This is a genomic window from Kitasatospora sp. NPDC004531 (assembly GCF_053602195.1).
Genome location: NZ_JBSGDD010000001.1, coordinates 1 through 55,914, shown reverse-complemented (window position 1 = coordinate 55,914; position 55,914 = coordinate 1). Strand labels below are relative to the sequence as shown.

Genomic DNA, 55,914 nt, shown 5'->3' with positions numbered 1-55,914 from the left:
CCGTCGCCGCGTACCAGGCCGGGCAGGTAGGTGTCCACGCTCGTGTCCAGGCCGACCTTGCCCTCGGCGACCAGTTGCAGCACGACGACGGCGGTGAACGGCTTGGTGTTGCTGCCGATCCGGACCTGACCGTCGACCGGGACCTTGGCCTTGGTGCTCAGGTCGCCCACCCCGGAGGTGTACGTCCGGGTGCGGCCGTCGCGGTCCTTGACGGTGGCGAGCGCGCCGGGCACCTTGTCGTCCTTCACCAGCGCGTCCAGGCGCTGCTGCACGACGTCGGGGCGCGGTGCGGCGGAGGCCGCGCCCGGCACCAGGACGCCGGCCACCACGGCGGCGGCCAGCGCGGTCACGGTCGCCGCGACCGCGGCCCGGCGACGGCGGTGGCGGCCTGGACGGTGCTGCTGCGGTGCGTACTCGTTCATGGGAAGGGCCCCCTCTTGGTAGGGCGCCGAAGCTCTTCTCGGCGTCCCACCAAGAGGATCATGTGACGGACCGTCAATTCGTCCGTGCGGAGGACGAAACCGCACCTGGGAACGGGCTCCGGGACGGGGCCCGGCACGGGACCGTGCTCCCGGGCTCCGGGCGGGAGAGCCGCCCTTCTGACCGGTGGGCGAATGGCCCACCGGCCAGGGATGCACGGCCCGCCGGGAGGGGGTCGCTACGGCTCGTCGTGCCAGGAGAAGGCGGCTATGCGCCAGCCGTCGGGGGTGCGGGCGAACTGGAAGGTCTTGGTGCCGGTGCCTTCGTAGGTCTCGCCGTTGAGGAGGCCGGCCTTGCCGTAGCGGCCGATGCGGCAGGCGACGGTGTCCATGATGTCGGTGTGCTCGCTGATCTCCCACTCGTGGAACTCGGTCAACCGGCCGTCGGAGAGCAGGAGTTCGCGCGGAGCGATGAACTCCTCGCGGGTGTAGGTGAGGTAGCGCGGCGACGTCACCACGACGATCGCGCCGGGCAGCATCAGGCGGCGCAGGCGGGCGACGTCGGCGGGCCGGCCGTCGCGGTTGTCGAACGCGGCGAAGAACTCGGCGGTGAGCAGGTCGAGTTCGGCCTTGGCCTCGGGGTTCGGGAGCGGAAGCGACATGGCCGGAACAGTACACACCGCACAGCGGGCGGGCCCGTCGAGGTGACGTGCCCGCCCGGGCGCTCAATCAGCGGTCGGGGTCAGTGGCGGTGACCCTTGCGGCGCCACCAGAGCAGTCCGCCGCCGAGCAGCAGCAGCGATCCCGCTGCGGCCGCGGCCGGAAGAGCCAGGTCGGAGCCGGTCTCGGGCAGCCGGCCGTGCTCGCGGTCGTGCTCGGGCTTGGCAGGCTTGGTGGGCTTGGGACTCGGGCTCGGACTCGGGCTGGGGGACGGCTGCTTGATCGTCGTCTCGGTGGCGCAGGTGCTCGGGCAGCTGCCGGACGCGCCCGGCGTCGCGGTGTTGCGCAGCCTGCCGTTGCCCTGCACGGGGTTGTCGACCGTCACGCTGTAGGTGATGGTCGTGGTCGCCCCGGCGGCCAGCGGGCCGGACCAGCTGAGAGTCTTCCCGCTGAGCGTCGCGCCGTTGGTGGCGTCGTTGTTGTACGTCGCGTCGTCCAGTACGTCGCTCAGGTCGTCGGTGAACGAGGCCGGGTCGGCGGCGGTGAAGTCCACGGTGCCGGTGTTCGTGACGGTGACGGTGTAGGTGACCTTGTCACCGGGGGAGGTGGTCGTGGCCGACACCGACTTCGCGAGGGTGAACCCCTGGACGGTCGTGGTGGTGGTGCAGTCGGCGGCGGTGGTGCAGCTGCCGTTCGGGCCGGGGGCGGCGAGGTTGGTCAGCTTGCGGTTGCCGGTGTCGGGGTTGTTGACCGTCACGCTGTAGGTGATGGTGGTCGACGCTCCGGCGGCCAGTGGGCCGGACCAGCTGAGGGTGTGGCCGTTGAGGGTCGCGCCGTTGGTGGCGTCGTTGTTGTAGGTGGCGTCGTCCAACACGTCCGTCAGGTCGTCGGTGAACGTGGCCGGGTCGGCGGCGGTGAAGTCCGCCTGGCCGGTGTTGGTGACGGTCACGGTGTAGGTGACCTTGTCACCGGGTGCGGCCGAGGTCGCGGAGGACTTCTTGGCGATGGTGAAGGACCGGGTGAGCGGCTGGACGGGTGTGCTGGTGGTGCATTCGGCGGTGGAGGTGCAGTGGCCGTACTGGCCGGGGGCGGCGACGTTGGTCAGCACGGCGTTCGCGGGGGCGTTGGGGTTGGTGGTGACGGAGTAGGTGAGGTTGAGGGCGCTGCCGACCGGCAGGCTCAGGTTCCAGGCGAGGGTGTTGCCGCTCAGGGTGCCGCCGTTGCTGGCGTCGTTGTTGTACGCGGCGTGGTTGAGGACGTTGGTCAGGTCGTCGGTGACGTGCGCGGGCGGGGCGGAGTCGGGGCCGTTGCCGAACGCGACTTCGCCGGTGTTGGTGACGGTCAGCGTGTAGTGCACGACGTCGCCGGGGGCGACCGAGTCGGGTGCGGCGCGCTTGCTCACCGAGAACTCGGCGATCGGGGTGTTCCGGGTGCAGGTGTCCGCGCAGGTGCCGGTGCCGCCGGGGACGGCCGCGTTGCGCAGGACGTGGTCGCCGGTGCCCGGGTTGTTGACCACCACGGCGTAGGTGACGGTGTGGGTCGCGCCGGCGGCGAGCGGGCCGGACCAGGTGACGCTGCCGTTGACGGGCTGGGCGCCGCCGGTGAGGGAGGCCGGGTCGAGGGTCGCGTCGTCGAGGACGTCGGCCAGGTTGTCGGTGAAGGACGCCGGGTCGGCGGCCGTGTAGTCGATCGTCCCGGTGTTGGTGACGGTGACCGTGTACGTCACCCGGTCTCCGGGACCGGCGAAGTTCGGGGCCTGGACCGAGGCGGTCTTGGAGATGGTGAACGACGGCGCGGGCGTGCCGGCCGGGCAGGCCGTGGAGGTCGCGGTGTTGTTGGTGAGGTCCGGGTCCTGCTCGTTGCCGATGACCGTCGCGGTGTTGGTGATCCCGTCGGCGACGCAGTCGGTGCCGGCCACGGCGGGCGCGGTGCCGGACACCGTGACCGAGGCGCTGTCGCCGGTGCCGAGCGGGGCGCCCGCGCACTGCAGGACGTTGTGGCCGCCGTCGTCGACGGTGATCTCGCAGCCGGGCGTGCTGGTGGTCGGGTTGAGCAGGGTGTCGGGGAGGACGTCGTTGATGACGTAGCCGGAGGAGTTGCCCGGCCCCTCGTTGGTCACGGTGAGGGTGTAGTCGATCGCCTGGCCGGGGCTCCAGGTGGCAGGCCCGGACTTGGCGAGCGACAGGTCGACGGGCTGGCCGGGGTAGGACGCGCCGTCGTTCTGGGAGTTCTGCGGGCCCCTGGTGGAGGAGATCAGGATCGCGGAGGGGCTGGCCGAGGTGGGGTCCACCAGCTGGAGCTGGTAGACGGTGCCGGTGACGTTGTTCGAGATGCCGATGTTGCTGTTGCCGTACACCCACTGGGCGCCGTACGGGTTGGCGGGCAGCTTGGGCGCGGGGAACGAGACGACGTTGCCGTTGTTCGGGTCGATCCGGTAGATCCGGCCGCCCTCGCCGTACACGCCCCAGATGTAGCCCTGCGTCCAGACGAAGTCCGAGATGTTCGGCACGTTGGCGGACAGCGCGATGTGGGTGGTGGTGCGGCTGACCACGTTGATCGCGTACAGGTCGTCGTTGCTGTTGGCCAGGCGGACGTACAGCAGGTCGGCGGTCGCGCCCTGGCCGAAGGTGCCCTGGTTGTAGTTGGTGGCGGAGGACGGCAGGCCGACCTGGCCGTAGTTGATGCCGACACCGCCCTGGCCGACCCGGACCAGCCCGCCGTTGTCGTTGACGGCGTACAGGTACTGGTCGCTCAGGTGGAAGCCCATCGCGTTGTAGCCGAACGCGGCGGTGCCCTGTTTGACGAAGGTGATCTGGCCGGGGCCCTGCACCGCCTCGTACAGGGTGGTGGGCTCGCCGCGGGCCGGGCCCTGGGCGACGAACACCAGGCCGGGGCCGACGGGGAACGGGTCTCCCGCGGCCGCGGCGGCGGGCTGGGGCGGTCCCAGCAGCGGGAGAGAGACGGCCCCCAGACCCGCAATGATCAAACCGACCCACCATCGACGTGCCATCGCGGCCGCCCTCCGTTCACAGTTCAGGGAATAAAGGGAGCGTAAGATGACAAAACATCAGATAAACGGACAAAGCGTCCGAATGAGGGTATTTCAGCGAGTGCGAAAACTCGTTGCGGGGCCGAACGAGTGCACGCGACAATCCGCGCCATGAGCTCTGTGATTCGCCACGTGACCATCGACTGCCTCGACGCCTACGCGCTCGGATCCTTCTGGTCCCAGGTGCTGGAACAGCCGCTGCACGCGGAGGACTTCCCCGGTGACCCGCAGGCCCTGATCGAGGGCGCGGGCCTGCTGTTCGTCGCGGTGCCGGACGCCAAGGCCGGCAAGAACCGGCTGCACTTCGACCTCCAGCCGCAGGACCGGACGCGGGACGAGGAGGTCACCCGGCTGCTCGGCCTCGGTGCCGTCCTGGTCGACGACCGGCGCAACGCGGACGGCACGGGCTGGGCGGTGCTGGCCGACATCGAGGGCAACGAGTTCTGCGTGGAGCGCAGCCAGGCGGAGCGCGCGGCCTGAGCCGAGCGGGCCGACGTCTCCCGGCGCCGGGCCGAATCCTTTTCGGCCGCAGCCCCCTCTTACGAGCACACACCGGCGGACGGCCGCCGGTGGCGACAGCTCGGAGGAATCCCATGGTGGTGGCCATTGCCATCGGTGCCGGCGCGGTACTGATCTGCACCTGCGCGTTCGTGCTCAAGTCGAGGCGGGGCAAGCGTGGTTGAGACGGCCTGGCCTCCCGTCGAGGTGATCGAGGCGGCGCGCTGCGGCGACCCGGGCTCGATCGACGTGCTGGTGGCGGGCGCCCATCCGAAGGTGCGCAGGTTCGCGCACTCGCTGTGCGCCAGCCCGGAGGACGCGGAGGACGCCGCGCAGGAGGCGCTGATCATCCTGTACCGGCGGATCGGCATGCTGCGGGCCACCGGCGCGCTCGCCTCCTGGCTGTTCCGGATCGTCCGCAACGAATGCCTGCGGCGGGTCCGCACCGTGCCCGCTGTGCCCCGGGAGCCGCTCGGGTCGGCGGACTCCGCCGAGCAGGAGGCGCTGCGGCGGCTGGACGCCGAGCGGGTCGCGGCGGCGATCGCCGCCCTGCCCGCCGACCAGCGGCGGGTGCTGATCATGCGCGACCTGCAGGGGCTCGGCGGCCGGGCGGTCGCGGAGGCGCTCGGACTGAGCACCGCCGCGATGAAGTCCCGGCTGCACCGCGCCCGGGCGGCCGTCCGGGCGGAACTCGGGGGGCCGCGGTGAAGGGGCAGGGCGACTTCGCGAGCGCCACGCTGACCCGGCACCTGGTGCGCGGCGCGCTCGGGTTCGGCGGCCTGGTCGCCGCGTTCGCGCTGATGCCGCTGACCGGACCGCTCTCCCTGCTGCTGGCGCCGCTCGGGCTGGTCGCGCTGCGCGGCTGCCCGATGTGCTGGGCGATCGGCCTCGCCCAGACGCTCTCCCGGGGGAAGCTGCAACGGGAGTGCCACGACGGCCGGTGCACCCTCAGGAGGGCCTGAGGCGGGCCGGGCCCGGCCCCTCGGACAGGTGGGGCCGGGCCCATGATCGGACGATCGGGGCGGATCGGCCGGGCGGGGGAACGGCCGCCGGTTCTCCGCCCCCCGCCACCGGCCGTCGGCCAGACTTCGTCAGGTCGATCGCCCCCGAACGGCGGAGGAGCCAGCCATGACGAGCCCAGCCACCAGCACCGGCCCGCTCGCCGCCCTGCTCGCCCGGACACCCGTCCCGGCGCCGCACCCGCACCACGAGGCGCTGCGCTCCGAGATCACCCACTGGCTGGCCGGCACCGGCATCCCGGACACCGCCTCCGCCGACAACTGCCTGGAACTCGCCGCCCGCAGCTGGGGCGACGTCCCCGCCGGGCCCGGACTGCGGGCCGCCGCCAAGTGGCTGGTGCTGACCCGGCTCCTCGACGAGCACCTCGACCGGCCCGGCGACACCGCCCGGCCGACCGTCGCCGCCCTGCACGCACTGACCGCCCCCGGCTCCGTCCCGGCCGCGCGGACCGCACCCGACGGCGCGCAACCGCCGCTGGTGCGGGCCTTCGAGGAACTGCGGCGCGACAGCGCCACCCTGGCCGGACCCGACTGGCAGGCCCGCTGCGCCGCCGACTTCCGCTCCCACCTGGACAGTTCGCTCGACCGGCTGGACACCTCCGGCGCCACCCCGACCGTCCCGCAGTACCTGACCCACGGCGGACGCGACGGCGCGGCGCGCTGCGCGGCCGGCTGGGTGGAGCTCGCCCACGGCCTCGACCTGCCCGACCACCTGCACCGCCACCCCCAACTCGCCGACCTGCTGGCGCGTTTCCGGCACCTGGTCGGCTGGATCGGCGACCTCGGCGCCACCGGTCCGGCCGCCGGCCGCAACCTGCCGCGCGCCCTGGAGGTCCACCGCGGACTGCCCCCGCACGCCGCCGCCGCGAAGGTCGCCGAGCTGTGCGCCGCCGAACTCACCACACTGGAGTTCCTCGCCGACGGCATCGCCCGCGGCTCCCACTGGCCCACCCGAGTCCGCTGCCACGCCCAGGCCTTGGTGCGCCACGTGCACGCCCTGACGCACTGGGCGGCGACCGCGCCGGGCCGCCCGCACACGGGCTGACGGAACCGCGCGGGTGGCGGCGGGCGTCCCTGTCGACGAGGAACACGACGGGATTGGCCCTCGTGGCACAGGGCAGGAGGACGGCATGGGTATCGTCAGTTGGATCATCCTCGGGCTCCTCGCCGGAGCCATCGCCAAGCTGCTGCTGCCGGGCAAGGACCCGGGCGGCATCATCATCACCACCCTGATCGGCATCGCCGGCTCGTTCATCGGCGGGTGGCTCTCCTCGAAGATCCTGCACAGGTCGGTCAACGTGCACTTCTTCGACCTGCCGACATGGATCTCCGCGATCGCCGGAGCCCTGGTCCTGCTGATCGCCTACCGCCTGATCTTCGGCAAGTCCCGCGACTGACCTCCCCCTGTCAACCCAGCGCCCCGGCCGAGCAGTTCGGCCGGGGCGCCGGTACGTCGCGCGCTCGTCAGAGCCGTCAGGGCTCCGTCAGAGCTCCGGCAGCGGCTCCTGCGCGGCGGACCAGGCGGCCGGGACGCCCGCCGGACCGGTGCGGGCGGCGACCACGCCGCCGGCGATCGCACAGGTGGTGTCCATGTCGCCCCAGCCGGCGACGGTGTGCCAGAGCGCCTCGACCAGGTCGTCCAGGTGCCCGGCGGCCGACCACAGCGCGAACGGGACGGTGTCCTGCGCCGAGACCAGACGGCCGGAGCCGAGCACCACCGCGGCGTGCCGGACACTCGTCCCCGCCGGGAGCCGCGCGGCGATCCGCAGCCCGGAGCGCACCTCCGACTCGGGCAGCGACCCGGCCACCTCCGACAGGAACTCCCCCCGGGCAGCGGCGGGTTCGTCGCGCGAGCGGAACGCCAGCGCCGCCGCCAGGGCCACCGCCCGCGCCCCCGCCGCGGCCTCCGGATGCGCATGGGTGGCCCGGGCGGAACGCTCGGCCTGCTCGGCGACCACCGCGAGATCCGCCGCGAACCACACGCCCAGCGGCGCGACCCGCATCGCCGCGCCGTTCCCGTGCGAGCCCTGCCCGCCGAACAGCGCGCCGGTGACGGCGAGATGGTCCTCGCCCGCGTGCACCGCGCGCAGCACCTGATGCATCGACGGCCCGTACTTGCGGTGCGGCACCGCCGCGTACTCCGCCGCGAACTCCCGTGCCAGCGTGGCCGGTCGGACCTCGCCGTGCGCGCGCAGATGCCGGACCAGGACCAGCGCCATCGCGGTGTCGTCCGTCCAGTGCCACGGCCCCGGACGCACCAGCCGGCTCGCGACCTCCGCCGACGCCTCGTCCACCGGCGGATGGAACCAGCGGTCGCCGAAGGCATCGCCCAGGGCGAGCCCGCGCAGGCTGTCGAGGACGGGCGGCGGGACGGGGAACACGATCACTCCTCGGGGACGGTGCTGCCGATTCTGGCCAGCCGGGAAGGTGCGCGTCGAGCCGATTTCGGGGTCGCCCGTCGGGCGGGGTTCGCTCGATCGTGGGCGATTCGTGCTGCCGATTCGCCCTCGCGGGTTCAAGGTGAGAGCGGGACGCACAGTGCAGATCGCGTCCCGCTCGTCGCGCCGGACCCGGGCCGCGGCCGCCTTCCGGCCGCTCGGCGCCGCTCGGACGGCGAGTTCGCATGCGGAGGCCACCTCGCAGGGAGCTGAACGAATCTTCTAGGCTCGCTTCCCGGTCCCTGCCACGGTCGCCCGTCCGCACCGAGGAACAGGAACCGATGTCCCCGGACCCCGGGCCGAGCCGGGGTCACGGACCGAGCGAGGAGGACACAGTGCTGCCCAGCCCCACATCGCACCGGACACCACGGACCGGCCCGGAACCGCAACACATCCCCGCGACACCCGCCCCGGCCATACCTCCCAGTGCCACGCGCCCCACCGGGGGTGAACGGTGACCGCCCATACCGTGGCCCCCGAGCCACAACCCGCCGCACCGTCCGGATCCCCGGCCGACGAAGAACTGCCCACCGCCGCACCGGCCTCGGCCACCGCCGCCCTCCCGGGCCTGCCCCACACCCTGAGCAGCAGAGCCCGCACCCTCACCGCCGCCGTCCGCAGACGCTGCGCGGACCTCGCCCGGATCGAAACCCCGTCCGGCGACGCGCCCCGGCTGAACACCCTCGCCGAAGAACTCGCCGCCGGATACACCGCCACCGGCGCCACCGCCACCCGCGAACCCTGCGACCACGGCGACCACCTGGTCCTCAACTGGCCCGGCCGGCACGAAGAACTCCCGCACCTGCTGGTCGTCGGCCACCACGACACCGTCTGGCCCGCCGGCACCCTCGCCGACTGGCCCGTCGAGGAACAGGACGGGCGCCTCACCGGCCCCGGCATCCTCGACATGAAGGGCGGACTCGCCCTGCTGGAAGGCGCGTTCGCCCTCCTCGCCGACCTCGGCCAGCGCCCGCACCGACCCGTGCGGCTGATCGTGGTCTCCGACGAGGAGGTCGGCAGCCCCGACGGCCGCCGCCTCGTCGAACAGCACCTGCGCGGCGCCGCCGCCGTCCTCGGGCTCGAACCCGCCCACCCCGACGGCCGCCTGAAGACCGCCCGCCGCGGCTCCGCCCGAGTCCGCCTCAGCGTCACCGGACGCGAAGCACACGCCGGCAACGACGCCGCGAACGGCGTCTCCGCGATCGACGAACTCGTCGACCAGCTCATCGCCCTGCGCGGCCTCAACCGGCAACCCGGCACCGAACTCAACGCCGGACGCATCGACGGCGGCACCCGCGCCAACGTCGTCGCCGGCCGCGCCCAGGCCGAGATCGGGCTGCGCTTCTCCACCACCGAAGCCCAGCGCCGCACCCTCGACACGCTCGCCCACCTGACCGCGAACCGGCCCGGCGCGAACGTCCGCACCGAAGTCCTCTCCTCCCGGCCCGCCTGGCCCGAACGCACCGCGAACCCCCTGCTGCGCCACGTCCGCTCACTCGCCGCGGCCCTCGGCCACCACCTCGACGGCGCACCGGCCGGCGGAGCGGGGGACACCAACCTCGCCGGCGCGAGGGGGCTGCCGACCCTCGACGGCCTGGGCGCGGTCGGCGCGGGCCCGCACGCGCGGCACGAGCACGTCCGGGTCGACCAGCTGGGCCCGCGCATCGCCCTGCTGGCAGCCCTGCTGGCGGTCCCGCTGCCCCGGCTCAGGTGAAGAGGGTGCGAAGACAGGGGCGCGTGGATGCGCGACAAGCGCAGACCACGTCCGCAAGGTCGCGATCACGAGCAAGTCATTGTCCTGCGTCGCGATCTTTGCGGTGGGGTGCCTTCCGCTTCGCGCAGTTCCCCGCGCCCCTGTTTTCGCACCCGCCAGGTTCTCGCGCCCCTCGTTCCTGCCTTGTCAGGGTCGCGCTCCTGTGTACAGAATGGAACCGACCGAACGGTCAGTCGGGAGGTGGGTGGTGGAGGCGAGCGCGGAAGCGCAGTCGCGGTTCGAGGCGGTGGTCGCCAGTGAGCAGCGGGTGGAGCCCCGGGACTGGATGCCGGAGGCGTACCGGGCGACGCTGGTGCGGCAGATCGCACAGCATGCCCACTCGGAGATCATCGGGATGCAGCCGGAGGGCAACTGGCTGACCCGCGCGCCGTCGCTGCGGCGCAAGGCGATCCTGCTGGCGAAGGCGCAGGACGAGGCCGGGCACGGGCTGTACCTGTACGCGGCGGCGGAGACGCTCGGTGTGGACCGGGCCGAGCTGACCGAGAAGCTGATCGACGGGCGGCAGAAGTACTCGTCGATCTTCAACTACCCGACGCTGACGTTCGCCGACGTCGGCGTGATCGGCTGGCTGGTGGACGGCGCGGCGATCTGCAACCAGGTGCCGCTGTGCCGCTGCAGCTACGGGCCGTACGCGCGGGCGATGGTGCGGATCTGCAAGGAGGAGTCCTTCCATCAGCGGCAGGGCTACGAGCTGCTGATGACGCTGATGGCCGGCACCGACGCCCAGCGGCGGATGGTGCAGGACGCGGTGGACCGCTGGTGGTGGCCGTCGCTGATGATGTTCGGGCCGCCGGACGGGGCGTCGCCGAACAGCGAGCGGTCGATGGCGTGGCGGATCAAGCGCCACAGCAACGACGAGCTGCGCCAGCGCTTCGTCGACATGACCGTCCCGCAGGCCGAGATCCTCGGCGTGACGCTGCCCGACCCGGCGCTCGCGTGGAACGAGGAGCGCGGCAGCTGGGACTTCGGCGAGCCGGACTGGTCGGAGCTGATGCAGGTGATCAAGGGCCAGGGTCCGTGCAACGCGCAGCGGATCGAGCGGCGGCGCGCCGCCCACGAGGACGGCGCCTGGGTGCGGGAGGCGGCGTCGGCGTACGCGGCCAAGCACGGGCAGCGGAAGGGGAGTTCCCAATGAGCGGTGAGCGGGCGTCCTGGCCGCTGTACGAGGTGTTCGTGCGGCCCCGGCGGGGGCTGAACCACGTGCACGTGGGGTCGCTGCACGCGGCGGACGACACGATGGCGCTGCTGGCGGCGCGGGACCTGTACACCCGGCGCAACGAGGGGGTGAGCCTGTGGGTGGTCCGCTCGGACGCGATCACCGCGTCCAGCCCGGACGAGCAGGACCCGTTCTTCGCGCCGAGCGGGGACAAGGTGTACCGGCACCCGACGTTCTATCCGATCCCCGAGGACGTTCCGCACATCTGACGCACCGTCAATCTCATGGCAGGGAAGGCGACATGACCGACGACCACGTGTACCTCTCGCTGGCCGACGCCGCGGGCGAGCCGGACGGCGAGGCCCGCTGGGCCTACGGCACGGGGTTCGCCGATCCGCTGCTGGGCGTGGACGCCGCGCCGCCGGCCGGCATCGACGCGGCCGCGCTCGCGGAGTACTGCCTGATGCTGGGCGACGACGCGCTGGTGCTGTCCCAGCGGCTGATCCAATGGATCACCCGGGCACCGGAGTTGGAGGAGGAGGTCGCGCTCGCCAACCTCGGCCTCGACCTGCTCGGGCAGGCCCGCCGACTGCTCACCCGGGCCGGGCAGTTGGACGGCACCGGCCGCAGCGAGGACGAACTCGCCTACTGGCGGGAGGACTTCGAGTACCGCAACGTGCGCCTGGCGGAGCTGGAGAACGGCGACTTCGCGCAGTGCGTGGCCCGGCTGCTGATGTTCGCCACCGCCCGCGAGGAGCTGTACCGGCGGCTGGCCGAGCATGCGGACCCGGTGCTGGCGGCCGTCGCGGCGCTCGGCGTCAAGGAGTTGGCGTACCACCGGGAGTACGCGCAGTCCTGGGTGGTGCGGCTCGGCGACGGCACCGACACCTCGCGGGAGCGGATGCGGGCGGCGCTGGACTCGCTGTGGCCGTGGCTGGACGAGCTGTTCACCCCGCACCCGGTCGAATCCGCCGTCGGCGTCGACCCGTCGGAGCTGCGCGAACCCGTACTGGCAAGCCTGGCACGGGTGTTGGAGCAGGCCACGCTGAGCGTGCCGGAGGCCGCGCCGCGGGCGTACGTGAACGGGCGGGCCGGGCGGCATGGCGTGCACACCGAGGCGCTGGGCCCGCTGCTGGCGGAGCTCCAGGTGGTGGCCAGGGCGCACCCGGGGGCGACGTGGTGAGCACCGTCGAGCGGGCCAGGGAGGTCGCGGCCGCCGTGCCCGACCCCGAACTGCCCATGCTCACCCTGGCCGACCTGGGCGTGCTGGCCGACGTCGAGGAGCACGACGGGATGGTCACCGCCTGGCTGACGCCCACCTACTCGGGCTGCCCGGCGGTCGCCGAGATGGCCGGCGACGTGGCCCGGCGGCTGCGCGCGGCCGGCTTCGGGCAGGTCGAGGTGCGGCTGCGGATCGACCCGCCCTGGTCCAGCGACCGGATCAGCGCGGAGGGCCGCCGCAAGCTTGCCGAGGCCGGCATCGCCCCGCCGACCCCCGGGGGCCTGCTGGCGCTCGGCCCGACCCGGCTGGCCGTGCCCTGCCCGCAGTGCGGCTCCACCGACACCGAGGAACTGTCCCGGTTCGGCTCCACCGCCTGCAAGTCGCTGTGGCGGTGCCGCAGTTGCCGCGAACCCTTCGACCGGATCAAGGAGATCTGATGGCCGCCCGCCGCCCGCGGTTCCACCCGCTGCCGATCGGCACCCTGGAACGGCTCTGCGAGGACGCCGTCGCCGTGACCTTCGACGTGCCGCCCGCGCTGGCCGAGGAGTTCGCCTTCAAGCCCGGGCAGACGCTGACCCTGCGCCGGATCGTCGACGGCGTGGACGAGCGCCGCTCGTACTCGCTGTGCTCGCCGGTCGGCGGGCCGCTGCGGATCGCCGTCCGCGAGGTGCCCGGCGGACTCTTCTCGCACTGGCTGGTCGGCGAGGCCGAACCGGGCGAGACGGTCGAAGTCCTGCCGCCCAGCGGCATGTTCACCGCCGACCCGGCCGAGCCCGGCGAGCACGTGCTGATCGCGGCGGGCTCCGGCATCACCCCGATGCTGTCCATCGCCGCCTCCGTGCTGGCCGGCCACCCCGACTCGCGGGTCACCCTGCTGTACGGCAACCGGCGCAGCGACACGGTGATGTTCGCCGACGAGCTGGCCGACCTGAAGGACCGCCACCTGGGCCGGTTCCAGCTGGTGCACGTGCTGTCCCGGGAGAGCCGGGACGCCGAGCTGCTCAGCGGCCGGCTCGACCCCGACCGGGTCAAGGCGCTGCTGGAAGCCCTGGTGGACGTCCCCGCGGTCGACCACTGGTGGCTGTGCGGACCGTTCGGCATGGTGGCCGGCACGAAGGAGCTGCTGGCCGAACTCGGCGTCCCCGCCGCGCGGGTGCACCAGGAGCTGTTCCACGCCGAGGACGAGCGCGCCGAGGAACGACACCCGGAACCCGTCCCCGACGCGGCCGCCAGCGAGGTCACCCTGGTGCTCGACGGGCGCTCCAGCACCCTAGCCCTGCCGCGCGACCGCTCCATCCTGGACGGCGCCCAACGCGCCCGCCCCGACCTGCCGTTCGCCTGCAAGGGCGGCGTCTGCGGCACCTGCCGGGCGCTTTTGTGCGAGGGCAAGGTGGAGATGCGCCGCAACTTCGCGCTGGAGGAGTCCGAACTCGCCGCCGGGTACGTCCTCACCTGCCAGGCCCGCCCGGTCTCCGACCAGGTCACCGTCGACTACGACCGGTAACGCCCGCTACACGGTGGCCAGTTGGCCGCGCAGCAGGCGGACGACCTCGTTCACCGCCGCGCGGCCCGCCCGGTTCGCGCCCACCGTGGACGCCGAAGGCCCGTAGCCCAGCAGGTGGATGCGCGGGTCGTCGGCGACGTGCGTGCCGGACAGCCGGATGCCGCCGCCCGGGCCGCGCAGCGCGAGCGGCGCCAGGTGCGTCAGCTCGGCGCGGAAACCCGTCGCCCAGATGATCGCGTCCACCGCCAACTCCTCGTCGCCCCAGGCCACTCCGTGCTCGGTCAGGCGGTCGAACATCGGGCGGCGGTTCAGCACGCCCAGCTCCTCGGCGCGGCGGTAGGCGACGCTCGGGCCGAGACCGGTGACCGACACGACGCTGCGCACCGGCAGGCCCGCCCGCACCCGCTCCTCCACCTTGGCGACCACCTCGCGGCCGAACTCCGGGGTGAACGGCCCCTGGTGGACCACCGGCGGCGTCCGCGTCACCCACACCGTCTCCGCGACCGCGCCCACTTCCGACAGCACCTGGATCGCCGACGCCCCGCCGCCGACCACCAGCACCCGCAGGCCCGCGAACCCGTCCGGCCCCCGGTAGTCCGCGTAGTGCAGCTGACGGCCCGCGAAGTGACCCGGGTAGCGCGGCAGGAACGGCCGCGTCCAGGTGCCGGTGGCGTTCAGCAGCGCCCGGGTGATCCAGCTGCCGGAGTCCGTCTCCACCAGCAGCCGCCCGTCCGGCCGGTCGCGCACCGCCAGGACCTTCACCGGCCGCACCACCGGCAGCGCGTGCTGCGCCTCGTACGCGGCGAAGTAGCCCGGCACGGCGATCCGGGCCTGGGTGGCCGGGTCGGTGGCGGGGAGCTCGAAGTCTGGCAGGTCGTGGAAGCCGTGCACGGTGGCCATCGTCAGCGACGGGGAGCGGTGCGCCCAGGCCCCGCCCGGGGCGTCGTCCGCGTCGAGGACCACGAAGCCCGTGTACGGGGCGAAGCCGCGGCGGCGCAGGTGGTAGGCGGCGGACAGGCCGGCCTGGCCCGCGCCGATCACCAGCGCGTCCACCTCGCGGGGCGATTGCGCGTCACGGCGTGCGTCCGCCTCACGGGGAGCGGGGGCCGCCGCGCCGGGAGCCGGGGCCGTCGCGCCCGGGTCGATCGTTGCACCGTGAACAGTCACGCCGGTGAAACATCGCCGCGCGGCCGGGTGTTCCCGCCCCCGCCGCCGCCCGGCAGCAGGCGCAGCGCGGCGACGGCCAGCGCCTCGGGGCCGTCCGGGCGCAGCGCCAGGAACAGCCGGGGCTCGGTGAGTTCGAGCTCGATCAGCACCGGCGAGCCGTCCGGCAGGCGCACCAGGTCGACGCGGGCGTACAGCAGCTCGGCCCGCTGCGGGACGGCGGCCAGGATGCGCTCGGCGAGGGCGAGTTGGTCCTCGGCGGGCTCGCGGGCGACGTCCTCGAAGCCGCCGCCGAGCATCGGGCCGCGGCGCACCGCGTGGCTGAACCCGCCGCCCAGGTACAGCAGCGAGGTCTCGCCCTCGTCCTCGACCATCGACAGGTACGGCTGGACCATCGCGGTGCGGCCGGCGGCGGTGAGGGCGGCGACGTGGGCGAGCGCCTCGGCGCGGTCGGTGGTGCGCAGGGTGTCGCGGGCGCCGGAGGAGATCGTCGGCTTCACCACCAGCTCCGGCCAGTCGGCGCCGGTGAGTTCCTCGCCCGGGGCGACCCAGACGGTGGGGACGATCGGCACCCCGGCCGCCGCCAGGTCGCGCAGGTAGGTCTTGTCGGTGTTGCGCTCCAGCACCGGCACCGGGTTGGCCACCCGGGTCAGCGCGGCCGTCCGGCGGGCCCAGGCGAGGAACGCGTCGCGGTGCAGGATGTAGTCCCAGACGCTGCGCACCAGCACCAGGTCGTAGCCGCTCCAGTCGACCGCCGGGTCGTCCCAGAACGGGGCCTCCGCGACCACCCCGGCGCGGGCGAACGCGGCCAGCACGGGGAGCATCTCCACGTCCTCCACGCCCCGGCAGGTGGCGTACGCGACCCTCGGGCCGGCCGTGCTGGTGATGGGGTGCGAAGGGGTGCTCACGGGTGCTCCTGGCAGTACGCGGGACGGTCCGGCAGCGAGGCTCTTACGCACCCGTGAGCGTGTCAACCGCTTTACCGACTGTCTGAAGAGATGGTCGGGCTGTGGTCGAAGTGGCTCGTCAGTCGATCGGTGCGATGACCGCGGCGGTGCCGTACGCGCACACTTCGGTGCCCACGTCGGCGGCCTCCGTGACATCGAACCGCATCATCAGCACCGCGTTGCCGCCACGCGCCCTGGTCTGCTCGACCAGTCGCTCCATCGCCTGGTTCCGGGTCTCCACCAGGGTCTTGGTCAGGCCCTTCAGCTCGCCGCCCATCAGCGACTTCAGGCCCGCGCCGATCTGCGAACCGATGTGCCGCGAACGGACGGTGAGGCCGAACACCTCGCCGATCACCCGCTCCACCCGGTACCCCGGCACGTCATTGGTGGTGACCACCAGCACGCCGCCCGACGGGTCCTGCCCGCCGCCGAAATCGTTCAATTCGCTCATGGCTCCCACCCTCTGCCAACACCCGGTCCGAACTCCAGTCCGGCACGCCGGAGATGCTACGGGAAAGCGTTTTCCGCAGGGCTTCGGCAGGGCTTCGGCGGGGCTTCGGCCGGGCTTCGGCAGGCCCCTGCGGCACCGGATCGCGAGGAGCCGATGGACACCGGACCCCCGGATTTGTCAACCTTGGGGCATGGGCGAGCGAAGCGATCATCCACACGGCCCCGGCGCGGCCGAGGACTCCGGCGCACAGGAGATCGAGGCCACCGTGGTCCTGGGCATCCGGATCACCGACTGGCCCGCCCTGCGGGCCGCCGCACAGGCGGCCGTCGAGGACCTCGACTTCGCCGGCATCGACCCCGAGCACCAGCGCCGCGACCTGCTGCGGGAAGTCTCCGAGGACCCCAACGCGGCCCTCGGCGCGCTGCTCCACCCCGACCGGCTGGTCGCCGCCATCCCCGGCATCGAAGCCCTCGGCGGCACCCTGGAGATCAGCGTCACCGACGACTTCGCCCCCGACTTCGCCGAGCTCTTCCCGCTCGACGACGAGAGTGACACCGGCGACTGGACCCTCACCCCGCGCACCGCCTGCCTGCTGCACACCCAGCTGATCGGCCTCTCCGACGCCGCCTACGAGGACCTCGACGAACACGGCGACGACCCCGTCACCGTCGCCGACGAAGCCGACTGGACCGTCTTCGGCCGCCTCCAGCAACGCACCTGGAACCTCCACCGCGGCTGGCGGCGCGCCTTCGCCCGCGCCTTCGACGACCTCGCCGACGACCTCGCACTCGGCGAATGGCCGCTGCCCCGCAGCCTCGCCGAGGACGTCGCGCTGCGGCTGGCCCTCACCGACGCCCGCGCGCTGCTCGGCTCCCAACCCGAGTCGGTGGCCGACATGATGGGCGACCTGCCCGCCGACCTGTACGACTACGACTGGGACGGCTGCACGGACGAACTCTTCGGCGTCTACGGGCCCGAGGAGACCGACGACGACCTGGACGCCGGGCAGCGGATCGACCAACTCCTCGCCGCCACCCACCCGGAGGGCTGGTTCCTCGGCTACCAGGACGCCGAGGAGCGCGACCCCGGGCGGGGCTACCGGCGCTGAACTGGCATGCTGGAGGGGTGAGCTCACCCTTCTCCACGACGCCCGACGCCGCCTCCCCCGAGACCGCCTCCGTCAGCCCCGCTGCCGCTGCCGCTGCCGCCGTGCCGGCGGTCGGCGGGGACGCCGAGGATCGGGACTCCCACGACCAGTACGTGCTGCCGCTGGTGGTCCGGCTGGAGCGGGCCGAACCGCCGGCCCGGACGGACGCGCTGGAGACCTCCGCGCGGGCCGTCCTCACCCTGCTCTCCGACCCGCGGGTGACCGCCGGCGACGGCGAGTGGGCGGAGCGCGTCAAGGCCTGGGAGGACGCCCGGATCCGCAAGGTGGTGCGGCGGGCCCGCGGCGGCGAGTGGCGCAAGGCGGGCGAACTGCCCGGCATCACCGTCACCGGCGACGGCGCCGAGGTGCGGGTGTTCCCGCCGATCCCGCTGGACGGCTGGCCCAAGGAACTCGCCAAGCTCCAGGTCTCCGGCACCGAACTCGACGACCCCGCCCCGCCCGGCCCCGCCCCCGAGGGCGTCCCCGTCCTGTGGCTCAACCCCGACCTGCGGATGAGCGCCGGCAAGACCATGGCCCAGACCGGCCACGCCGCGCAGCTCGCCTGGTGGGAACTGGACGACGCCCAGCGCAAGGAGTGGGCCGCCAACGGCTTCCCCCTCGCCGTCCGCACCGCCGACCCCGCCGACTGGCCCACCCTCACCAACGGCCGCTTCCCCGTCGTCCGCGACGCCGGCTTCACCGAAATCGCCCCCGGCAGCTGCACCGTCGCCGTCGAGGGCGGCACCCACTACTGCCCCACCCCGCGCCTCCGCCACCCCTGAGCGCCACCCGCCCGAACGGCCTCGCCCCAACCAGGAGGACACGATGAGAAGCCCCATACCAGGAAGGATGCGAGAGAACCGGTGAGTTCGGGAAGCGGGATCAAGTACGACGTGGCGCGTCTCCTCATCGCGGCCGATCTTGCGTTCTGTCGTCGCTTCCTGGAACGGGTTGTCGCGGACACCGGCAAGGCCGTCATCCCGATCTTTTGTCTGAACAACTACCTGTCGCTCATCATCCACGAGTCGTACCGGACCCTGAAGGTCACCGACCCCGAATTCGCGGCCGCTCTGGTCTACGAGCACGAGGAGACGATCCGGAGGGCGCGGCTCAGCGTCAAGTTCTTCGACGACTCCAAGACCTCCGGCCTTGACAGTGTCGGTGACGCTTTCGCACGCATCATCGACGAGGGACGGCAGGCGTTCCTGGGCAGAACCTGGTTCCCGCCCGCGCGCCGGTGGGAGACGGACCTGGGGGAGTACCGCTACCGAGGCAGGCTCGTGAGCACCACCCACACGGTGGGGTTCGTCATGGCTCTTCGCGTCGACGCGCTGAAAGACCTCCCCGCGCTGGGACAGGAGTTGTCGGCCGTGGCCCAGGCCCAGAGCGCGTATGTCAGCCGGGCGGCGGGGAACCTGTCGTGGTCCGGCCCCTCATTCATGAACAGCATCACCGACGACGCTTTCGAGGCCCGGGATCGCCAGTCCGAGCGACACTTCGCCCGGATCTTCGATGCCGGTCTGCCAGAGAAGATGAAGGCGTCCCTGACCGCCTTCCAGTGCTCCCTCAACGTCCTCGATGTCATGCTGCAGGACGACAGCCCGGCGTCCGCCGAGACCGTGTTCAAGCTGAGGTACGTCACGCTCTATCACGTGCTGTCCAGCCTGGAGAAGCTGAGGGACCAGTATCAGAAGGCGCTGGGGACGGAGTCGCGCTCGCTGCTCGCCGCCATGCTCGACCACCCGGTGAGCGTGGAGATCCGCAGTGGCGAGGCACGGCACTTCCGTAATACCTTGATCCACTACACGCCTGCGGAGCACCTCGTCTCGAAGCTTTCCATCAAGGCCCCTTACTACGGCCTGGTGGAAGCCTGCTTCCCGACACGTGACTTCCCCTCACTCCGGACCGCGGTGGCCGAGCACACGGGGCGGATGGCCGCGCTCATGGACCGGTGGTCGGGGGGCTGACCGGTCGAGACGTGCACATGCCGCGTGCTGCAGGGCCAACCGATGCCACCACCGTCCGATGCTGGTGTCGGCCGCGTACTACCGGCTCAGTTGCGACCGCGAGGGTGGAACACGCAGATTGATCACCGCCCGGTACATGCCCCACTAACGTGGCTGCGGATGTCTTCGCACGGGTGCACATGAGGGGGAAGCAGTTGAAGCGCTCAGGGGTGGCGGGTTCTCGTCAGCGGCAGGTGTGGGAGCAGGCCGTGAAGAAGGTGCGGACGACTCTGAGGAGCCTGTCGGAGGGCGACACCACCTCGCGCGACATGAAGGCTGTGATCGAGGGAGTACTGGCCCCCGAGTACAAGGGCCGAGTGCTGGTCGAGCTTCTGCAGAACGCCCACGACGCGCACCCGGCCAAACCGGGCGACGGACGGGTGGAGATCCTGCTCGACGAGACCGAGGGCGAGCACGGGGTCCTCTATGTGGCCAACGGCGGCCGTGAGCTGACGCCGAAGCGCTTCGACTCGCTGCGTCGGGTCGCGTCGTCGAGCAAGCGACCGGACGAGGGCATCGGACACAAGGGGGTTGGCTTCAAGAGTGTCCGTCAGTTGACCGATGCCCCCGAGCTGTACAGCGTCTCAGGCCCGGCCGCCAAGAACTTCGACGGCTACTGCTTCCGGTTCGCCCGGCCGTCGGACTTCGACCGGCTTGCCGTCGAGGTGGCCCCGCACGACCCTGGCGCGGCTGATCGACTGCGCGACAACCTGTCCGCGCTGACCCTCCCGGTGCCGGTGGACGAGATCCCTGAGCAGGTGCGGCAGTTCCGCCGTCGCGGGATCGTCACCGTCGTCCGGCTGCCCCTCAAGGACGCGGAGGCCCTTGCTTCGGCCGCCGGGCAGTTGAGCGAACTTCTGGACTACAGGGCGCCGTTCGAGCTCTTCCTCGACCGGCTGTCCACCATCGTGGTGACCCGTGCCGAGGCTGGCGCGACCCCGAAACGTGTTGTCTACGGGCGGCGGGTGACCACGTTGTACAAGAGCCGCGACCTCACGATCGAGGAGGTGGCGCTGCGCCGCGGGCGCCTGAAGTTGATCCTGGTTCGCAGCAGGGCATCTGAGGAGCGGGTCCTCCCCGCCATCGCGGCCAGCGGTGACATGGGCACGGCCTGGGAGCAGTGGCGCGGGTCCGCCGAGGTGGTGGTGGCCGTCCCAGTGGGTGAGCCGCTCGAGCGTGGCCGGCTCTACTCCTTTCTGCCGATGAGCGCCACGACCGAGTGCCCGGTCGACGGATACGTCAACGCGCCGTTCTTCTCCCACGTGAGCCGCCGCTCGCTGGCCGTCGAGATGCCGTGGAACCGGCTGCTGCTAGACGAGGTGGCCACGGCCTGTGCCCGGGCGGCCGTGCTGGTCGACGACGGGAGGGTGCAGCTGCCGGGCGAGGCCGTGATCGACCTGGTCTGCCGGAACGGCGCCGAACTGGAGCGGCTGCAGGAGGCGTTCCGGAAGCTGGACCGCAAGCTCAACGAGGTGGCCTTCATGCCGAGGGTGCACCCGGAGGGCACCCGTACCTCGTTCGACGACGGCTACCTCATCGAGCAGCCCGAGGGCGTCGAGGTCTTCACCCCGCAGGCGGTCGGCGCAACCGGTAGGGCGGCGGTCATCGACCCAGCCCTGCACCCGCTGCGCGCCGAACGGCTGCGGACGATGGGCCGTTTGCTCCGCCTGAGCCTGGACCCCGGGACCTCCCGACTGGCCAAGTGGGCAGAGGCCGTGGCCGAGGGGCTGGCCGCAGCCACCGGGCCGGGGGAAACCGACCACGAGCGCTGGGCCGATTTCTACCACGACCTGGCGGTCTCGTTCCCTGACGCCGCCGAGCTACATGGCAAGCGGATCGTCCTCGACTCGGGCGGCCGGCTCGTTCCCGCCGGTGACGAGCACGTCTTCTTCCCCGATACCGGCGACGTCCTGCTCCAGCCCGATTCGCTGCCCACCCGCGTGCGCGAGCACCTCTCCTTCGTCCATGACGCGATCCCGTGGACGGGAGGCCGGGGCAGGGCCCGAAGCCGACGCGTCGCCGGACGCCGGTGGCTCGAAGAGCAGCGACTCGTGCAGACGTACACCCCGGTTGCCCTGCTACCCGTCCTGACTGCAGTGATGCGGCAGGACGGGCAGGACGACGCGACCCGGAGGGAGTGCCTGAACCTGGCGTGTCGCCTGTGGACCGCACAGGGCCAGCGTGCCCCGCGCATCGAGGGCATGGTCGTCCCCACGCGGGGAGGTTGGGCGCCTGCGGGGCGCGCGATGTTCGGCCCTGGTTGGGCGGGAGCGGCCTCGGCAGTCGACGACACCCTTGTCCGCTTCCTGGACTCGACTCGCACCCTGGACAGCTCGCTCCTGCAGGCCCATGACGCCCTCCTGCGGCCGGCCGCCGAAGTGTGCGACGGCAGCGGCATCGATCCGGCCGTGTTCCAGCGCTTCCTGGAGCGCCAGGGTGTGAGTCACGGCCTGCGCCCGACCTCTCACGGCGTCCTGGGGGCGGTGAAGGGGAGCCAGCTCAACCACCCGTGGGCCTTCGACGCCTTCTGGTCGTCGATCTGCCCCACCTTCCAGGCACGTCTGGACTGGGCTGCGACGGCCCTGGGCTGGCGGCGCAGGAACACGGTCCGCTTCTCGACGGTCGCCTATCAGCCCCAGAAGCGTCGGCTGGCGAAGCTCCCTGGCCAGGATGCCTACGCCCGGTTCTCCGACGAGAGCCGTCGACTCTACGCGGAGCTGATCGTCCACGGCCTGGAGAAGTGGCCGGACAGCGCCCTGGAGGCCCGGTTCGTCGGAGGCACCGACCGCGCCGGGACCCTTTGGCCGACCCCGCTCGCCGCGTTCCTCTGCCATGCTCCGTGGATACCCCAGACCCTCGACCACCGGGGGCGGAGCACCTTCGTGCCGATCGCGACTGCGTGGTGGTGGAGCGGGAGCGAGCAGCCGCCCGCCTACCTCTCGGTCGTGCCCGCAGGGCTACGGCAGCTGGCGACCGGCAAGGCACTGGAGCGGCTCGACCTGCTGGGCGTGCGCAGCTGGTCCGACCCCCGCACTGCCCTTGACCGGCTCCGCTTTCTGCCCCAACTGCTGAGCGAGGCACCTCAGTTGTTCCGTGGGGTGCACGCCAATGCGATCCGCCGCGCCTATGAGCAGGCCTGGTCGGACCTGTTGCCGCCCCATCAGGGGCAGGACGGACCGCTCCAGCCTGCCGAGCTGGAAGCCCTCCTGGTCTCCCGGGCCGGCGTTCTGGAAATCCTCCCTGCCGTGCGCGACGACGAGGTGAGCGAGCCGGTCTACCTGCCGAGCCCGGGCAGCAGGCAGCAGCGCAGGCTGCTCGACCAGGTCCCCGTCCCTGTGCTGCCGTTGGACGACCGGGCTTTGGGCGGCCGGGTGCACGAGTACCTCGCGGACCACGACGGCTTCGAGGTGCGTTCATGCGGCGAGGCGGCGGTCCGGGTGGTCGCTGACCAGCTGCCTGCACCGCAGGCGCCGAGCATGCCCCTGCTGGAGTTCTCCGGACCGTGGCTGCGCGTCCTGGTGGCCGCGGTGGTGGAGTACGACGAGGATCGAGCCCTGCGTCCGGAGACGGTCACGGTCACCGGCCTTCTGCGGCGCCTGGACTCATGCTCGCTGGTCCTCGCCGCCGAGGCCGTCACCCATGTTGCCGGACACGTGCTGGCCGCCACCGACCGCTCGGTGCTCCACGACGACCCTGACCGCCCATGCCTGGTAGTCGCCCAGGCACCGCCACGGGCGGACTGGCCGATCCTTCAGACGGCCGCACCCGGCATCGCCGAGCTGGTTGGCGCTCCCTACCTGGCTCGGGAACTCGAACTCGCCCTGATGAGGTTGGAGCAGCGGAAGCAGGGGCGGGGAACTGCCGAGGTGACGGCGGCCGACCTGGCCGCCGCGCTCGATCTTTCGCTCCACCGGGTGGAGGCAGTGCTCTCCGATCGCGCCTCCACTCGCTCGGGCAGTGCTCGGCTTGTTCCTGTCGTCGCCTGCGAGGACCTCGGGTTGGCGGAACAGCTGCAACAGCTGCAGGAGACCTTCAACAGCCGTGCGGAGCTGCGGGACTGGCTGGCAGGGAAGCTCGGAGCCGACCGTGCCGAACTGCTGCTGTCGCTTCCCGAGGACGACTGGCAACGGTTGCTGCTGCGGATCGGCGTGCCGCTGGAGCGGGCCAACCGTGCGTGGGAAGCCCTCGGGCTGCCCACGATCGACAACTCCGCCCAGCACGCCCGCCAGTTCGAAGCCTGGATGCAGGGCAACCGCTCGCGGCTGGTCGACCGGGTGCGCGACGCGTTCACGAGCTTCCACCGAGCCGGGCGAGAGCTCGGGGAGTACGTGCGGCTGCGCGAACTGCCGGGACTCGCCCCCGACCCAGCGTGGCACCGGACGCTCTGGGAGCTCCCCGACCAGCTGATGGCCAGCCATGCGGACCGATGGCTGGTCGGGCACCTTCCTCTGGCGGGCACGGGCTCAGGGGTACTGCCGCCGGTGAGCGAAGTCCGGGGCGTGTGTGTGGGCTTCGTGCACGCCCGGCTGCCGGAACTGCGCAGCCTCATCGAGCGCTGGCTTGTCCGGCAAGGGGGTGCCATGGAGTCCTCCTGCCCCGGGGCGGCCCAGGTGGCCCGGGAGATGGAGGCAGAAGGGCTCCTCGACTTCGCGCCGCTGACCCGCATGGCGCTGATCGCCTGGCTGTGCTCACGTGGCTACTGGCCGGAGGGGATGCCAGCCACGACGAACCTCGGCGACCTCGGCCTGGAGGGCGACACGGCAGGCCGAAAGCCGTCCGAGCCGCGTGGCAAGAAGGGCACGGCACCGTCGGGCCGGGCCCACGTACCAACGCTGGAGTTCAACGGCGAGCAGCTGCCTGTAGGGAGCGACGACCTGCGCGAGCTTGCGCGCCGAGTGGTGGCCGATCTTAGCGAGGCGCAGCTGGCGACATCGGTCGACGTGGTGGCCCTTGAGTCGCCCGGCTCCTCTGCCGCCATTCCGCGCCAGCGTGGATCAGGCGGCGCGGGGAGCGGTACGGCCGGGGCGCGGGAGTCTGGTAGTGGCGAGAAGCTCGTCGCGGTCGGCCTCGCCGGAGAGGTGGCGGTCGGTGCCTGGCTGGAGCGGCACTTCGGGGTGCCGCCCGAGGAGTCGTGGAAGTCGGAGATGCGCCGCCACGTCCTTGCCGACGGACAGGGCGACGACAGCCTCGGCTACGACTTCCTGATCCGGGACGGCGAGCGCACGCTGCTCTTCGAGGTCAAGTCGTCCACCGGGGTGGACGGCGAGATCCAGCTCGGGGACACCGAGACCAGGGCCGCTCGGGCGAGCCAGCTGGAGCCCGACGTGGAGTACCGGATCGTCTACGTTTCGCACGTCAACGACCACGAGCGCCGGAGGATCACCCCGCTGCCCAACCCATTCAGTGATACCGGATTGACGGGCTATCAGATCGTCAGCACCGCGATGCGGTTGCGCTTCGCCTTGCCGCAGGAGGATTGACGGCTCTGCGCCGGTGTCAGGTTCGGAGGCGGGGCGGGTGCGGGCCACGGCGATCAGGAGCAGGTGCGGTGACCTGTCCGCCCCGCAGCGGGTCCCCCGCCCGCAGGCGGGGGACGTGGCGGCGCTGGGTGGCGCCGTGCTCGTCCGCGATCCGGAACGCGATGACGCCCAACTGCGGCTCGGCGGCGTACCGTTCGGCGACCCGGCGGAACACGTCGTCGGCGATCAGCAGCCCGTCGTCGTCCAGCTCGACCACCACGTCGATGTCGCCGGCGTCCAGCAGCGCCCGCAGGCCGACGTTGCGCGCGCCCGGGCAGCCGGGGTTGTCGGCGAGGGGGAGCTTGTGCAGGCCGGGACGTTCGATGCCGGTGAGCGGGCAGGCGCTGCCCACCAGCACCACCCGCTGCGCGGGGAGGTCCTGGCGGCCGACGGAGTCGAGCAGGGCGGCGAGTTCGCGCGGGCGGTCGCCCATGGTGACGATCACGACGCCGAGGCGTGGTGCGTTCATCGGCGCTGCGCCTCCGGAAGGGACGAGAAGTGTCGTCGAGGCTACTGCGCCGCCGCTCACTCGGAGGCGAACTCGCTTGCGTCGGTGAGTCGTTCGAGGAAGGTGCGGAAGTCCGGGGCGAGGGCGAGTTCGGTGCTGTCGGCGGCGTCGAGCCAGGTGACGGAGGGGGCGCCGTGCGGGCCGCGGGTGCGGTAGTCGAGGGCGATCCACCAGTGGCCGTCGCCGGTGAGGAGGACCACGGGGGAGGGGAGGTCCCATTCGGCGACCAGGTAGGGGGTGTCGAGGAGGGAGAGCGTGCCGGGGCGGCGGCCGATGCCGAAGAGTTCGTCGAAGGGGACGTGGTCGGCGCTCCAGGAGGTGGGGCGGGAGGTCGGGAAGGCCGTGAAGGCGTCCGCGACGGTGCCGCCGTTGTGCCGGCGCAGCAGGGCGAGGAGTTCGGCGGGCAGGGTGACGCCGGGCAGGTGCTGCGCCTCGGTGACGGCGGCCTCGGTGAGCGGGGGCTGGGCGGCGGGGCGGGAGGCGTTCCAGAGGGGTGGGGGGTTCGCGGGGGCAAGGGTGTCAGGCGGGGTAGGCGTGGGTCTGGGTGGCCTTGACGGCGGCCCAGACGCGGGTGCCGGGGGTGAGGTCGAGGGCGGTGGCGGCGGTGGGGGTGAGGTCGGCGGCGAGGGGGAGGGGGCCGGTGAGGTCGACGCGGAAGCGGTCGCCGTGCAGGTCGAGGCCGGCGACGGTGCAGGGGAAGAGGTTGCGGGCGCTGGTCTCGGGCCGGTGGCGGTGCAGGGTGACGGCGTCGGGCGGGAAGGCGACGAACGCGGGCCCGGTCAACTCCTCGTCGGTGGCGAGGACTTGGCCTTCGGGGAGGGTGACGCGGCGGCCGTCGGCGATGCCCTGGTACAGGTTGAGGCCGACCAGCCGGGCGATGTAGTCGGTGCGCGGCCGCCGGGCGACCTCGGCGGGCCGGCCGCTCTGGACGACCCGGCCGGACTCGATGACGACCAGCCGGTCGGCGAGCACCATCGCGTCCAGCGGGTCGTGCGTGACGAGGACCGCGACGGCCTCGAACTCGGCGAGATGCCGGCGCAGTTCGGCGCGGACGTCGAGCCGGGTGCGGGCGTCGAGCGCGGCCAGCGGCTCGTCGAGGAGCAGCAGGCGGGGGCGGACGGCGAGGGCGCGGGCGAGGGCGACGCGCTGGGCCTGGCCGCCGGAGAGCCGCGCGGGGCGGCGTCCGGCGTGCTCGGCGAGGCCCATCCGCTCCAGCCACGGCAGGGCCTCGGCGCGGGCGGCGGCGCGCCGAAGCCCTTGGCAGCGCAGGCCGAACGCGACGTTGTCGAGCGCGGACAGGTGCGGGAAGAGCAGGTAGTCCTGGAAGACCACGCCGATCGGGCGCTGCTCGGCGGGCACGAAGACGCCGTCGGCGGGGGAGTCCAACGGCACGCCGTCGAGGGCGAGGTGCCCGTCGGTGAGGGCGAGCAGCCCGGCGAGGGCGCGCAGCGCGGTGGACTTGCCGGCGCCGTTCGGCCCGAGCAGGGCGAGGACTTCGCCGGGCTGCGCGGAGAACGCGACGTCGAGGGTGAAGGTGTCACGGGCGACGCGCAGTCGGGCGTCCAGGGCGGCGGTCACGGGGCGGACATCCAGCGGTCGCGCAGTCCGGCGAGGACGGCGACGGAGACGGCGAGCAGGATCAGGCTGAGCGCGATCGCCGCCTCCGGGTCGGACTCCATGGCGAGGTACACGGCCAGCGGCATGGTCTGGGTGCGGCCGGGGAAGTTCCCGGCGAAGGTGATGGTCGCGCCGAACTCGCCGAGGGCGCGCGCCCAGGCGAGCACCGCGCCCGCCCCGATGCCGGGGGCGACCAGCGGCAGGGTGACGCGGCGGAACGCGGTGAGCCGGGACGCGCCGAGGGTGGCGGCGGCCTCCTCGTAGCGCGGGTCGGCGGCGCGCAGCGCGCCCTCCACGCTGATCACCAGGAACGGCATGGCGACGAACGCCTCGGCGACCACCACGCCGGCGGTGGTGAACGGCAGTGTGATGCCGGTCGCGGAGTCCAGCCAGCGGCCCACGATGCCGGCCCGGCCGAGCACCAGCAGCAGGGCGACGCCGCCGACCACCGGCGGCAGCACCAGCGGCAGGGTGACCAGGGCGCGCAGCAGGCGGCGGCCGGGGAACTCGGTGCGGGCCAGCAGCCAGGCCAGCGGGACGCCGAGCAGCAGCGAGACGCCGGTCGCGGCGGTCGCGGAGATCAGCGACAGCCGCAGTGCCTGCCAGACCTCGGGGCCGGTGAGCAGTTCGGGCAGCGCGCTCCACGGGGCGCGGATCAGCAGGCCGAGCAGCGGCAGCACCAGGAAGGCGAGGCCGAGCAGGGCGGGCAGCAGCAGGGCGGCGGGGACGCGGGGGGTCCCCCGGGGCCGCCGCCGGCCCCGGGGGTGTGGTGCGGTGGTGGTTCGGGGAGTGCTCACGGGACCTGGAAGCCGGCCTCGGTGAGCACGTTGCGGGCGTCCATGGAGTTCAGGTAGCCGAGGAACGCCGCGGCGCCGTTGGCGTTGGGTGCCTTGCCCAGGGCGACGACCGGGTAGTCGTTGACGGCCTGCGCGGCCTCCGGGAACTCCACGCCGTCGATCTTCGCAGCGTCCGCCTTCACATCGGTGCGGTACACGAGCGAGGCGTCCACCTCGCCGAGTTCGACCTTGGTGAGCGCGCCCTTGACGTCCTGCTCGTAGGTGGCCGGGGTGAGCTCGACGCCGGCGGTCTTCAGCGCGGCGGCGGCGGCCGCGCCGCACGGCACCTCCTTGGCGCACAGCGCGGTCTTCGCGCCGCCGAGGTCCTTCAGGCCGGCGATGTGCTTCGGATTGCCCTTGGCGACGGCGATCTCCAGCGTGTTGCGGACGAACACCCGCGGGTCCTCGCCGGTCAGCTTGGCGTCCGTGACGGTCTTCATGGTGGCCGGGCTGGCCGCGGCGAACACGTCCACGGGCGCGCCGGAGACGATGCTCTGGGCGAGCGCGGAGGAGCCGCCGAAGTTGAAGCTCACCTTGACGCCCGGGTAGGCGGCCTCGAAGCGCTTGCCGAGTTCGGTGAAGGACTCCTTGAGGGAGGCCGCCGCGAACACCGTCACCGTGCCGTCGACCTTGGGCGCGGTCACCGCCGTGTCGTTCGAGGAGCCGGTGGAGGTGCACGCGGACAGGCCCGCCGCGAGGGCGAGCACGGCGGTGGCGGCGAGGAGGCTTCTGGCGCTGCGCATGGATGGGTTCCCCTGGTCGTGGTGGGCGGTGACGGCGGGGTGTCGGGGGGCCGCCGGACCGATCATAGTGCGGCAGCTGCGGGGCCCAACAGATCCAGGCCCTCGCACCAGCGACCTTAAGTCCAACTTAAGGGCCGCATGTGCCATGGCTCAAGCGCGGCTTTCGGCCACCCGCGATATTCCTCGCCAGGCCGCACCGCCGCACGCGATACTGACGCGGTGTCAGCGAGCCCCCACTGTCGCGGGGCTCGCCCGCCGACGGAGGGGGAACTCCATGACCGCAGCCACCAGGCCGCCCGGCCCGGCCGGACTGCCGCTGATCGGCTCGCTGCTCGACCTGATGCGCGACCCGCTCGCCACCTACCTCGCCGCCCGCCGCGACCACGGCGACGTGGTGCGCATCCAGGCCGGCCCGCCCGGGCTGCGCGCCGAGATGTACCTGGTCACCTCGCCCGAGGGCGCCCAGCAGGTGCTGGCCACCGACGCGGCCAACTTCCGCAAGGACAACGTCTTCTACGGCGAGATCCGGGACAGCTTCGGCAACGGCCTGCTCACCTCCCAGGACGAGGACTACCTGCGCCAGCGCCGCATGGTCCAGCCGCTGTTCACCCGCCGCCGGGTCGACCAGTACGCGGACGCCATCGGCGTGGAGGCCGAGTCGCTGGCGCAGCGCTGGGCCGCCGCCCCCGGCCAGGTGGTGGACATCGCCGAGGAGATGAACCGGTTCGCGCTGCGCACCGTCTCCCGGATCCTGTTCGGCCAGGACGTCGAGGAGGCGGTGCAGACCGTCCACCACGCCTTCCCGATCCTCGGCGCGTTCGTCCGCAGCCGGGGCCTGTCGCCCGTCCGGTTCCCGCGCGAGTGGCCACTGCCCGGCCACCGCAAGGCACTTGAGGCCGAGCGCGCGCTGTACGCGGTGTGCGACGGGATCATCGCCCGGCGCGCCGCCGAGGACACCGCAGGGGAGCGGGACGGGGAGGACCTGCTCGGCCTGCTCGCCGGGGCCCGCGACGAGGACGGCAACCAGCTCGACGCGACCGAGCTGCGCGAACAGGTGCTGATCTTCCTGCTGGCCGGCCACGAGACCACCGCCACCTCGCTGACCTTCGCCCTGCACCTGCTCGGCAAGCACCCCGAACAGCAGCGCCTGGTCCACCAGGAGGTCTCCGAGCTGCTCGGCGACGGCCGCCGTCCCACCGCCGCCGACTACCAGCAACTGCCGTACCTGACGCGGGTGTTGAAGGAGGCGATGCGGCTGTTCCCGGCCGCGCCGTCGGTCGGCCGGCGGTCCGTGCGGGCCAGCGTGGTGGGCGGCGTCGAGATCCCCGCCGGGGCGGACGTGCTGATCGCGCCCTACGTCACGCACCGCCACCCCGACCACTGGGAGGACCCGGAGCGCTTCGACCCCGACCGGTTCCTGCCCGAGCGCGAGGCCGCCCGGCACCGCTACGCCTGGTACCCGTTCGGCGGCGGGCCGCGGGCCTGCATCGGCCAGCACTTCTCGATGCTGGAGTCGGTGCTCGCGCTGGCCGTGCTGCTGCGGGAGTTCGAGGTCACCGCCGTGGACACCGAGGTCACGCTCGGCCAGGGCATCACGCTGGAGGTCCGCGGCCCGGTCAGGATCCGGCTGACCCGCCGGTGAACGGCGCACCGCCCGCTCCCCGGATGCGGCGGGGGAGCGGGCGGTGCGGGCGGCTCGGGCCGCTCAGGCGGCGGGGTGGGTGACCTTCAGCTTCACCAGGCAGAGCGTGACCGGGTTGGGGCCGTCCTTGCGGACGAGGGCGCTGTCGCTCTCGGGGAAGGCGTCGCAGGCGTCGTCGGCGGTCGACGAGGAGCGGCCGACCACCTTGGCGTCCGCGTTCGGAGCGGCGCAGTCGACCACCACCAGGAAGGTGTGGGAGGAACTGCCGACCTGGCGCACGCAGTCGCCGGCCCTGACGTTGGCCGGGTCGGCGACCGAGCTGGTCGGGGTCGGGTAGGGGCTGACGTTGATCCGGGTCGGGGCCGGACCGCTGCCCGTGTCGCGCCACGAGTGGCCGCCGTTCCACACCAGCGCGGAGACCAGCACCACCGGCAGCAGCAGGCCGAGGATCTGCACCCGCTGCCACAGCGGCCGCCCGGGCGGGGCCGGCACACCCGGGGCGCCCGGCAGCGGAGCGGGCAGCCGGCGGATCGCCGACCAGGCCAGCAGGTTGCTCAGCATGGTGAACGGGTTGATCACCAGCGAGGCGATGCCCCACCAGCCCTGCCAGAGGCTGTTCGAGGTCATCCGGCGCACCGACGCCAGGCCGCAGTCCCGGCAGAACGGGCCGTGCAGCTTCAGGAAACGCATCATCACGATGAAGCCCTGGTGGCCGCGGACCGTGGCCTGCACGGCGGGGACCGAACCGCAGAAGCGGCAGAACGGCCCGCCGAAATGGTCCTGCGGGGTGGCGGGGGTCTCGGCGCCCGCCGGGGCAGCGAACGGGTCGGCCGGCGGGGGCGGGACGGAAGTGGGCACGGAAGTCCTCGAATTGGTGTTCCAACGGGGAAGCACGCGGAGGGTATCGGTTCCGGCCGACGGTCCGCACCCGGGATATCCGTCGGCGGCCCGCGGAGCATGCAACGGGCATACGCCGCAGGCCCATTCGAGCACACCCGGCCCACGGATCGTGGTGCTTTTCAGATCTTCTGGTGACCATCTCTCAGCTCTGGGTAGCGTCCAGCGTCCCCGGATCACAAGAGCCCTGGCAACCAGGAGCCCTCAACAACACCAGAGCGGGCGAGCGCCGCCGGGCACTCGCGGGAGGCACCCATGGGATCGACGGACCACTTCACCTTCGGCTGGCTCACCCCAGTCCTCTCCTACGCGATGGCCTGCGTGGGCGCCGCCCTCGGACTGCGCTGCACCCTGCGCGCGCTCACCGCCACCGGCGCCTCCCGCCGCAACTGGCTGCTCACCGCCGCCGCCGCGATCGGCTCCGGCATCTGGACCATGCACTTCGTCGCCATGTTCGGCTTCACCGTCAACGGCACCGAACTGCGCTACGACGTCCCGCTGACGGTGCTCAGCCTGCTGGTCGCCGTCGCCGTGGTCGGCCTCGGCGTGTTCGTCGTCGGCCACGGCCGGCACCGCGGCCGCAGCCTGCTGCTCGGCGGCCTCACCACCGGCCTCGGCGTCGCCGCCATGCACTACCTCGGCATGGCCGCCGTCCGCATCCACGGCGAACTGCGCTACCAGTTCGGCACCGTGGCACTGTCCGTACTGATCGCCGTCGCCGCCGCCACCGCCGCGCTCTGGGCCGCCATCACCATCCGCAACGTGTACGCCGCGGCCGCCGCCTCCCTGGTCATGGGCATCGCCGTCAGCTGCATGCACTACACCGGCATGGCCGCCGTGCACGTCCACATGGAACCCGCCCGCACCGGCCTCGGCGGCGCCACCCCCATGCAGTTCGTCTTCCCGCTGGCCGTCGGACTCGGCTCCTTCCTGTTCCTCACCGCCGCGTTCGTCTCGCTCTCCCCGACCGCGCAGGAGAACGCCGCCTACCGCGAAGCCGGCGAACTCGCCGTCGAAGAACTCCGCCGCGCCGCCTGACCACCCCGGCCGCCGACCCGCCCGCCCGCCGACCTCCCCCGCCGCCGCCCCGACGCGCCGCACCCCCGAAAGGCCCGCCCCGTCCATGCGCCCACCCCGAGGCACCTCCCGCAGCGGACCACCCGCCCCCAGCGCCCCGCGCGGCCCCGCCCGCGGCTGCCCCGGCACCCCCCGCCGCGGCGCCCACGCCGGACCGCCCGCCGACGAAACCCCGTACCTCACAACGCCGTTGACACCGACCGGCCTGCGCCCCCGGACCGTCCGCGCCCGTATCGTCGCCGTCCTGATCCTCCCCGTCGTCGCGCTGATGGCGCTCTGGTCGTTCGCCACCGTCAGCACCGCGGGCGACGTCTGGGAGCTGCTGCGGATCAAGAACATCGACGCCACGCTGCGCACACCCCTCGACCGCACCGTCACCGCCCTGCAGGCCGAACGCGCCGCCGCCGGACAACTCCTCGCCACCACCGGCCCCGACCCCGCCCGCGACGGCGAACTCCGTGCCGCCGCGGAGAACACCGACCGCGCCGCCGCCCCGCTCGCCCTCGCCCCCGGCTACAACCGCGCCGACGCCGAAGGACTCGGCGCCGAACCCGCCGACCGCCTCGACACCCTCACCCGCGCCCTCGCCAACCTCCCCGCGCTGCGCCGGCAGATCCTCGGCCACGGCGTCCGCTGGGACGACGCCTACCAGGCCTACAGCGCCGCCGTCGACAGCGCCCTCGCCGTCACCGGATCGCTCACCGCCCTGCAGGACCACCGGGTCGCCGCCGACGCCCGCGCGCTGCTCGAATTCGCCCGCTCCCGCGAACAACTCGCCCGCGAGGACGCCCTGTTGCGCGCCGCCACCCGGGCCGGGCGGCTCGACGACGGCCAGTACCGCACCGTCCTGCAGGCCGCCTACGCCCGCGCCCAGTTCGAACAGGCCGCCGGACCCGACCTGCGCCCCGCCGACCGCACCGCGCTGGCCGCCGTCACCGACGGCGCCGACCACCGCGAACTGCGCCGCCTGGAGGATGCCGCGGCCGCCGCCGGCGACCCGCGCGCCGCCCTCGCCGCCGTCCCCGCCGACCGCTGGAACACCGCTGCCGCCGGCGCCGCCCGCGACCTTGCCGCAGTCGAACAGCAGGCCGGCCGGAGCGCCGCCGAACGCTCCGACCCCTACGCCCTCGGCCTGCTCACCACCTCCGGCGCCACCGTCCTGCTCGGACTGCTCGCCGTCCTCGCCGCCCTGCTGATCTCCGTGCGGATCGGCCGCGCCCTGGTCGCCGAACTGCACCGGCTGCGCAACTCGGCACTCGAACTCGCCGGAAGCGAACTCCCCGCCACCATGCGGAGGTTGAGGTCCGGCGAAGAGGTCGACGTGGACACCGAGGCGCCGCTGCGCGAGCACGGCGGCGACGAGATCGGCCAGGTCCACCAGGCCCTCGACACCGTCCGCCGGGCCGCCGTCACCGCCGCCGTCGAACGCGCCGAAGTGCTCTCCGGCGTCTCCGGCGTCTTCGTCAACCTCGCCCGCCGCAGCCAGGTCCTGGTCCACCGCCAACTCACCCTGCTCGACGCCATGGAACGCCGCACCGAGGACCCCGCCGAACTCGACGACCTGTTCCGGCTCGACCACCTCACCACCCGGATGCGCCGCCACGCCGAAGGCCTGATCATCCTCTCCGGCGCCGCCCCCGGCCGCGCCTGGCGCAAACCCGTCCCGCTCACCGACGTGGTCCGCGCCGCCGTCGCCGAAGTCGAGGAGTACGCCCGCGTCGAGGTCCACCGCCTCCCGCACGCCGCCGTCACCGGCCCCGCCGTCGCCGACCTCACCCACCTGCTCGCCGAACTCGTCGAGAACGCCACCGGATTCTCGCCCCCGCACACCAAGGTCCACCTCCGCGGCGAACAGGTCGGCACCGGCTACGTCGTCGAGATCGAGGACCGCGGCCTCGGCATGGGCCCCGAAGCCCTCGCCGACGCCAACCGGCGGATCGCCGCGAGCGACCAGGTCGACCTCTTCGACAGCGACCGCCTCGGCCTGTTCGTGGTCAGCCGCCTCGCCAAGCGCCGCGGCGTCAAGGTCGCGCTCCGGCCCTCCGCCTACGGCGGCACCACCGCCGTCGTGCTGCTCCCGACCGACCTGCTCGACCCGCGCGCCGACGAACCCGGGCCGGCCGCCGCACCGCCCGCACAACCCTCTTGGCCCGCACGGCCGTTGAGGCCTCCCACGGTGCCCGCCCCCGCCGCCACCGCGCCGGCCGAACCGCCCGCCGCCGTGCTGCCGCCCCCGCCGACGCCGTCGCTCGCGCTGCCCGCCGACGCGGACGACCAACTCCCCCGCCGCGTACGGCTGGCCGGCCTCGCACCGCAACTGCGCGAAGCCCCCGAACCCGACCGGCCCGGGCTGCGCCGCGCCGCCCCCGACGAACGCGACCCCGAACAGGCCCGCACCGCGCTGGCCGCCTTCCAGCGCGGCTGGGCCCGCGGCAGCACCCCCGAGCCCCCCGCACCCCTCGACCGAGGAGACCGCCAGCGATGATCGGCACCACCCAGCACAGCGGCGAACTCAACTGGCTGCTCGACGAGTTGGTCACCCGCACCGACCGGATCGAATGCGCCGTGATGCTCTCCTCCGACGGCCTGTCGATGGGCAACTCGACCGGCCTCGCCCGCGAGGACACCGAGCACCTGGCCGCCGTCGCCTCCGGCTTCCACAGCCTCGCCAAGGGCGCCGGCCGGCACTTCGACGCGGGCCGGGTCCGCCAGACCATGGTCGAGCTGGAGCGCGGCTACCTGCTCGTCGCGGCCGCCGGCCAGTCCTCCTGCCTGGCCGTCTTCGCCGGACCCGAGGCCGACCTCGGCCTGGTCGCCTACGAGATGGCCCGCCTGGTCCGGCGCGTCGGCGAACACCTGCACGCCGCGCCGCGCGCCCTCCGGGAAGGGTGAACCCGTTGGCGCACCCGCTGTCACCCGACCGTCGCCTCCAGTGGTACGACGAGGACGCCGGCCCGATGGTCCGCCCCTACGCGCTCACCAAGGGCCGCACCCGCCCCACCCGGTCCTTCGACCTGATCGCGCTGGTCGTCACCGACGTCCCCGACCCGGCCGCGCTGCCCGTCGGCCCCGAACCGGCCGCCATCCTCCGCCTGTGCCGGGGCAACGCGCTGTCCGTCGCCGAGATCGCCGCCGACCTCGACCTGCCGCTCGGCGTGGTCCGGGTGCTGCTCGGCGACCTCCTCGACGCCGACCACATCCGGGTCAGCCGCCCCGTCCCGCCCGCGCTGCTCCCGCACGAGCACATCCTCCAGGAGGTCATCCATGGACTTCGCGCACTCTGACCCGGACCTCGCCCTGAAGATCCTGGTGGCCGGCGGCTTCGGCGTCGGCAAGACCACCCTGGTCGGCGCCGTCAGCGAGATCAGGCCGCTGCGCACCGAGGAGCAGCTGAGCGCCGCCGGCAGCCACGTCGACGACCTCGACGGCGTCGAACGCAAGACCACCACCACCGTCGCCATGGACTTCGGCCGGATCACCATCCGCGAGGGCCTGTCGGTCTACCTGTTCGGCACCCCCGGGCAGGACCGCTTCTGGTTCCTCTGGGACGAACTCGCCCAGGGCGCGCTCGGCGCCGTCGTCCTCGCCGACACCCGCCGCCTCACCGACTGCTTCCCCGCCGTCGACTTCTTCGAGCACCGCGGCATCCCGTTCGTGGTCGCCGTCAACCACTTCGAGGGCACCCGCGCCTTCCGCCCCGACGAAGTCTCCCGCGCGCTCGACCTCGACGGGGACACCCCCGTGGTGCTCTGCGACGCGCGACAGCGCAGCTCCGGGAAGACCGTGCTGATCAACCTCGTCGAGCACGCCGGCAAGGTGCACGCGGCCAGGGTCCTCGCGCGGGCCGGCCGGTGAGACCCGGGGCCCGACCCGATTCGCCAGGACCGGCGCGCCGGGAGAACCTGGACGAGGGGCACAACTGCGAACCCCAGGAGGGCAGCAGCATGACCACGGCCAAGGACATCATGCATCCCGGTGCCCATTGGATCACCAGGAACGAGACACTCCAGCGCGCCGCCCAGCTGATGAACACGCTGGACGTGGGCGCGCTGCCGGTCGGCGACGAGACCCACAACGAACGGCTCTGCGGCATCATCACCGACCGCGACATCGTCGTGAAGTGCATCGCACAGGGCCGCAACCCGGCCGACTGCACGGCGGCCGACATCATCGAGGGCACCCCGCGCTGGATCGACGCGGACGCGGACCTCGACGACGTCCTGCGCGAGATGGAGGGCCACCGCATCCGCCGGCTCCCGGTGATCGAGAACAAGCGGATGGTCGGCATGATCAGCGAAGCCGACCTGGCCCGCCACCTCCCGGAGGACAGGCTCGCCGAGTTCGCCGAACGCGTCTACGCGGCCAACCCGGTGTGACGCCCGCGCCCGGTGTGAGGCCCGCGCCGACGGGTCACTCGGCGACGGGGGCGCCGGCCACCCGGCGCTCCTGCCACGGCTTCGCGAACTCCTCGTAGAACGAGGCGAGTTCGAAGTACTTGCGGTCGTCCACGTAGTGCGGCTCGTACGCCTCGCGGGTGGTGAGGAAGACCACCTCGTCCGGCGAGCAGTAGTAGAGCGAGCCCAGGCACATCGGGCACGGGTGGGCCGGCACGTAGACGGTGGCGCCGGTCAGGTGCTCGGTGCCGAGCTTCGTGCAGGCCTCGCGGATGGCGAGGATCTCGGCGTGGGCCGTCGGATCGCCGCTCTGGGCAACCCTGTTGGGGCTCTCGGCGAGAATCTCGCCGTCCTTGACGGTGGGTCAGAACGGCTTGGTGGGAAGGTACTTGCCGTCCAGGGTGATGACCGCGCGCTCGCCGCCGTCCGGGTCGGCGACCTTCTTGACGTCGAGCTTGAAGTTGATCGCGGAGATGATGCCGTCGCCGAACTGCTCGTGGATCAGCGCCTTGAGGGTGGTGCCGTAGACCTGGAGCATCTCGTAGAAGCGGTACATGGTCGGGTCGGTGGGGATGCGGTTCGGCATCGAGCCGCGCACCGGGATGGTCCGGAGCAGCATCGCGTCGTCGTCGCTCAGGCCGAGCAGGGCGGCGACGTTCCGGGCGGCGTCCTCGGGCAGCGGGTGCTGGCCGAGCACGGCGGCGGTGGTGAACGCGACGGACAGGCCGGCGGCGTCGGCGAGCTGCTGCCAGGAGAGGTCCTTGCGGGTCTTGGCGTCGACGGCCTTGGCGGCCAGGGCCTCGCGGGCGGTCTGGGTGAACTGGGCCTGGATCATGGTGAGTTCTTCCTCGGGTGGTCAGGCCGCCGCGGCGGCGGCGTCGGTGGGGGAGGCGGTGAGGTCGTCGATGCGGCCGGTGGGGATGTCGTAGACCCAGCCGTGCAGCTCGACCTCGTGCGCCGCCAGGGCGCGGGCCACGCAGGGGTGGGTGGCGAGGTTGGCGAGCTGGGCGAGGACGTTCGCCCGGACCAGCGCCGGGACGTCGCCGTCGGCGGCCGTGCGGGCCACTGAGGCGTCCGCGTGCCGCAGCCAGGAGGCGACGGCGGGGGCGCCGGTCAGGTCGTGGCCCTCGGCGAGGGCCGTCATCGCGCCGCACGCGGAGTGGCCGCAGACGATGACGTCCCGCACCTTCAGGGTGCCGAGCGCGTACTCGATGCTGGCGGAGACGCCGTCGGCCTCCGGCGTGTAGGCCGGGACGAGGTTGCCCGCCGTGCGGACCACGAACAGGTCGCCCGGCTCGGTGCCGGTGATCAGCTCGGGCACGACGCGGGCGTCGGAACAGCCGATGAACAGCGTGTCCGGGGTGTGGTGGGTGGCCAGGTGGGCGAAGAGGTCCCGCTTGGCCGGGAAGACGTCGCGCTGGAAACGGGCGACGCCGTCGGTGATGCCCTGCATGGTGTGTCACTCCCTTCGAGCCTCGTGGGGTCGATGGGTCCACCCTGCATGACCTGCGTCCATAGTGTCCAAGAGGCACTCACCATGGTCTCCATTGGTGGCATCTATAGTCGGGCGCATGGCCTCCGTCGAACTGCGTCACCTGCGCTACCTGCTCGCCGTCGCCGAACAGGGCAACTTCACCCGCGCCGCCGAAGAGCTGCACATCTCGCAGCCCACGCTCTCCCAGCAGATCAGACAACTGGAGCGGACCCTCGGCGTCCAACTGCTCGACCGCACCGGCCGCACCGTCCGGCTCACCGACGCCGGCGCCGTCTACACCGACCACGCCCGCCGCGCCCTGCGCGACCTCGCCGCCGCCGAACGCGCCGTCCACGACGTCCACGACCTCACCCGGGGCCACCTGCGGCTCGGCGTCACCCCCACCTTCACCGCCTACCTGGTCGGCCCGCTGGTCGCCGAGCTGCGCGCCCGCCACCCCGGCGTCGGCCTCACCCTGACCGAGACCACCCAGGACCGCATCGAGGCCGCCCTGCTCGCCGACGAGCTCGACCTCGGCATCGCCTTCGCCGGAACCCACCTGCCGGGAGTGGCCGGCGACGCGCTGTTCACCGAGACGCTCAGCCTGGTGACCGGTGCCGAACGGGCCGGGGAACTGCCCGACCCGCTGCCGGTCGGCGCCCTGCGGGAAGCCCGACTCGCGCTGCTCACCGGCGACTTCGCGACCCGTGGCCACATCGACGGATACTTCGCGGAGCACCGGAGCGCGCCGCGGATCACAGTGGAGGCGAACTCCATCCAGGCGCTGACGGAGATCGTCCGGCGCACCGACCTGGCCACCGTGCTGCCCGACGCCGTCACCGACGACCATCCGCACCTGCGCCCCGTGCCGCTGGACCCGCCGCTGCCGACCAGGACGGTGACGCTGCTGCACCGCGAAGGGGCGTACCGCAGCGCGGCGAGCCGGGCGTTCGCGCGGCTGACCGGCGAACTGGTGCGGGCACGCGGGTACGCGCAGCCGGTCAGTTGACGCCCTGGACCCGGGGCGGCCGGCCGCCTCGCGACAGGTGCGCCGACTCGGCCAGCCAGAGCAGCAGTTGGGAGGCCAGCGGCCAGCAGGCGAGCGGCTGGGCGTCCACGGCCTCGGCGACGACGGTCAACTCCTCGGCGGAGGCGGAGAACAGCGGCGGCGGGGTCGCCGACAGGGTGCGCAGCTCCGCCCCGAGGACGCGGACCCGGTCGATCGGGACGTCCTCGGCCAGCTCCGAGGGAGGCCTGCCGTGCGCGAAGAGGAGCTCCGCGAGCGACTCGCGCCCGACGACGGGGAAGTGCTGCAGCGACTCGATGCCGAACGCGCCGAAGGACGCGCCGTCGGCGGACCGGGCGAACACCGCGGCGCGGGCCGCGGCGTCCAGGGCCTGCAAGGTCCGGTCGAGCAGCCCGGCCAGCGCGGGCCCCAGCTCGCTGTCGTCGTGGATCCAGCGCCGGAGCACCAGCAGCCCGCCCACCAGGCTCACTTCGGGCGAGCGGATCGCCCTGGTGACGGCCCGCAGGACGATCTCCGCCGCCCCGGTGGACTGCTCGGCCGCCCGCACCAGGGTGTCCGCGACGGCCCGGAAGTTCGGGCCGGTCGGGCCCGCCAGCACCTCGCAGGCGTGGTCGAGCAGCAGCCGGTGGTGCCGGGGGTGCGCCCGGGCCAGGTCGTCCTCGACCAGGGCGGCGGCCAGGTCGGTGCCCGGGCGCAGCGTCATCGCGACCCGGTCGTCGGTGTCCGCGGCGCGCAGCACCGTCAGCAGGCCGTCGCGCAGGTGCGGGCGCTGGGTGAAGATCCCGGCGGCGGCGAGCAGCCAGGTGTGGTGCCACCCGGGTTGGCCGGTGAGCTGCTGGAGGCGCGGCAGGATGTCCGCCTCCGGGCCGGAGATCAGCGCCTTGGCGGCCATGAACTCCTGGAGGCTGCGCACCTCGAACCCGACCAGGCCCGCCTCGGGGGCGACCAGCAGCACCAGCCGCTCGGTGGCCGCGTTGAACAGCTTCGGCGCCAAGTCGGTGGCCAGCGCCAGGTCGTCGGTCTCCTCGACCATCCGGGCGCGGGAGCGTTCGCGCAGCTCGCCCTCCGGCATCACGGAGTCCAGCGACTCGGCCTGTCCCGCCCGGGACTGCAGGGTCAGGCCGACGTACTGGTGCATCCAGTCGATGTGGCCCTTGTGCTCGGCCAGCAGCCGGCCGCTCTCACCGGGCTTGTCCACCTCCCGCGCGTAGATGGTCGAGTAGTAGGCCTCGAACAGCTCGAAGCGGTTCTGCGGCATCCTGGTCCGGCGCTCCACCAGCAGCGACATGATGGTCACCTGGAGCGGCGTGTTCATCAGGCGCGCCGTGTTCGGCTGCTGCGCGGCCTCGCCGAACCGGGCCACCACCGCCTCGCGCATCTCCGGGTCGTCGGCGTGCCGGGCGTCCGCGAGCCGCTGCGCGTAGTGCCGGGCGGCCTCCGCGTCGAGCGGCGTCAGCCGCAGCTGCTCGAAGTCGCCGACGTGGAACTCGCCCCGGTAGCCCTGCGGCCGACTGGTCGCCAGGATCAGCCGGTCGGCGTCCAACCGGCCCACGTGCAGCAGGAATTCCTCGATCGCCAGCACCACCTCCTCGCGCACCTCGGGCGAGGCGACCTCGTCCAGCCCGTCCAGCACCAGCAGCCACGGCCAGTACGCCAGCCACTGCTCCAGCAGCTCCGCGTCCAGGGCGCCGGTGAGCAGCGGGCCGATCCGCTGCGCCAGGTAGCGCAGGATGCTGCGGTCGCCGCCGGTGGCCAGGTGGTTGGCGAAGTCGTGCAGCGCGATCCGGATCGGCCAGCGGCGCACCCGCGGCACGGGGATGTCGGCGGCCCGCAGATCGTCGTGCAGCGACGCCAGCAGGGCCCGCGTGGTGCTCGGCAGGTGGGCCGCGTCGCCCGTGCCGAGCAGGGCCACCCGGTAGGCCTGGCAGACGAGTTGGCCGAGGGTGCTCTTGCCCTGGCCGGGTCCGCCGATCAGCGCCACGTCCAGCAGCCCGGCCTCCCCGGGGCGGGTGGACGGGCGCAGCACCCGGTCGCCGCGTTCGATGACGTGGCGCGCGCTGCGCACGACGGTCTGCTCGATGCGGGCCCGGCCCGGGGAGGCCGTTTCGGTGATCTCGTAGATCACGGCGTCCAGGTCGATGGCCACCGTGCCCAGGCTCAGCCGCTGGCGGTCGCCCTCGGCACCGGCCTGGCCGAGCCGGACCCACTGGTCGCGCAGCAGCTCGGCGGCGGTGTGCGCGTGGACCAGCCCGGCGGCCTTCCGGAGCTCCGGGCCGTCGAAGAACTCCTCGGTCCGGGCGGGCGGGTCGAGCGGCGCGAGGAACCCCGCGAACAGGCGGCGCAGTCCGGGACGGGCGTGCAGGGCCGCCCGGATGTCCTGCTGCCGCCGGATCCGCAGGCCCCGGAGTCCCGCCGCCGACAGGTCCGGGTCCGGACGGGCGGCGCGCGGGTCCCGGAACTGCTCCTTGGTGGGCGGCGGACTCGGCAGGTTGGTGTACACCACGACCCGGTGGGCGGGAACACCGCGGCTCGCGAGGTCCGCCGCGAACCCGGTCAGCCACTCGGCCGGGAGCCGGCTGCCCTGCCGGGCGTGCCGCGGAACGAAGCAGACGGCCACCTCGCGGCCGTCCGGGAGGGCCGGGCCGTCCGGATCGGCGTGGTCGAACACGTCGGCGCCGTCGGCGTCTTGGCCGCCGGCGTCGGGGCAGTTCGCGTCGGCGAGCGCGAGCAGCCGCGCCAGCTGCCCGAACGCCTGCTCGCCGAGGCGGTCCAGGTCGTACGCGGGGACGCGGTCGAGGAAGCCCGTGCCCGGCGGCCCGACCGCGGGGGCCGACGCCGGGGCCTCGCGGGCCAGCTCCGCCAGCTCGGCCCAGTACCGCCGGGTGCGCGGCGGGCGGCCCGCCGTCTGCGACCAGAGCCGGACCAGCGCCCACAGCGCGTCCGTGCTGTCGGAGGACGGCGCCTGCGCGTTCCGGGCCTCGGCCGGCACCCAGTCGCTGAGCCGCTGGTCCTGGAAGTCGGCGATGCCGTACGGGGGTTGGCGCAGCGCCCGCTGCACCTCGGCCTGCGAGAGCGCGCGCAGCCCGGCCTTCCGGCGGGCGGCGTCGGCCGCGGCCTTGAGGGCCAGCAGCTCACTGTGCAGGCGTCGGCGCGGATCCGTCGTGGCGATCGGTGGGCCCCCTGTCCGGACGCGGGAAACGGCTCCGCACCCGCCCGCTCCGCCCGCAGCGGGCGGTCGCGGGCAGTGCCGCCACCAGCAGCGTAGCGCCCAACTCGCCCGCCCCGCCCGGAGATCGGGGCATCGGGCGGGCGGCCGTCCGATGGTGGTCGCAGCGCCCCGGCACCGGGCCCGGGCGCAACGCATCGGGGGTGTACCCGTGGTGAGCGACAACGCACGACGGACGGCGAAGCGGCTGGCGAAGGCGGCCCTGTTCAGCGCGGTGCGGGCGGCCGCCGGGGCCGGCGGGGCCGCGCTGGCGGGCCTGGCGGTGTGGTGGGTGCAGCAGCGCTGAGGCTCCCGCATGGTGAGGGCCGGAGGGGCCCGGGGGCCGGACGCAATTCGCGTGCGGCCCCCGGCCCCGGCTCGCTAGCATGGCCGGCATGTTCCTTCTCCGTGACTAGGACCCGACGCGGCAGCCGCCCACCACGACCGGTGGCGCGGCCCCTTCGGCGTCCCTGTTCACCTTCACCGGCGCGCGCTGCGCGCCGGACTTTTCGAGGAACTCTCCGATGTCTTCGTCGACTTCGTCCTACTGGGCGGTGCTGCGCGCGCCCGGCGCGGCCCGGCTGTTCGGCGCGGCCCTGATCGGCCGCCTCTCCTACGGCACCGTCTCGCTCTCCCTACTGCTCGCCGTCGCGGCCACCACCGGCTCGTACCCACGGGCCGGCTGGGTGATGGCGGTGTTCTCCACCGTCAGCGTCCTGCTGTTCCCGTTCCGGGCCGGGCTGGTCGACCGGCACGGCCCGCGCCGCGTACTGCCGCCGATGGCCGCCGGGTACGCGCTCGCCCTGCTCGCCCTGGCCGCCGCCACCTGGCGGTCCGGCACCCCGTACCCCGTCCTGCTGGGCCTGGCCGCCGCGGCCGGTGTGTGCGCGCCGCCGCTCGGGCCGGTCACCCGCGCGCAGTGGAGCCGGCTGCTGACCGAACCCGAACTGCGCCGCCGCGCCTACAGCTTGGACACCGTCGCCGAGGAACTCCTGTACGTCACCGGCCCGTTGCTGGCGGGCATCCTCGCGTCGGCGGCCCGCCCGGCGGTCGGCCTGCTGCTCAGCGCGGCCCTCGCCTTCGGCGGGACGCTCGCGCTGGCCGCCTCGGTGCCGCGATTCCCGGCCGCCGCCGATGCTTCCAACTCGCCTTCTCCTGAGTCGGGTTCGGCGACTCGCGAGCTGCTGTCCCGGGCCCGCCAGCCCCTGGCGGCCGCCGCCGGGGCCGGGGCCGGGCTCGGCGCCTTCGCGCTGCTGGCCGTGGTGTTCGCGGGCCGCCACGGGCGGGACGCGGACGTCGCCTGGGTGGAGGCCGCGCTCGCGGCGGGCAGCGCGATCGGCGGACTCGCCCTGGGGGCCGTCAACTGGCGTACGGCGGCCGGGAACCGGCTCACCGTGCTGACCGCCGTGCTCGGCACCGCACTCGCCCTGGCCGCGCTCGCGCCGTCCCTGCCCGTCCTGGCCGTGATCGCCGCGTTCGCCGGACTGGCCGTCGCCCCGACCCTGACCACCGCCTACCTGCTCACCGACGAGATCGCCCCGCCCGAGCAGCGCACCCGGGCCGGCGCCTGGGTCAACACGGCCTTCAACGCGGGCGGTTCGGCCTCCACCGCGATCGTCGGCCCGCTCACCGAACGCCTGCCGCTGGCGCTCTGCCTGCTGCTCGCCGCGACCCCGCCGCTGGCCGCCCTCCTCGCCGCCCCCACCTGGCGCCCGGCCGCCCGCCGGCGCACCGCGCCGCTGGGAGGCTGACGTCCCGGGGCGGTTCAGTCACCGACGAACCAGAGGATGCTGCCGGGCGCCGCCACACAGCACTCCAACAGCACCGCCAGGTCCGTGACGGCGTCCTGTTGCGACCCGTCGGTGCACAGCTGCCGCAGCCCCGCGATCTCGCCCAGGGCACGTCGCGCCTGCTGCCCGTCGAACATCGTGTTGCCGTACGGATCGACCGTCGGCAACAGGCCGGGGCCGTCGTACCGCAGCTTGCCCAGCACCTCCGCCAGCGCGTCACCGTGGTCGTACAGGCCCTTCAACAGGGTGGCCCTGGACCTGTCCCAGAAGCGGATCTCCGGCCGGGCGGAGTGCAGTTCGAGTTCGATCCCCATGGTGGCCTTCGCGTGGTGACGTCGTGGTCGGGCCAGTATCCGATGCCCTGCTCCGCCCGGTGGCCGCGGGTGGGCCTCAGGCCGCGGTGCCCCGGGTGTGGTGGATGCGGTGGGTGTAGCCGTCGGGGATCTCCGGCGTGTCGACGAGCCCGGCTTCGAACGCTGCGGCGCGGTTGGCCCTGGCGCGGTCACTGGCCTGGCCGGTGATCGTGACCAGGGCGTCCTTCACCGGTGTTCGACGGGTGACCTGCGGCGCGGCCCGTCGGGGGCGGGGTCGGGGAGTGGCGCGTCGAATTCCTCCTCCGCCGGGTCCTGCTCGTCGTCGTCCGGGTCGCCGGAGGCCGTCAGCAGCGCTACGGCGACGGCGGCCACGACTGCCACCGCCGTGCCGACGACGGCCTTGCGGTGCTTCTTGACGAAGGCCTTGGCGGCGCGGCCGGCCGCGCGGACGGCGCCTTCGTCGGAGGCGGGGGCGTCGGCGGTTTCGGGGGTCTCGCTGGTGGTCACCCGCACAGGGATACCGGAGCGCGGTCGCGCCTGTCAGGAGGTTGCCGACATTGACGGCGGCGACGGGCCGCAGGTGCGCGCGAAACCGGTGGCTCGCCGGTCGCCGTGTCCGTGTCGGCGGGCCGGGCCCGGGGCGTCGCCGTACATTGAGCGGATGATCGTCGACAGCGGGACGGAGCCGGTGCGGTACGGGTGGGGGCCGTCCGGGCAGTGGTTGGCCGCGCGGGGGCGGTGGGGGGAGCTGGCGGGGCGGTTCCGGCTGGCCAAGGGGCTCGGAGACCCGCTGGCGGGGCCGCTCGGTCACCTGGTGGCGTACGGCGCGCCCCCGGCCGTCGGGGCGCGGCTGTTCGACCCCGTCGGCGGGCCCGGTGCGGCGGCCACCGTGGGGGACCACGACGCCGGGCCGCTGTGGGAGGTGCTCGCCACCCGCCACCCGTGGGCGGTGCTCGACGCGCTGCCGCTGCCGCCCGCGATCCGGCGGCCGGCCGCGCACACCCGGGCGCTGCTGGGCGACAGCCTGCCCGGCGGCTGCGACGAGGCGGGGGTGCCGTGGCGGCTGCGCCCGTGGGAGGACTGCGGGTGGGAGCGCGACACCCGGGTCCGCGAATACCTGGCCGGGGGCGGTGCGCGGCGCGCCCTGCACCTGGCGCCGCCCACCCGCGAAGGGCTCGGTGTCGTCGAACTCCCGTCCCCCGGTGCGAGGTTGACCGGAGTGCCGGCGACCGCCCGGCTCGCCGCGCTGGCGGACTGGACCACCGCCGTGTGCGTGCGCGGCCGCGCCACCGACGCCGCCGCGCAGCTCGCCGCCGGGCCGGACGTCATCGGCGGCCAGCTCCCGTTCGCCGCGCTGTACCCGGCCCTGGTCCACCTCGCCTCCGCCCGCCCCCACCGGGGAGCGGCCCAAGGCAGGCTCGCCGTCTGGCAGTTGCTCACCACGATGGCCGCCGAAGCCGCTCCGCCGGCGAGCACCGTCGACGCCCTGGTCGCCCGCCTGCACTGCCTGACCTGGACCGAACCGGGCGACGAGCTGCGCCACCTGCACCTCGCCCTCGAAGACCCGGCCACCGGCCTCGCCTGGGCCCTCTCCGGCAGCACCTCCGACCCGGCGTGACGCCAACTCCCTTCCAGGGCAGGGAATTCCGACGAACCCGTTGAGCGCAGGGGCGGCGCGCCGGGCCGGGAGGAAGCCGAGTGGGCGGTCCTGGAAGAGGGGCCGGGGGAGCCGGGAGGAGGCGTGGGGCGGGCGCGTCTGCCGCCGCGCATCTCCGGCGGCCGGGGGGCCGGTCGACGATGGCCGCCGTGCTCTTGCAGGCGCCGCAGGCGTGGCTGCTGTCCGGCACCCACCAGTACGGCGCGCCGGAGCGGCCGTTCCGGCAGGGGCGTCAGGCGGCTCGGGCCCGGGGCCGGCCGGTGGTGGTGGGCCTGGTCTGCCAGCGCAGGGCGAGTTCGTCGCGGACCGGTGCGGTGCTCGGGCGTGCGTTCGGCTGGTCCAACATGCCGATGGACAGCAGGAGTTCGTGGGTGCGCAGGCCCAGGTGGAGGGTGATGCGGTCGGCGCCGTTGTCGAGGTCGAGGCCGGTGATCTCCTGGATCTGCCGCAGCCGGTAGTACAGCGAGGTGCGGTGGATCCGCAGGGCCTCGGCGGTGCGGGGGACGGACCCGGCCCGGTCGAGGTAGCAGCGCAGGGTCTCCTCCAGGCGCCGGCCGCCGTCGGATTCGAGCAGGGCCCGCAGCGGCGCGGGCAGCAGCGACTCGTTCAGGGCGTGGTCCGGCAGTTGCAGCAGGACCGCGCACTCGCCGAGGTCGTCCCAGGCGCCGACGCCGCCCAGGGCGGGCATCCGGCGGGCCGCCCGGACGGCGACCAGTGCCTGTTCGTAGGAGGACCGGGCGCCGTCCAGACCGGGCTGCCGGCTGCCGATGCCGACGACGGGCCGGAAGGAGGCGTCGGGCCGGACGCCGAGCGCGGTCAGGAGGCGTGCGGACTGCTCGCGGAGGGCCTCCGCGGGCATCGGCCGGTCGGTGAGCTGGAGCAGGACGGCGCGCTCCGGGGTGATCGCGAAGGCGCCGCGCCCCGAGCGGCTCCGGGCCCGGGCGTCCACCACCTCGTGCAGGACGGCCGCCGCCCGGCCGGACGAGACGCCGGAGCGTCCGAGCTGCACGACGCTGACCACCGCGTGCGGGCCGTCCGGCAGCAGCGCCTCCGCCAGCAGCCCGGCGCGGGCCTCGGCGCGCTCGACGGGGTCCGCATCCAGCAGTGACAGCAGCAGCTCCTGCTCGCGGGCCCGCGCCGCGTCGGCCAGGACGTGGTCGGCGTACAGCTCGCGGGCGATGGCCGGGGTGGCGCGGGCGACGGCCTCGGTCACCTCGGGCGGCAGCGACATGTCGGGTGCGATGAGCAGCAACAGGCCGAGCAGGTGGCCGCGTTCGCGCAGCGGGACGCAGTAGCGGGGCAGCAGCCCGAGGTCCTCCCGGCCGGCGAAGAAGCCCGGCCGGGACCACCGGGCGACGCCCTGGCCGAGGACGAACTCCGCGGCGTCGCGGATCGCCCCTCCGTGCAGCACGGTGTGGACGCGCGCCGGATCCGCGTCCTCGTAGTGCCGACTCGACCGGACCCGGCCGATCAGCGGGTCGGCGAGGGCCACGGACCGGCCGAGCGACTCCGCGAGCTCCTCGACCAGCCGGTACACCTCGGTACCGCCGACATGGTCTCGTCGCTGCTGCGGGGTCATGGCCGTCCTAGGTCGTCGGGATCTCTCCCTGCCACGGTGGCACCCCCGCGATGCCCCACGGCGCACGACTCTTGCCCCTGCGTGCAACGTGCCTCCCGCCCGCCGCGCGCAGCTGTCACCCTGCCCCCGATCGCCCCGCCGTCCGCCGGCTGCCCCGGCCCCGGCCGCCCCGCCGCGCGCCCGCTACTCGGTGCCCGCCGCCCCGCCGAGGCGGCGCCACTCGCTCGGGGTGACGCCGGTGGCGGCCTGGAAGCGGCGGCTGAAGTGGCTGGGGCTGGAGAAGCCGCACCGGGCGGCGACGGCGGCGACGGTGAGGCGGTCGTACCGGGGTGCGGCGAGCATCCGGCGGGCCTGGGCGAGGCGTTCGGTGATGAGCCACTGTTCGAGGCTGATCCCGGCCGCGTTGAACAGGCCGTAGAGCCGGCGCAGCGAGATCGCGTGCTCGGCCGCGAGGCGTTCGGGGGTGAGGCTCCGGTCGGTGAGGTTGGCCCGCGCGTGGGCCATGATCCGGGTCAGCAGCGTCTCGTCCATCGTCGCCCTGACCTCGGGGGCCTGTTCGGCGTGGGCGGCGGAGAGCAGCAGGGCGCGGACGAGTTCGGTGGTGGCGGCGGCCAGGGCCCCCGCGCCGGGGTCGGCGGCGAGCCGGTCGGGGTCGCGCCACAGGCCCTGCAGGTGCTGCATCACCAGGCCGTGCATCGGGCTGGCGCGCAGTTGCAGGGAGGCCCGCACCACCGCGTCGACGGGGACGCCGAGGCGGTTCATGTCGAACATGATCGAGCGGGAGGCGCCGTCGCCGGACCAGCCGTACACCCGGGGCGACAGTTCGTGGAAGACGCAGATGTCGTCGAGGCCGAGGAGGTTCTGCCGGCCGCCGGCCTCGGCGCGGTGGACGCCCAGGGGCTGGAGCGAGACCGAGACCACCGGGTTCTCCCGGTGGTGGCGGACGTGCCGGGCCGTCCGCCGCACCTCGAAGCCCGAGTTCCGGGTGGAGATCAGGTCCAGCCCGCCGACCCGCCAGTGCTCGACGCGGGCGTGGATGCCGGTCTCGGGCTCCTCGTGGGAGATGTCGTTGGGCACGAACGAGTCCGTCAACGCGTGATGGAAGGCTTCCGCCCGTTCGCGTGGTGGCACGGTGGTGAGGTCGAGCAGCAGCACACATTCTCCCGGGGGCGCGCGGTCGGTCGGCCGAACGGCGAAGCCCCCGCCGGTGTCCGGGTGGATCCGGGACGCCGACGGGGGCGAAACGCCACGTCAAACGAGGTTACTGGCAGGTACGAGGGCCTGGTCAGGCAGCCTGGGCCGTCGCCGGGGCCTCCGCCTGGGCGGGCAGCTCGACGTGCTCCGGCGTGCCCGCGCTCTCGTCGTAGGGGAGCGTCCCGGTCAACACGGCGTTCATCCGCTCGCGGTCGAGCTCGCCCGTCCAGTGGCCGATCAGCACGGTGGCGGCCGCGTTGCCCGCGAAGTTGGTCAGGGCGCGGGCCTCCGACATGAAGCGGTCGATGCCGACGATCAGGCCGACGCCGTCCACCAGCGCGGGCTTGTGCGACTGCAGACCGCCCGCGAGGGTGGCCAGGCCGGCGCCGGTGACGCCCGCCGCGCCCTTGGAGGCGATCACCATGAACAGCAGCAGCGACAGCTGCTCGCCGATCGACATCGGCTTGTCCATCGCCTCGGAGATGAAGATCGAGGCCATCGTCAGGTAGATGGCGGTGCCGTCCAGGTTGAAGCTGTAGCCGGTCGGCACGGTGATGCCGACGACCGGGCGGCTCACCCCCAGGTGCTCCATCTTCGAGATCAGCCGGGGCAGCGCGCTCTCGGAGGACGAGGTGGACAGGATCAGCAGGAACTCGCGGCCCAGGTAGCGCAGCAGCGCGAAGACGTTCACTCCGGCGGCCAGCCGCAGCAGCAGGCCGAGCACCACGACCACGAACAGCACGCAGGTCACGTAGAAGCCGATCATGATCACGGCGAGGCTCTTCAGCGCCGCCGTGCCGGTCGCGCCGACCACCGCCGCCATCGCGCCGAACGCGCCGATCGGCGCCACCCACATGATCATCGACATCACCCGGAACACCAGCTTCTGCAGGTGCTCCACGCCGCGCAGGACCGGCGCGCCCGCCGCGCCCATGCCCTGGAGCGCGAAACCGACCAGCAGCGCCACCAGCAGGGTCTGCAGCACCTGGCCCTCGGTCAGCGCCGACACCAGCGTGGTCGGGATGATCCCGAGCACGAACTCGCTGGTGGACGAGGCACCCGCCACGGCCTGCGCGTGCCCGGACTTGGCCAGCGCCGACGTCAGGTGCAGTCCGCTGCCCGGCTCCAGCAGGTTGCCCACCAGCAGACCGATGCCGAGCGCGACCGTCGAGGTCAGCAGGAAGTAGCCGAGCGCCAGGCCGCCGACCCGGCCGACCTTCGCCGCCTTGGTGACCGACCCCACACCCAGCACGATGGTGCAGAAGATCACCGGAGAGATCATCATCTTGATCAGGTTGACGAAGCCGGTGCCGACCGGCTTCAGCTCCACCGCGAACTTCGGCGCGGCCAGACCCACCACGATCGCCGCCACCACCGCCGCGATCACCGCGAGGTACAGGTAGTGGGTCCGATCCGTTCTCTTCGTCGGCTTCCCGTTCGTGGTGGGGGTCATCCGTTCGGCTCCTTCGCCGCTAGGCTCGCACCGCGTCCTTGAGGGGGTGGACGCGACCGGCCCGTGGGTGGCGGGCCGCGCACGACTATTCGCCCCGCCGTGAGGGACGTCACGGTTACGGTCATAGAGTTCACGGGTACCGCGGATGCCGTGACCCGCCCGTGACCGGGCACACTTGTCGTCATGCACCCGACCGGCCCGCCCCCCAGCGCCGCCCGCCTCCGCCGGGGCCGCAGCCTGGCCGGACGGCTGTTCGCCGTCCAGGTGGTCATCGTCGGAGCCGTGGTCGCGGGCGGCGCCGTCCTCGCCTACCTGTTCACCGCCGGCCGCGCCGAGGACACCGCCCGCCACGAGGCCACCGCCGTCGCGCTGTCCGTCGCCGACTCGCCCACCGTCCGCACCGCCGTCACCGAACCCGACCCCAGTGCCGTCCTCCAGCCGTACGCCCAGCAGGTCCGCGCCGACACCAGCGTCGACTTCGTCACCGTCATGAACCCGGACGGCATCCGCTGGACCCACCCCGACCCGGCGCAGATCGGCCGCCCCTTCCTCGGCCACATCGACCAGGCCCGGCAGGGACGCCTCCAGCAGGAGACCTACACCGGCACCCTCGGCCCCTCCGTCCGCGTCGTCGCCCCCGTCTACGACGACACCCACCACGTGGTCGCCCTGGTCAGCGCCGGCATCACCGTCGACAACATCTCCGCCCGGCTGCGCACCCCGCTGCTCGCCCTGGCCGGCATCGCCGGCGGCGCGCTCACCCTCGGCGCGGGCGCCAGCTACCTGGTCGCCACCCGGCTGCGCCGCCACACCCACGGCATGGACGCCGAGGAACTCGCCCACCTCTACGACTACCACCAGGCGACGCTGCACTCGGTGCGCGAGGGACTCGTCCTGCTCGACCGCGACCACCGCGTGCTGCTGTGCAACGACGCCGCCCGCGAACTGCTCCAACTGGAGGAGAACGATGGGGAGTTGACGGTGCGTCAGCTCGGCCTGCCGGGTTCGCTGACCCGGGCGCTGGAGTCCGAGCAGCCGGTCCGCGACGAGGTGCACCTGACCGCCGAACGCGTCCTGCTGGTCAACACCTCGCCCGTCGGGCCCGGCCTCGGCAGCGTGATCACCCTCCGCGACCACACCGAACTCCAGGGCCTCACCGGCGAGTTGGACACCGTCAAGGGCATCGCCGCGGCCCTCGACGCGCAGGCCCACGAAGCCGCAAACCGGCTGCACGCCGTGGTCTCGCTGATCGAACTCGGCCGCCACCGCGAGGCCGTGGAGTTCGCCACCGCCGAACTCGCCCTCGCCCAGCGCCTCACCGACCAGGTCGTCGGCGCCGTCGGCGAACCCGTGCTCGCCGCCCTGCTGCTCGGCAAGGCCGCCCAGGCCGCCGAACGCGGCGTCGAACTCCGCCTCACCGAGGACAGCCGGATCGACGACGGCGTGCTGCCCGACCGGCTCACCCCCCGCGACCTGGTCACCCTGCTCGGCAACCTGATCGACAACGCCGTCGACGCCGCCATCGAGAACGCCGCCCAGGCCGCCCCCGAAGTCCGCGTCACCGCCCGCACCGACCACGGCCACCTGCTGATCGAGGTCGCCGACACCGGCACCGGCGTCGACCCCGCCGCCGCCGACGAGGTCTTCCGGCGCGGCTGGACCACCAAACAGCACGGCCGCGGCCTCGGCCTCGCCCTGGTCGCCCAGACCGCCCGCCGCAACGGCGGCGACGTCCGCCTCGGCGAAGCCGGCTTCCACGACGGCGGCGCCGTGCTCACCGTCCGACTCCCGCTCCAGCGCCCGGCGGCGGACGCATGACCGGCAGCCCCGAACCCCGGCCGATCCGCGTCCTGGTGGTCGAGGACGACCCCGTCGCCGCCGACGCCCACACCCGCTACGTCGCCCGCACCCCCGGCTTCACCGTCACCGCCACCGCGCACTCCCGCGCCGAAGCCGTCCGCGCCCTCGACCGCGCCCGCGACGAGAACGCCCCCGTCGAACTGATCCTGCTCGACCTCTACCTCCCCGACGGCCACGGCCTGCACCTGTGCGCCACGCTGCGCGCCGCCGGGCACACCGCCGACGTCATCGCCGTCACCTCCGCCCGCGACCTCGCCACCGTCCGGCAGGCCGTCACCTCCGGCGTCGTCCAGTACCTGCTGAAACCCTTCGGCGCCGCCGCCCTCGGCGACCGGCTGCGCCAGTACGCCCGCTACCGGGCCAGCCTCGGCCGCGACGGCGAGGCCCTCGGCCAGGACGAGGTCGACCGGGCGCTCGCCCTGCTGCGCGGCACCGACCGCACCAGCCTCCCCAAAGGCCTGACCGCCGCCACCCTCGACACCGTCGCCACCGCGCTGCGCACCGCCCCCGACGGCCTCTCCGCGGCAGCCGCCGCCGAGACCACCGGCGTCTCCCGCATCACCGCCCGCCGCTACCTCGAACACCTCGTCACCACCGGCCACGCCACCCGTGAACCCCGCTACGGCCACGTCGGCCGCCCGGAGCTCGGCTACCGGTGGCGCAGCGACTGACCCACCGGCGCGCACGGGCCGCGGTCGCCTACCGTGCTGCGGCGCATTCCTGCGCCTCCGCCAGGTACCGCGCCACCGGGCCCAGGGTCAGCATGCCGCTGGCGGCGCCGGCGTGTTCGGCGCCGGCGTCGCGCAGGGCGGCCGCAGCGCGCGCGGCGATCCCGCGCTCGTCGAGGCGTACGGCGGCGCGGGCGGTCAGGCACCACAGGGCCTCCTGCAGGTGGTCGCGCGGCGGTTCGGGCACCGCGGCGAGGGCGGCCCGGGCCTGCTCGACCCGGTCCTGGGCGAGCAGCACGAGCGGGCGGGCCCACGGCCGGTACGGGCCCCAGTCGAGCTGCGGGTCGGTGGGCGCGGGCCGGTCGTGCAGCAGGCGCAGCCCCAGCAGGGCGAGTGGGAACAGGCCGCGGTGCAGTCCCGGCATCCCGGCCGTCCGCAGGGCCTCCTCGGCGGCGCGGTACCGGGCCGCCGCGGCGGCGGCGGTCGGCCCGCCGGGTTCGGTGCTGCGGGCGGCCGCGGCCCGGGCCCTGAACCACCCGGTGAGGACGGGGACGAGGGACGCCTCGGTGGCGGCGGCGAGCCGGTCGGCCGCGTCGGCGTGCGAGGCCGCGCCGTCGAGGTCGCCGAGGGCCGAGGCGGACTGCAGGCGGACGAGTCGGCCGAGCACGGCGAAGTTCGGCAGCTCGTGCCGGGTCGCCAGGTCGAGGATCTCGGCGCCGATCCGGTCCCGGGCCGCCGCGAGCCCGGGGCTGCCGAAGGACTGCAGGAACACCCCGTTGAGGGCGAAGGCCAGCAGGGCGGGATCGGCCAGGCGCCGTGCCAGCTCCTCGGCCTGCCGCGCCGCCTGCCGCGCGCGCCCCAGCTCGGCCTCGGACAGATCGGCGCTGCGGCTCTCGACGGCGACCGTGGCCAGGAGACGGGCGCGCAGGTCCGCGGGGCCGTCCGGACCCAGCCCGGTGAGCGCGCGCTCGGCAGCCGCGACGACGGCGCGGGACTGCTCGGGGTCGTCGGCCCGGCTCCAGAGCGCGGGCACGTCGTAGGCGCCGATGATCCGGGCGGTCAGGGAGAGGTCTCCCGTGCGTTCCGCCGCCCGGACGGCGGCGAGGCGGTCGCGCCGCGAGCGCACCAGGGCGTCGCCACCCGCCAGCGCGAGGGTGCGGGCCAGATCCACCGTGGTGCGTGGGCCGAGCCGGACACCCGGGCCGGTCCACCCCGTCCGGGCTCCTTCCGGGGACGCGGACCCGTTGAGGATGTCCGTCTCCAGGCGCCGGAGGCCGTCACCGGGGTCGAGTCCGAGTTGGTCGACGAGCATCGCGCGGGCCCGGCGGAGAGTGGCGAGCGCGTCGGCCTGGCGGCCCGCGCGGTACAGCGCGCGGGCCAGCAGCTCCCAGGCCGGCTCGCGCCACGGGTGTTCGGCGACGTGGGCGCCCAGCTCGGCGACGAGATCGGCCCCTTCCCCGGCGTCGAGAAGGATCCGGGCGCGCAGTTCCACCCCCGCCAACCTCAACTCCTCCAGCCGGTTCTGCTCGCGCTGCGCCCATGCGGAGCCGGTCACATCGGCGTAGGCGGGCCCGCGCCAGGCCGCGAGCGCCGCGCCGAGGTCGCTCACCGCGGCCGGGTCGCGGCGGGCACGGGCCAGGGTGTCCTGGAACCGGTGGACGTCCACGTCCTCGCGCGGCAGGCGCAGCGCGTAGCCGGGACCTTCGGTGACGAGGACGCGCGGCGGAGTGCGGGGCGGCCGGTCGGGTTCGAGGGCACGGCGCAGCGCGGCGACGAAGGTCCGCAGCGCACCGACGGCGCGGGCAGGCGGATCGGTCCACAGGTCGCCGACGAGGGTGTCGGTGGTGACCATCCGTCCCTCGGCGGCGACGAGCCGGGCGAGCACCTCACGATGCCGGGGTCCGCCCAGGTCAACCTGGCTGCCGTCGTCGCGGAGGGCCCGCACCGCACCGAGCACGTCGATTCGCATGCCCCCATCCTCCGTGCCGGGGGCCGGCCGGCCCAACCGTACTGATCGGCTGCTGATCGCCGTCGCGCAAGCTGATCGGGACAAGTCCCCGACCCGAGAGGGTGGTCCCTCATGACGCTCGCCATTCCCGGTTTCGACCACGTCCGCCTGCCCGGTGCGGACGGTGTGGAGCTGGCCGCAGCCGTCGGCGGCAGCGGAAGCCCGGTCGTGCTGCTGCACGGTTTTCCCCAGACCCACCTGATGTGGCGCCACGTCGCCGAACGGCTCGCCGACGAGCACACGGTGATCTGCCCCGACCTGCGGGGCTACGGCGCCAGCGACAAGCCGGCGGCCACCGACCCCGAGGTGTACGCCAAGCGCGCCATGGCCGCCGACGTCGTGGCGCTGGCGGCGGCGCTCGGCCACGAGCGCTTCGCCCTCGTCGGCCACGACCGGGGCGCCCACGTCGCCTTCCGGGCGGGCTTGGACCACCCCGAGACCGTCACGCACCTGGGCATCCTCGACATCCTGCCGACGCTCGACACGTGGAACGTCCTGCACGGCGTCTCGGCGGCGGTCGGCTACCACCTCTTCCTGATGGCGCAGCCGCCGGGCCTGCCGGAGGCGATGATCGCGGGCAGCGCGGACGCGTTCTTCGGCTCCTTCCTCGACGCCTGGGCCAACGACCCGACCGCCATGCCCGAGGAGGTGCGTGCCGAGTACCTGCGGGCCAGCGCCGCGGCCGTGACGTCGATCGTCGCGGACTACCGGGCCTCGGCGGGCATCGACGTCACGCACGACCAGGCCGACCTGGACGCCGGCTCGCAGCTGGCCATGCCCGTGACGGTCGTCCAGCAGGACTGGGGCGCGCAGCTCGGCTACGACGCCGCCGGGGTGTGGAAGGCGTGGGCGCCGGACCTGGACCACCGGCTGACCCGCGCCGGGCACTTCATGGCCGAAGAGGCACCCGACGAGACCGCGGCCGCGATCCGGGCCCTGCTGGCCCGCTGAGCCCGCTGCTCCCGACCCGTCGGCCGCGGGGGGGGCCGGCCCGGCGG

The 55,914-nt window shown here is 73.7% G+C and carries 50 protein-coding genes and 3 pseudogenes (1 of these 53 only partly in view); 29 read left to right on the top strand and 24 right to left on the bottom strand.

Going from position 1 to position 55,914, the window contains the following annotated elements; genetic code table 11:
* From ACWEMJ_RS00265 to ACWEMJ_RS00255, 3 genes are all read right to left on the bottom strand, one after another.
* Nucleotides 1–422, bottom strand: the 5' end (the start) of a protein-coding gene (locus ACWEMJ_RS00265) for a serine hydrolase domain-containing protein (protein WP_452134649.1). The gene continues 745 nt to the left of window position 1, outside the view; only the first 422 of its 1,167 coding nucleotides appear in the window; it begins with the start codon at nt 420–422; the stop codon falls past the left edge of the window.
* A 236-nt stretch (nt 423–658) separates the two neighbouring features.
* A complete protein-coding gene (locus tag ACWEMJ_RS00260; RefSeq protein WP_452134648.1) occupies nt 659–1,081 on the bottom strand; it encodes a DUF4440 domain-containing protein in 423 nt (140 codons plus the stop codon).
* A gap of 80 nt (nt 1,082–1,161) precedes the next feature.
* Nucleotides 1,162–4,065 carry a DUF6923 family protein gene (locus tag ACWEMJ_RS00255; RefSeq protein WP_452134647.1) on the bottom strand — a complete coding sequence of 968 codons (2,904 nt, stop codon included), beginning with the start codon at nt 4,063–4,065 and terminating at the stop codon, nt 1,162–1,164.
* Between the two features lie 174 nt (nt 4,066–4,239).
* Here ACWEMJ_RS00255 and ACWEMJ_RS00250 point away from each other — a divergent pair, with 174 nt between their 5' ends.
* The 5 genes from ACWEMJ_RS00250 (at nt 4,240) to ACWEMJ_RS00230 (ending at nt 7,042) form a co-directional block, all read left to right on the top strand.
* Nucleotides 4,240–4,608, top strand: coding sequence for a VOC family protein (locus ACWEMJ_RS00250; RefSeq protein ID WP_452134646.1), 369 nt, complete (start codon nt 4,240–4,242; stop codon nt 4,606–4,608).
* Between the two features lie 195 nt (nt 4,609–4,803).
* Nucleotides 4,804–5,334, top strand: coding sequence for an RNA polymerase sigma factor (locus ACWEMJ_RS00245; protein ID WP_452134645.1), 531 nt, complete (start codon nt 4,804–4,806; stop codon nt 5,332–5,334).
* Entirely contained in the window at nt 5,331–5,588 is a 258-nt protein-coding gene (locus tag ACWEMJ_RS00240; protein ID WP_452134644.1) for a hypothetical protein, read from the top strand. Before ACWEMJ_RS00245 ends, ACWEMJ_RS00240 begins: the two co-directional genes overlap by 4 nt.
* A gap of 166 nt (nt 5,589–5,754) precedes the next feature.
* Nucleotides 5,755–6,690 carry a terpene synthase family protein gene (locus ACWEMJ_RS00235; RefSeq protein ID WP_452134643.1) on the top strand — a complete coding sequence of 312 codons (936 nt, stop codon included), beginning with the start codon at nt 5,755–5,757 and terminating at the stop codon, nt 6,688–6,690.
* 85 nt (nt 6,691–6,775) lie between these two features.
* Nucleotides 6,776–7,042 (top strand): GlsB/YeaQ/YmgE family stress response membrane protein, encoded by a 267-nt coding sequence (locus ACWEMJ_RS00230; RefSeq protein ID WP_452134642.1) that lies wholly within the window; start codon nt 6,776–6,778, stop codon nt 7,040–7,042.
* 87 nt (nt 7,043–7,129) lie between these two features.
* Here ACWEMJ_RS00230 and ACWEMJ_RS00225 read toward each other — a convergent pair whose 3' ends face one another.
* Nucleotides 7,130–8,026, bottom strand: coding sequence for an ADP-ribosylglycohydrolase family protein (locus ACWEMJ_RS00225; RefSeq protein ID WP_452134641.1), 897 nt, complete (start codon nt 8,024–8,026; stop codon nt 7,130–7,132).
* 511 nt (nt 8,027–8,537) lie between these two features.
* Between ACWEMJ_RS00225 and ACWEMJ_RS00220 the strand changes: the two genes are divergently transcribed.
* The 6 genes from ACWEMJ_RS00220 (at nt 8,538) to paaE (ending at nt 13,739) form a co-directional block, all read left to right on the top strand.
* Nucleotides 8,538–9,797, top strand: a complete 1,260-nt coding sequence (locus tag ACWEMJ_RS00220) for a M20 family metallopeptidase (protein WP_452134640.1) — start codon at nt 8,538–8,540, stop codon at nt 9,795–9,797.
* A 211-nt stretch (nt 9,798–10,008) separates the two neighbouring features.
* Nucleotides 10,009–10,992 carry a 1,2-phenylacetyl-CoA epoxidase subunit PaaA gene (gene paaA / locus ACWEMJ_RS00215; protein ID WP_452134639.1) on the top strand — a complete coding sequence of 328 codons (984 nt, stop codon included), beginning with the start codon at nt 10,009–10,011 and terminating at the stop codon, nt 10,990–10,992.
* Complete coding sequence (gene paaB, locus ACWEMJ_RS00210; RefSeq protein ID WP_452134638.1) at nt 10,989–11,282, top strand: 1,2-phenylacetyl-CoA epoxidase subunit PaaB; 294 nt, start codon at nt 10,989–10,991, stop codon at nt 11,280–11,282. Before paaA ends, paaB begins: the two co-directional genes overlap by 4 nt.
* 32 nt (nt 11,283–11,314) lie before the next feature.
* Nucleotides 11,315–12,196 (top strand): 1,2-phenylacetyl-CoA epoxidase subunit PaaC, encoded by an 882-nt coding sequence (gene paaC, locus ACWEMJ_RS00205; RefSeq protein WP_452134637.1) that lies wholly within the window; start codon nt 11,315–11,317, stop codon nt 12,194–12,196.
* The gene (gene paaD / locus ACWEMJ_RS00200) at nt 12,190–12,672 is read left to right on the top strand and encodes a 1,2-phenylacetyl-CoA epoxidase subunit PaaD (RefSeq protein WP_452134636.1); all 483 of its coding nucleotides are present in this window, start codon (nt 12,190–12,192) and stop codon (nt 12,670–12,672) included. The genes paaC and paaD overlap by 7 nt, the downstream gene beginning before the upstream one ends.
* The gene (gene paaE / locus ACWEMJ_RS00195; RefSeq protein WP_452134635.1) at nt 12,672–13,739 is read left to right on the top strand and encodes a 1,2-phenylacetyl-CoA epoxidase subunit PaaE; all 1,068 of its coding nucleotides are present in this window, start codon (nt 12,672–12,674) and stop codon (nt 13,737–13,739) included. The genes paaD and paaE overlap by 1 nt, the downstream gene beginning before the upstream one ends.
* A 6-nt stretch (nt 13,740–13,745) precedes the next feature.
* Here paaE and ACWEMJ_RS00190 read toward each other — a convergent pair whose 3' ends face one another.
* From ACWEMJ_RS00190 to ACWEMJ_RS00180, 3 genes are all read right to left on the bottom strand, one after another.
* Nucleotides 13,746–14,792, bottom strand: coding sequence for an NAD(P)-binding domain-containing protein (locus ACWEMJ_RS00190; RefSeq protein ID WP_452134634.1), 1,047 nt, complete (start codon nt 14,790–14,792; stop codon nt 13,746–13,748).
* Nucleotides 14,793–14,902: 110 nt separating this feature from the next.
* Nucleotides 14,903–15,811, bottom strand: coding sequence for an ATP-grasp domain-containing protein (locus ACWEMJ_RS00185; protein ID WP_452134633.1), 909 nt, complete (start codon nt 15,809–15,811; stop codon nt 14,903–14,905).
* A gap of 118 nt (nt 15,812–15,929) precedes the next feature.
* A complete protein-coding gene (locus ACWEMJ_RS00180; protein WP_452134632.1) occupies nt 15,930–16,301 on the bottom strand; it encodes a YbjQ family protein in 372 nt (123 codons plus the stop codon).
* A 190-nt stretch (nt 16,302–16,491) separates the two neighbouring features.
* Here ACWEMJ_RS00180 and ACWEMJ_RS00175 point away from each other — a divergent pair, with 190 nt between their 5' ends.
* From ACWEMJ_RS00175 to ACWEMJ_RS00160, 4 genes are all read left to right on the top strand, one after another.
* Nucleotides 16,492–17,409: a hypothetical protein gene (locus ACWEMJ_RS00175; protein WP_452134631.1), complete on the top strand. Its 918-nt coding sequence runs from the start codon at nt 16,492–16,494 to the stop codon at nt 17,407–17,409.
* 17 nt (nt 17,410–17,426) lie between these two features.
* Nucleotides 17,427–18,230 (top strand): peptidyl-tRNA hydrolase, encoded by an 804-nt coding sequence (locus ACWEMJ_RS00170; protein WP_452134630.1) that lies wholly within the window; start codon nt 17,427–17,429, stop codon nt 18,228–18,230.
* Nucleotides 18,231–18,311: 81 nt separating this feature from the next.
* Nucleotides 18,312–19,415 carry a hypothetical protein gene (locus ACWEMJ_RS00165; RefSeq protein ID WP_452134629.1) on the top strand — a complete coding sequence of 368 codons (1,104 nt, stop codon included), beginning with the start codon at nt 18,312–18,314 and terminating at the stop codon, nt 19,413–19,415.
* A gap of 248 nt (nt 19,416–19,663) precedes the next feature.
* Complete coding sequence (locus ACWEMJ_RS00160; RefSeq protein ID WP_452134628.1) at nt 19,664–24,934, top strand: sacsin N-terminal ATP-binding-like domain-containing protein; 5,271 nt, start codon at nt 19,664–19,666, stop codon at nt 24,932–24,934.
* Between the two features lie 64 nt (nt 24,935–24,998).
* On the opposite strand, the pseudogene ACWEMJ_RS00155 reads toward ACWEMJ_RS00160, so the two are convergent.
* The 5 genes and pseudogenes from ACWEMJ_RS00155 to modA all read right to left on the bottom strand — a co-directional run.
* Nucleotides 24,999–25,442: pseudogene (locus tag ACWEMJ_RS00155) on the bottom strand (glycosyltransferase family 2 protein); the annotation flags it as partial.
* Nucleotides 25,443–25,498: 56 nt separating this feature from the next.
* Nucleotides 25,499–25,927 (bottom strand): annotated as a pseudogene (locus tag ACWEMJ_RS00150) (SMI1/KNR4 family protein); the annotation flags it as partial.
* Between the two features lie 73 nt (nt 25,928–26,000).
* Nucleotides 26,001–27,074 carry an ABC transporter ATP-binding protein gene (locus ACWEMJ_RS00145; RefSeq protein WP_452134841.1) on the bottom strand — a complete coding sequence of 358 codons (1,074 nt, stop codon included), beginning with the start codon at nt 27,072–27,074 and terminating at the stop codon, nt 26,001–26,003.
* Nucleotides 27,056–27,895: an ABC transporter permease gene (locus ACWEMJ_RS00140; protein ID WP_452134627.1), complete on the bottom strand. Its 840-nt coding sequence runs from the start codon at nt 27,893–27,895 to the stop codon at nt 27,056–27,058. Before ACWEMJ_RS00140 ends, ACWEMJ_RS00145 begins: the two co-directional genes overlap by 19 nt.
* Nucleotides 27,892–28,677 carry a molybdate ABC transporter substrate-binding protein gene (modA, locus tag ACWEMJ_RS00135; RefSeq protein ID WP_452134626.1) on the bottom strand — a complete coding sequence of 262 codons (786 nt, stop codon included), beginning with the start codon at nt 28,675–28,677 and terminating at the stop codon, nt 27,892–27,894. Before modA ends, ACWEMJ_RS00140 begins: the two co-directional genes overlap by 4 nt.
* Nucleotides 28,678–28,951: 274 nt before the next feature.
* Between modA and ACWEMJ_RS00130 the strand changes: the two genes are divergently transcribed.
* Nucleotides 28,952–30,319: a cytochrome P450 gene (locus tag ACWEMJ_RS00130; RefSeq protein ID WP_452134625.1), complete on the top strand. Its 1,368-nt coding sequence runs from the start codon at nt 28,952–28,954 to the stop codon at nt 30,317–30,319.
* A 63-nt stretch (nt 30,320–30,382) separates the two neighbouring features.
* On the opposite strand, the gene ACWEMJ_RS00125 is transcribed toward ACWEMJ_RS00130, so the two are convergent.
* On the bottom strand, nt 30,383–31,177 hold the full coding sequence (locus ACWEMJ_RS00125) for an LppU/SCO3897 family protein (RefSeq protein WP_452134624.1): 795 nt from the start codon (nt 31,175–31,177) through the stop codon (nt 30,383–30,385).
* Between the two features lie 294 nt (nt 31,178–31,471).
* On the opposite strand from ACWEMJ_RS00125, the gene ACWEMJ_RS00120 reads away from it, so the two are divergent.
* The 6 genes from ACWEMJ_RS00120 (at nt 31,472) to ACWEMJ_RS00095 (ending at nt 36,669) form a co-directional block, all read left to right on the top strand.
* Nucleotides 31,472–32,254: an MHYT domain-containing protein gene (locus ACWEMJ_RS00120; protein WP_452134623.1), complete on the top strand. Its 783-nt coding sequence runs from the start codon at nt 31,472–31,474 to the stop codon at nt 32,252–32,254.
* A gap of 85 nt (nt 32,255–32,339) precedes the next feature.
* The gene (locus ACWEMJ_RS00115) at nt 32,340–34,778 is read left to right on the top strand and encodes a sensor histidine kinase (protein WP_452134622.1); all 2,439 of its coding nucleotides are present in this window, start codon (nt 32,340–32,342) and stop codon (nt 34,776–34,778) included.
* Nucleotides 34,775–35,185, top strand: a complete 411-nt coding sequence (locus ACWEMJ_RS00110; protein WP_452134621.1) for a roadblock/LC7 domain-containing protein — start codon at nt 34,775–34,777, stop codon at nt 35,183–35,185. Before ACWEMJ_RS00115 ends, ACWEMJ_RS00110 begins: the two co-directional genes overlap by 4 nt.
* A 65-nt stretch (nt 35,186–35,250) precedes the next feature.
* On the top strand, nt 35,251–35,577 hold the full coding sequence (locus tag ACWEMJ_RS00105; protein ID WP_452134840.1) for a DUF742 domain-containing protein: 327 nt from the start codon (nt 35,251–35,253) through the stop codon (nt 35,575–35,577).
* Entirely contained in the window at nt 35,558–36,148 is a 591-nt protein-coding gene (locus ACWEMJ_RS00100; protein ID WP_452134620.1) for a GTP-binding protein, read from the top strand. The genes ACWEMJ_RS00105 and ACWEMJ_RS00100 overlap by 20 nt, the downstream gene beginning before the upstream one ends.
* Nucleotides 36,149–36,237: 89 nt before the next feature.
* The gene (locus ACWEMJ_RS00095) at nt 36,238–36,669 is read left to right on the top strand and encodes a CBS domain-containing protein (protein ID WP_452134619.1); all 432 of its coding nucleotides are present in this window, start codon (nt 36,238–36,240) and stop codon (nt 36,667–36,669) included.
* A gap of 58 nt (nt 36,670–36,727) precedes the next feature.
* Here ACWEMJ_RS00095 and ACWEMJ_RS00090 read toward each other — a convergent pair.
* The 3 genes and pseudogenes from ACWEMJ_RS00090 to ACWEMJ_RS00080 form a co-directional block, all read right to left on the bottom strand.
* Nucleotides 36,728–37,045, bottom strand: a pseudogene (locus tag ACWEMJ_RS00090) (nucleoside deaminase); the annotation flags it as partial.
* Nucleotides 37,046–37,051: 6 nt separating this feature from the next.
* Nucleotides 37,052–37,522 (bottom strand): cyanase, encoded by a 471-nt coding sequence (cynS, locus tag ACWEMJ_RS00085; protein ID WP_452134618.1) that lies wholly within the window; start codon nt 37,520–37,522, stop codon nt 37,052–37,054.
* A gap of 21 nt (nt 37,523–37,543) precedes the next feature.
* Nucleotides 37,544–38,140 (bottom strand): carbonic anhydrase, encoded by a 597-nt coding sequence (locus tag ACWEMJ_RS00080; protein WP_452134617.1) that lies wholly within the window; start codon nt 38,138–38,140, stop codon nt 37,544–37,546.
* A gap of 118 nt (nt 38,141–38,258) precedes the next feature.
* Here ACWEMJ_RS00080 and cynR point away from each other — a divergent pair, with 118 nt between their 5' ends.
* Nucleotides 38,259–39,170 (top strand): transcriptional regulator CynR, encoded by a 912-nt coding sequence (cynR, locus tag ACWEMJ_RS00075; protein ID WP_452134616.1) that lies wholly within the window; start codon nt 38,259–38,261, stop codon nt 39,168–39,170.
* Here the strand turns inward: cynR and ACWEMJ_RS00070 are convergent.
* Nucleotides 39,163–42,246: an NACHT domain-containing protein gene (locus ACWEMJ_RS00070; protein ID WP_452134615.1), complete on the bottom strand. Its 3,084-nt coding sequence runs from the start codon at nt 42,244–42,246 to the stop codon at nt 39,163–39,165. The two genes, cynR and ACWEMJ_RS00070, sit on opposite strands and share 8 nt — an antisense overlap.
* Nucleotides 42,247–42,568: 322 nt before the next feature.
* On the opposite strand from ACWEMJ_RS00070, the gene ACWEMJ_RS00065 reads away from it, so the two are divergent.
* Nucleotides 42,569–42,700 (top strand): hypothetical protein, encoded by a 132-nt coding sequence (locus ACWEMJ_RS00065; RefSeq protein WP_452134614.1) that lies wholly within the window; start codon nt 42,569–42,571, stop codon nt 42,698–42,700.
* A gap of 217 nt (nt 42,701–42,917) precedes the next feature.
* On the top strand, nt 42,918–44,144 hold the full coding sequence (locus tag ACWEMJ_RS00060) for an MFS transporter (RefSeq protein WP_452134613.1): 1,227 nt from the start codon (nt 42,918–42,920) through the stop codon (nt 44,142–44,144).
* 14 nt (nt 44,145–44,158) lie between these two features.
* Here the strand turns inward: ACWEMJ_RS00060 and ACWEMJ_RS00055 are convergent, their stop codons facing one another.
* The 3 genes from ACWEMJ_RS00055 to ACWEMJ_RS00045 form a co-directional block, all read right to left on the bottom strand.
* Entirely contained in the window at nt 44,159–44,497 is a 339-nt protein-coding gene (locus tag ACWEMJ_RS00055) for a hypothetical protein (protein ID WP_452134612.1), read from the bottom strand.
* A 76-nt stretch (nt 44,498–44,573) separates the two neighbouring features.
* On the bottom strand, nt 44,574–44,726 hold the full coding sequence (locus ACWEMJ_RS00050) for a hypothetical protein (RefSeq protein ID WP_452134611.1): 153 nt from the start codon (nt 44,724–44,726) through the stop codon (nt 44,574–44,576).
* Nucleotides 44,723–45,004, bottom strand: coding sequence for a hypothetical protein (locus tag ACWEMJ_RS00045; RefSeq protein WP_452134610.1), 282 nt, complete (start codon nt 45,002–45,004; stop codon nt 44,723–44,725). The genes ACWEMJ_RS00050 and ACWEMJ_RS00045 overlap by 4 nt, the downstream gene beginning before the upstream one ends.
* A 154-nt stretch (nt 45,005–45,158) precedes the next feature.
* Here ACWEMJ_RS00045 and ACWEMJ_RS00040 point away from each other — a divergent pair, with 154 nt between their 5' ends.
* Complete coding sequence (locus ACWEMJ_RS00040) at nt 45,159–46,115, top strand: hypothetical protein (RefSeq protein ID WP_452134609.1); 957 nt, start codon at nt 45,159–45,161, stop codon at nt 46,113–46,115.
* 271 nt (nt 46,116–46,386) lie between these two features.
* On the opposite strand, the gene ACWEMJ_RS00035 is transcribed toward ACWEMJ_RS00040, so the two are convergent.
* The 3 genes from ACWEMJ_RS00035 to ACWEMJ_RS00025 all read right to left on the bottom strand — a co-directional run bounded on the left by ACWEMJ_RS00035 (nt 46,387) and on the right by ACWEMJ_RS00025 (nt 50,380).
* Nucleotides 46,387–47,733, bottom strand: coding sequence for a PucR family transcriptional regulator (locus tag ACWEMJ_RS00035; protein WP_452134608.1), 1,347 nt, complete (start codon nt 47,731–47,733; stop codon nt 46,387–46,389).
* A gap of 183 nt (nt 47,734–47,916) precedes the next feature.
* Nucleotides 47,917–48,888: an AraC-like ligand-binding domain-containing protein gene (locus tag ACWEMJ_RS00030; RefSeq protein WP_452134607.1), complete on the bottom strand. Its 972-nt coding sequence runs from the start codon at nt 48,886–48,888 to the stop codon at nt 47,917–47,919.
* A 130-nt stretch (nt 48,889–49,018) separates the two neighbouring features.
* Entirely contained in the window at nt 49,019–50,380 is a 1,362-nt protein-coding gene (locus ACWEMJ_RS00025; protein ID WP_452134606.1) for a cation:dicarboxylate symporter family transporter, read from the bottom strand.
* Between the two features lie 183 nt (nt 50,381–50,563).
* Between ACWEMJ_RS00025 and ACWEMJ_RS00020 the strand changes: the two genes are divergently transcribed.
* Nucleotides 50,564–52,198, top strand: coding sequence for an ATP-binding protein (locus ACWEMJ_RS00020; protein ID WP_452134605.1), 1,635 nt, complete (start codon nt 50,564–50,566; stop codon nt 52,196–52,198).
* Nucleotides 52,195–52,911 (top strand): response regulator, encoded by a 717-nt coding sequence (locus ACWEMJ_RS00015; RefSeq protein ID WP_452134604.1) that lies wholly within the window; start codon nt 52,195–52,197, stop codon nt 52,909–52,911. Before ACWEMJ_RS00020 ends, ACWEMJ_RS00015 begins: the two co-directional genes overlap by 4 nt.
* A 28-nt stretch (nt 52,912–52,939) precedes the next feature.
* Here ACWEMJ_RS00015 and ACWEMJ_RS00010 read toward each other — a convergent pair whose 3' ends face one another.
* On the bottom strand, nt 52,940–54,877 hold the full coding sequence (locus tag ACWEMJ_RS00010; RefSeq protein WP_452134603.1) for an AfsR/SARP family transcriptional regulator: 1,938 nt from the start codon (nt 54,875–54,877) through the stop codon (nt 52,940–52,942).
* Between the two features lie 111 nt (nt 54,878–54,988).
* Here ACWEMJ_RS00010 and ACWEMJ_RS00005 point away from each other — a divergent pair, with 111 nt between their 5' ends.
* Entirely contained in the window at nt 54,989–55,867 is an 879-nt protein-coding gene (locus ACWEMJ_RS00005) for an alpha/beta hydrolase (protein WP_452134602.1), read from the top strand.
* Nucleotides 55,868–55,914 lie beyond the last annotated feature (47 nt).

Coding starts and splice junctions, on each gene's coding strand:
- ACWEMJ_RS00260 (WP_452134648.1), bottom strand. CDS start 1,081: ATGTCGCTTCCGCTCCCGAACCCCGAGGCCAAGGCCGAACTCGACCTG.
- ACWEMJ_RS00250 (WP_452134646.1), top strand. CDS start 4,240: ATGAGCTCTGTGATTCGCCACGTGACCATCGACTGCCTCGACGCCTAC.
- ACWEMJ_RS00235 (WP_452134643.1), top strand. CDS start 5,755: ATGACGAGCCCAGCCACCAGCACCGGCCCGCTCGCCGCCCTGCTCGCC.
- ACWEMJ_RS00230 (WP_452134642.1), top strand. CDS start 6,776: ATGGGTATCGTCAGTTGGATCATCCTCGGGCTCCTCGCCGGAGCCATC.
- paaA (WP_452134639.1), top strand. CDS start 10,009: ATGGAACCGACCGAACGGTCAGTCGGGAGGTGGGTGGTGGAGGCGAGC.
- paaB (WP_452134638.1), top strand. CDS start 10,989: ATGAGCGGTGAGCGGGCGTCCTGGCCGCTGTACGAGGTGTTCGTGCGG.
- paaC (WP_452134637.1), top strand. CDS start 11,315: ATGACCGACGACCACGTGTACCTCTCGCTGGCCGACGCCGCGGGCGAG.
- paaE (WP_452134635.1), top strand. CDS start 12,672: ATGGCCGCCCGCCGCCCGCGGTTCCACCCGCTGCCGATCGGCACCCTG.
- ACWEMJ_RS00180 (WP_452134632.1), bottom strand. CDS start 16,301: ATGAGCGAATTGAACGATTTCGGCGGCGGGCAGGACCCGTCGGGCGGC.
- ACWEMJ_RS00175 (WP_452134631.1), top strand. CDS start 16,492: ATGGGCGAGCGAAGCGATCATCCACACGGCCCCGGCGCGGCCGAGGAC.
- modA (WP_452134626.1), bottom strand. CDS start 28,677: ATGCGCAGCGCCAGAAGCCTCCTCGCCGCCACCGCCGTGCTCGCCCTC.
- ACWEMJ_RS00130 (WP_452134625.1), top strand. CDS start 28,952: ATGACCGCAGCCACCAGGCCGCCCGGCCCGGCCGGACTGCCGCTGATC.
- ACWEMJ_RS00120 (WP_452134623.1), top strand. CDS start 31,472: ATGGGATCGACGGACCACTTCACCTTCGGCTGGCTCACCCCAGTCCTC.
- ACWEMJ_RS00115 (WP_452134622.1), top strand. CDS start 32,340: ATGCGCCCACCCCGAGGCACCTCCCGCAGCGGACCACCCGCCCCCAGC.
- ACWEMJ_RS00110 (WP_452134621.1), top strand. CDS start 34,775: ATGATCGGCACCACCCAGCACAGCGGCGAACTCAACTGGCTGCTCGAC.
- ACWEMJ_RS00105 (WP_452134840.1), top strand. CDS start 35,251: ATGGTCCGCCCCTACGCGCTCACCAAGGGCCGCACCCGCCCCACCCGG.
- ACWEMJ_RS00100 (WP_452134620.1), top strand. CDS start 35,558: ATGGACTTCGCGCACTCTGACCCGGACCTCGCCCTGAAGATCCTGGTG.
- ACWEMJ_RS00095 (WP_452134619.1), top strand. CDS start 36,238: ATGACCACGGCCAAGGACATCATGCATCCCGGTGCCCATTGGATCACC.
- cynS (WP_452134618.1), bottom strand. CDS start 37,522: ATGATCCAGGCCCAGTTCACCCAGACCGCCCGCGAGGCCCTGGCCGCC.
- ACWEMJ_RS00080 (WP_452134617.1), bottom strand. CDS start 38,140: ATGCAGGGCATCACCGACGGCGTCGCCCGTTTCCAGCGCGACGTCTTC.
- cynR (WP_452134616.1), top strand. CDS start 38,259: ATGGCCTCCGTCGAACTGCGTCACCTGCGCTACCTGCTCGCCGTCGCC.
- ACWEMJ_RS00060 (WP_452134613.1), top strand. CDS start 42,918: ATGTCTTCGTCGACTTCGTCCTACTGGGCGGTGCTGCGCGCGCCCGGC.
- ACWEMJ_RS00055 (WP_452134612.1), bottom strand. CDS start 44,497: ATGGGGATCGAACTCGAACTGCACTCCGCCCGGCCGGAGATCCGCTTC.
- ACWEMJ_RS00040 (WP_452134609.1), top strand. CDS start 45,159: ATGATCGTCGACAGCGGGACGGAGCCGGTGCGGTACGGGTGGGGGCCG.
- ACWEMJ_RS00035 (WP_452134608.1), bottom strand. CDS start 47,733: ATGACCCCGCAGCAGCGACGAGACCATGTCGGCGGTACCGAGGTGTAC.
- ACWEMJ_RS00025 (WP_452134606.1), bottom strand. CDS start 50,380: ATGACCCCCACCACGAACGGGAAGCCGACGAAGAGAACGGATCGGACC.
- ACWEMJ_RS00020 (WP_452134605.1), top strand. CDS start 50,564: ATGCACCCGACCGGCCCGCCCCCCAGCGCCGCCCGCCTCCGCCGGGGC.
- ACWEMJ_RS00015 (WP_452134604.1), top strand. CDS start 52,195: ATGACCGGCAGCCCCGAACCCCGGCCGATCCGCGTCCTGGTGGTCGAG.
- ACWEMJ_RS00010 (WP_452134603.1), bottom strand. CDS start 54,877: ATGCGAATCGACGTGCTCGGTGCGGTGCGGGCCCTCCGCGACGACGGC.
- ACWEMJ_RS00005 (WP_452134602.1), top strand. CDS start 54,989: ATGACGCTCGCCATTCCCGGTTTCGACCACGTCCGCCTGCCCGGTGCG.